54 protein-coding genes (2 of these 54 cut by a window edge) are annotated in these 57,098 nt (G+C 62.6%); 29 read left to right on the forward strand and 25 right to left on the reverse strand.

Going from position 1 to position 57,098, the window contains the following annotated elements:
• The 6 genes from LDZ28_RS13650 to LDZ28_RS13675 all read right to left on the reverse strand — a co-directional run.
• Positions 1-249, reverse strand: the start of a protein-coding gene (locus tag LDZ28_RS13650) for a glutamine amidotransferase (RefSeq protein WP_244826632.1). It extends 480 nt beyond the left edge of the window; only the first 249 of its 729 coding nucleotides appear in the window; it begins with the start codon at positions 247-249; its stop codon lies beyond the left edge, outside the window.
• 145 nt (positions 250-394) lie between these two features.
• Positions 395-1,039 (reverse strand): MarR family winged helix-turn-helix transcriptional regulator, encoded by a 645-nt coding sequence (locus LDZ28_RS13655; protein WP_244826633.1) that lies wholly within the window; start codon positions 1,037-1,039, stop codon positions 395-397.
• 803 nt (positions 1,040-1,842) lie between these two features.
• Positions 1,843-2,958 (reverse strand): YbdK family carboxylate-amine ligase, encoded by a 1,116-nt coding sequence (locus tag LDZ28_RS13660; RefSeq protein ID WP_244826634.1) that lies wholly within the window; start codon positions 2,956-2,958, stop codon positions 1,843-1,845.
• Between the two features lie 44 nt (positions 2,959-3,002).
• Entirely contained in the window at positions 3,003-4,205 is a 1,203-nt protein-coding gene (locus LDZ28_RS13665; RefSeq protein ID WP_244826635.1) for a cation:proton antiporter, read from the reverse strand.
• 783 nt (positions 4,206-4,988) lie between these two features.
• A complete protein-coding gene (gene mnmC, locus LDZ28_RS13670) occupies positions 4,989-6,794 on the reverse strand; it encodes a bifunctional tRNA (5-methylaminomethyl-2-thiouridine)(34)-methyltransferase MnmD/FAD-dependent 5-carboxymethylaminomethyl-2-thiouridine(34) oxidoreductase MnmC (protein ID WP_244826636.1) in 1,806 nt (601 codons plus the stop codon).
• 67 nt (positions 6,795-6,861) lie between these two features.
• The gene (locus tag LDZ28_RS13675) at positions 6,862-7,887 is read right to left on the reverse strand and encodes a DedA family protein/thiosulfate sulfurtransferase GlpE (RefSeq protein ID WP_244826637.1); all 1,026 of its coding nucleotides are present in this window, start codon (positions 7,885-7,887) and stop codon (positions 6,862-6,864) included.
• A gap of 299 nt (positions 7,888-8,186) precedes the next feature.
• On the opposite strand from LDZ28_RS13675, the gene LDZ28_RS13680 reads away from it, so the two are divergent.
• The gene (locus tag LDZ28_RS13680; protein WP_008352404.1) at positions 8,187-8,465 is read left to right on the forward strand and encodes an HU family DNA-binding protein; all 279 of its coding nucleotides are present in this window, start codon (positions 8,187-8,189) and stop codon (positions 8,463-8,465) included.
• 144 nt (positions 8,466-8,609) lie between these two features.
• Here LDZ28_RS13680 and LDZ28_RS13685 read toward each other — a convergent pair whose 3' ends face one another.
• Together LDZ28_RS13685 and LDZ28_RS13690 are read right to left on the reverse strand one after the other, a co-directional pair.
• Positions 8,610-9,818: a GTP-binding protein gene (locus LDZ28_RS13685; protein WP_244826638.1), complete on the reverse strand. Its 1,209-nt coding sequence runs from the start codon at positions 9,816-9,818 to the stop codon at positions 8,610-8,612.
• A gap of 182 nt (positions 9,819-10,000) precedes the next feature.
• On the reverse strand, positions 10,001-10,447 hold the full coding sequence (locus LDZ28_RS13690) for a lytic transglycosylase domain-containing protein (protein WP_244826639.1): 447 nt from the start codon (positions 10,445-10,447) through the stop codon (positions 10,001-10,003).
• A 624-nt stretch (positions 10,448-11,071) separates the two neighbouring features.
• Here LDZ28_RS13690 and gspD point away from each other — a divergent pair.
• The 12 genes from gspD to LDZ28_RS13750 all read left to right on the forward strand — a co-directional run bounded on the left by gspD (position 11,072) and on the right by LDZ28_RS13750 (position 22,467).
• The gene (gene gspD, locus LDZ28_RS13695; RefSeq protein WP_244828143.1) at positions 11,072-13,495 is read left to right on the forward strand and encodes a type II secretion system secretin GspD; all 2,424 of its coding nucleotides are present in this window, start codon (positions 11,072-11,074) and stop codon (positions 13,493-13,495) included.
• The gene (gene gspE, locus LDZ28_RS13700) at positions 13,492-15,003 is read left to right on the forward strand and encodes a type II secretion system ATPase GspE (RefSeq protein WP_370652050.1); all 1,512 of its coding nucleotides are present in this window, start codon (positions 13,492-13,494) and stop codon (positions 15,001-15,003) included. The genes gspD and gspE overlap by 4 nt, the downstream gene beginning before the upstream one ends.
• A 5-nt stretch (positions 15,004-15,008) precedes the next feature.
• Positions 15,009-16,226 carry a type II secretion system inner membrane protein GspF gene (gspF, locus tag LDZ28_RS13705; RefSeq protein WP_244826640.1) on the forward strand — a complete coding sequence of 406 codons (1,218 nt, stop codon included), beginning with the start codon at positions 15,009-15,011 and terminating at the stop codon, positions 16,224-16,226.
• Positions 16,226-16,639 (forward strand): general secretion pathway protein GspC, encoded by a 414-nt coding sequence (locus LDZ28_RS13710; RefSeq protein ID WP_244826641.1) that lies wholly within the window; start codon positions 16,226-16,228, stop codon positions 16,637-16,639. The genes gspF and LDZ28_RS13710 overlap by 1 nt, the downstream gene beginning before the upstream one ends.
• A 117-nt stretch (positions 16,640-16,756) precedes the next feature.
• Entirely contained in the window at positions 16,757-17,215 is a 459-nt protein-coding gene (gspG, locus tag LDZ28_RS13715) for a type II secretion system major pseudopilin GspG (protein ID WP_244826642.1), read from the forward strand.
• 13 nt (positions 17,216-17,228) lie between these two features.
• Positions 17,229-17,711 (forward strand): GspH/FimT family pseudopilin, encoded by a 483-nt coding sequence (locus LDZ28_RS13720; RefSeq protein WP_244826643.1) that lies wholly within the window; start codon positions 17,229-17,231, stop codon positions 17,709-17,711.
• Complete coding sequence (gene gspI / locus LDZ28_RS13725) at positions 17,711-18,097, forward strand: type II secretion system minor pseudopilin GspI (RefSeq protein WP_244826644.1); 387 nt, start codon at positions 17,711-17,713, stop codon at positions 18,095-18,097. Before LDZ28_RS13720 ends, gspI begins: the two co-directional genes overlap by 1 nt.
• Positions 18,075-18,746, forward strand: coding sequence for a type II secretion system protein J (locus LDZ28_RS13730; RefSeq protein WP_244826645.1), 672 nt, complete (start codon positions 18,075-18,077; stop codon positions 18,744-18,746). The genes gspI and LDZ28_RS13730 overlap by 23 nt, the downstream gene beginning before the upstream one ends.
• A complete protein-coding gene (gspK, locus tag LDZ28_RS13735) occupies positions 18,743-19,855 on the forward strand; it encodes a type II secretion system minor pseudopilin GspK (protein WP_244826646.1) in 1,113 nt (370 codons plus the stop codon). Before LDZ28_RS13730 ends, gspK begins: the two co-directional genes overlap by 4 nt.
• A gap of 17 nt (positions 19,856-19,872) precedes the next feature.
• Complete coding sequence (gene gspL / locus LDZ28_RS13740) at positions 19,873-21,186, forward strand: type II secretion system protein GspL (RefSeq protein ID WP_244826647.1); 1,314 nt, start codon at positions 19,873-19,875, stop codon at positions 21,184-21,186.
• Positions 21,183-21,686 carry a type II secretion system protein GspM gene (gene gspM, locus LDZ28_RS13745; RefSeq protein ID WP_244826648.1) on the forward strand — a complete coding sequence of 168 codons (504 nt, stop codon included), beginning with the start codon at positions 21,183-21,185 and terminating at the stop codon, positions 21,684-21,686. The genes gspL and gspM overlap by 4 nt, the downstream gene beginning before the upstream one ends.
• A 1-nt stretch (position 21,687) precedes the next feature.
• Positions 21,688-22,467: a type II secretion system protein N gene (locus LDZ28_RS13750; RefSeq protein WP_244826649.1), complete on the forward strand. Its 780-nt coding sequence runs from the start codon at positions 21,688-21,690 to the stop codon at positions 22,465-22,467.
• Between the two features lie 222 nt (positions 22,468-22,689).
• Here the strand turns inward: LDZ28_RS13750 and LDZ28_RS13755 are convergent, their stop codons facing one another.
• Both LDZ28_RS13755 and LDZ28_RS13760 read right to left on the reverse strand, forming a co-directional pair.
• A complete protein-coding gene (locus tag LDZ28_RS13755; protein WP_244826650.1) occupies positions 22,690-24,336 on the reverse strand; it encodes an efflux transporter outer membrane subunit in 1,647 nt (548 codons plus the stop codon).
• 190 nt (positions 24,337-24,526) lie between these two features.
• The gene (locus tag LDZ28_RS13760; RefSeq protein WP_244826651.1) at positions 24,527-24,808 is read right to left on the reverse strand and encodes a hypothetical protein; all 282 of its coding nucleotides are present in this window, start codon (positions 24,806-24,808) and stop codon (positions 24,527-24,529) included.
• A gap of 199 nt (positions 24,809-25,007) precedes the next feature.
• On the opposite strand from LDZ28_RS13760, the gene LDZ28_RS13765 reads away from it, so the two are divergent.
• Both LDZ28_RS13765 and LDZ28_RS13770 read left to right on the forward strand, forming a co-directional pair.
• The gene (locus LDZ28_RS13765) at positions 25,008-25,508 is read left to right on the forward strand and encodes a MarR family winged helix-turn-helix transcriptional regulator (RefSeq protein WP_244826652.1); all 501 of its coding nucleotides are present in this window, start codon (positions 25,008-25,010) and stop codon (positions 25,506-25,508) included.
• 96 nt (positions 25,509-25,604) lie between these two features.
• The gene (locus LDZ28_RS13770; protein ID WP_244826653.1) at positions 25,605-27,164 is read left to right on the forward strand and encodes a DHA2 family efflux MFS transporter permease subunit; all 1,560 of its coding nucleotides are present in this window, start codon (positions 25,605-25,607) and stop codon (positions 27,162-27,164) included.
• Between the two features lie 3 nt (positions 27,165-27,167).
• Here the strand turns inward: LDZ28_RS13770 and LDZ28_RS13775 are convergent, their stop codons facing one another.
• The 12 genes from LDZ28_RS13775 to LDZ28_RS13830 all read right to left on the reverse strand — a co-directional run bounded on the left by LDZ28_RS13775 (position 27,168) and on the right by LDZ28_RS13830 (position 40,238).
• Positions 27,168-27,677: a hypothetical protein gene (locus LDZ28_RS13775; RefSeq protein WP_244826654.1), complete on the reverse strand. Its 510-nt coding sequence runs from the start codon at positions 27,675-27,677 to the stop codon at positions 27,168-27,170.
• Positions 27,678-27,818: 141 nt separating this feature from the next.
• Positions 27,819-29,432, reverse strand: coding sequence for a glutamate--cysteine ligase (gshA, locus tag LDZ28_RS13780; RefSeq protein WP_244826655.1), 1,614 nt, complete (start codon positions 29,430-29,432; stop codon positions 27,819-27,821).
• Between the two features lie 145 nt (positions 29,433-29,577).
• Positions 29,578-30,666 carry a bifunctional DNA-binding transcriptional regulator/O6-methylguanine-DNA methyltransferase Ada gene (gene ada / locus LDZ28_RS13785; protein WP_244826656.1) on the reverse strand — a complete coding sequence of 363 codons (1,089 nt, stop codon included), beginning with the start codon at positions 30,664-30,666 and terminating at the stop codon, positions 29,578-29,580.
• 352 nt (positions 30,667-31,018) lie between these two features.
• Positions 31,019-32,365, reverse strand: coding sequence for an ATP-dependent protease ATPase subunit HslU (gene hslU, locus LDZ28_RS13790; protein WP_244826657.1), 1,347 nt, complete (start codon positions 32,363-32,365; stop codon positions 31,019-31,021).
• Positions 32,366-32,389: 24 nt separating this feature from the next.
• Entirely contained in the window at positions 32,390-32,926 is a 537-nt protein-coding gene (hslV, locus tag LDZ28_RS13795; RefSeq protein ID WP_244826658.1) for an ATP-dependent protease subunit HslV, read from the reverse strand.
• A 342-nt stretch (positions 32,927-33,268) separates the two neighbouring features.
• Positions 33,269-33,685, reverse strand: coding sequence for an RNA polymerase-binding protein DksA (gene dksA / locus LDZ28_RS13800; protein ID WP_035962045.1), 417 nt, complete (start codon positions 33,683-33,685; stop codon positions 33,269-33,271).
• Between the two features lie 564 nt (positions 33,686-34,249).
• Positions 34,250-35,335, reverse strand: coding sequence for a GTP-binding protein (locus LDZ28_RS13805; RefSeq protein ID WP_244826659.1), 1,086 nt, complete (start codon positions 35,333-35,335; stop codon positions 34,250-34,252).
• A 133-nt stretch (positions 35,336-35,468) separates the two neighbouring features.
• Entirely contained in the window at positions 35,469-36,668 is a 1,200-nt protein-coding gene (locus tag LDZ28_RS13810) for a class I SAM-dependent rRNA methyltransferase (protein WP_244826660.1), read from the reverse strand.
• Positions 36,669-36,708: 40 nt separating this feature from the next.
• On the reverse strand, positions 36,709-37,632 hold the full coding sequence (gene xerC / locus LDZ28_RS13815; protein WP_244826661.1) for a tyrosine recombinase XerC: 924 nt from the start codon (positions 37,630-37,632) through the stop codon (positions 36,709-36,711).
• Positions 37,633-37,639: 7 nt separating this feature from the next.
• Positions 37,640-38,353: a DUF484 family protein gene (locus tag LDZ28_RS13820; protein WP_244826662.1), complete on the reverse strand. Its 714-nt coding sequence runs from the start codon at positions 38,351-38,353 to the stop codon at positions 37,640-37,642.
• Positions 38,354-38,389: 36 nt separating this feature from the next.
• The gene (gene dapF, locus LDZ28_RS13825) at positions 38,390-39,274 is read right to left on the reverse strand and encodes a diaminopimelate epimerase (RefSeq protein WP_244826663.1); all 885 of its coding nucleotides are present in this window, start codon (positions 39,272-39,274) and stop codon (positions 38,390-38,392) included.
• 79 nt (positions 39,275-39,353) lie between these two features.
• Positions 39,354-40,238 (reverse strand): lipid A biosynthesis lauroyl acyltransferase, encoded by an 885-nt coding sequence (locus LDZ28_RS13830; RefSeq protein ID WP_244826664.1) that lies wholly within the window; start codon positions 40,236-40,238, stop codon positions 39,354-39,356.
• 279 nt (positions 40,239-40,517) lie between these two features.
• Here LDZ28_RS13830 and metK point away from each other — a divergent pair, with 279 nt between their 5' ends.
• Positions 40,518-41,705 (forward strand): methionine adenosyltransferase, encoded by a 1,188-nt coding sequence (gene metK, locus LDZ28_RS13835; protein ID WP_244826665.1) that lies wholly within the window; start codon positions 40,518-40,520, stop codon positions 41,703-41,705.
• Between the two features lie 99 nt (positions 41,706-41,804).
• On the opposite strand, the gene LDZ28_RS13840 is transcribed toward metK, so the two are convergent.
• Complete coding sequence (locus tag LDZ28_RS13840; protein WP_244826666.1) at positions 41,805-42,158, reverse strand: hypothetical protein; 354 nt, start codon at positions 42,156-42,158, stop codon at positions 41,805-41,807.
• A gap of 309 nt (positions 42,159-42,467) precedes the next feature.
• Here LDZ28_RS13840 and LDZ28_RS13845 point away from each other — a divergent pair, with 309 nt between their 5' ends.
• Positions 42,468-43,244, forward strand: coding sequence for a phytanoyl-CoA dioxygenase family protein (locus LDZ28_RS13845; RefSeq protein ID WP_244826667.1), 777 nt, complete (start codon positions 42,468-42,470; stop codon positions 43,242-43,244).
• 14 nt (positions 43,245-43,258) lie between these two features.
• Here LDZ28_RS13845 and LDZ28_RS13850 read toward each other — a convergent pair whose 3' ends face one another.
• Positions 43,259-43,465 (reverse strand): DUF3185 family protein, encoded by a 207-nt coding sequence (locus LDZ28_RS13850; protein WP_244826668.1) that lies wholly within the window; start codon positions 43,463-43,465, stop codon positions 43,259-43,261.
• A gap of 71 nt (positions 43,466-43,536) precedes the next feature.
• The gene (locus tag LDZ28_RS13855; protein ID WP_244826669.1) at positions 43,537-44,328 is read right to left on the reverse strand and encodes a mechanosensitive ion channel family protein; all 792 of its coding nucleotides are present in this window, start codon (positions 44,326-44,328) and stop codon (positions 43,537-43,539) included.
• Positions 44,329-44,539: 211 nt separating this feature from the next.
• Between LDZ28_RS13855 and mgrA the strand changes: the two genes are divergently transcribed.
• The 12 genes from mgrA to LDZ28_RS13915 form a co-directional block, all read left to right on the forward strand.
• Positions 44,540-45,583 carry an L-glyceraldehyde 3-phosphate reductase gene (gene mgrA / locus LDZ28_RS13860; RefSeq protein ID WP_244826670.1) on the forward strand — a complete coding sequence of 348 codons (1,044 nt, stop codon included), beginning with the start codon at positions 44,540-44,542 and terminating at the stop codon, positions 45,581-45,583.
• Between the two features lie 490 nt (positions 45,584-46,073).
• Positions 46,074-46,844 carry a ferredoxin--NADP reductase gene (locus LDZ28_RS13865; protein ID WP_244826671.1) on the forward strand — a complete coding sequence of 257 codons (771 nt, stop codon included), beginning with the start codon at positions 46,074-46,076 and terminating at the stop codon, positions 46,842-46,844.
• Positions 46,845-47,180: 336 nt separating this feature from the next.
• On the forward strand, positions 47,181-47,990 hold the full coding sequence (locus tag LDZ28_RS13870) for a sensor histidine kinase (RefSeq protein WP_244826672.1): 810 nt from the start codon (positions 47,181-47,183) through the stop codon (positions 47,988-47,990).
• A gap of 8 nt (positions 47,991-47,998) precedes the next feature.
• Positions 47,999-48,655: a response regulator transcription factor gene (locus tag LDZ28_RS13875; protein ID WP_244826673.1), complete on the forward strand. Its 657-nt coding sequence runs from the start codon at positions 47,999-48,001 to the stop codon at positions 48,653-48,655.
• A gap of 168 nt (positions 48,656-48,823) precedes the next feature.
• Complete coding sequence (locus LDZ28_RS13880; RefSeq protein WP_244826674.1) at positions 48,824-50,236, forward strand: amino acid permease; 1,413 nt, start codon at positions 48,824-48,826, stop codon at positions 50,234-50,236.
• Between the two features lie 399 nt (positions 50,237-50,635).
• A complete protein-coding gene (locus tag LDZ28_RS13885; RefSeq protein ID WP_244826675.1) occupies positions 50,636-51,112 on the forward strand; it encodes a (2Fe-2S)-binding protein in 477 nt (158 codons plus the stop codon).
• Positions 51,113-51,170: 58 nt separating this feature from the next.
• Positions 51,171-53,552, forward strand: a complete 2,382-nt coding sequence (locus LDZ28_RS13890; protein WP_244826676.1) for a xanthine dehydrogenase family protein molybdopterin-binding subunit — start codon at positions 51,171-51,173, stop codon at positions 53,550-53,552.
• Between the two features lie 13 nt (positions 53,553-53,565).
• On the forward strand, positions 53,566-54,366 hold the full coding sequence (locus tag LDZ28_RS13895; RefSeq protein WP_244826677.1) for a xanthine dehydrogenase family protein subunit M: 801 nt from the start codon (positions 53,566-53,568) through the stop codon (positions 54,364-54,366).
• Between the two features lie 63 nt (positions 54,367-54,429).
• Positions 54,430-55,326, forward strand: a complete 897-nt coding sequence (locus tag LDZ28_RS13900; RefSeq protein ID WP_244828145.1) for a MoxR family ATPase — start codon at positions 54,430-54,432, stop codon at positions 55,324-55,326.
• Positions 55,302-56,513: a VWA domain-containing protein gene (locus tag LDZ28_RS13905; protein ID WP_244826678.1), complete on the forward strand. Its 1,212-nt coding sequence runs from the start codon at positions 55,302-55,304 to the stop codon at positions 56,511-56,513. Before LDZ28_RS13900 ends, LDZ28_RS13905 begins: the two co-directional genes overlap by 25 nt.
• A gap of 18 nt (positions 56,514-56,531) precedes the next feature.
• Positions 56,532-57,077, forward strand: a complete 546-nt coding sequence (locus LDZ28_RS13910) for a CoxG family protein (protein WP_244826679.1) — start codon at positions 56,532-56,534, stop codon at positions 57,075-57,077.
• Positions 57,050-57,098: the start of an XdhC family protein gene (locus tag LDZ28_RS13915; protein WP_244826680.1), read on the forward strand. It continues 971 nt past the right edge of the window; only the first 49 of its 1,020 coding nucleotides appear in the window; its start codon is at positions 57,050-57,052; the stop codon falls past the right edge of the window. Before LDZ28_RS13910 ends, LDZ28_RS13915 begins: the two co-directional genes overlap by 28 nt.

Genomic DNA, 57,098 nt, shown 5'->3' on the forward strand with positions numbered 1-57,098 from the left:
GCCCGCCGCAATGCGCTTTTCGAGCATCGACAAAAGCGGAGCCAGATGGGGATATTGCGCATCGTCGTAGGCGCCGATCGGCCCGCCGAGCACGACCATGAGCGATGCATCGAGCGGATCGGGCGCGTCTATGCGTCCGCGGCCCACGTCGAGATAACGCACGAGATGGCCGCGGTCGCCGAGGACCAGTTCGAGGCTGCCCAGATCTTCGAAATAGACGTGGCGAATCGCCAGGACTTCATGTTTCATCGGCGGGTTTCCGTGGCTCGGACTGCGGAGTAGAGACGAGCCGCGCCTCGCCAGGAGGCGCGACGCGCACAGTCTAACCGACTCGACGCGGCCTCACAGCGTACCTTTGCACCGATCGACCCGGGTTGTCCCGGGCCGTTGCCGTTCAGGCGATTTGCGCGAAGACCTTCCAGCTCTTCTTCTGCGTGGCGACGTCGGCTTCTTCGTATACCGAACAGTCGAGACGCAGATTGGTATCCGCCATGTCGATCTGAAGCAGTGCGCAATGATGCAGCACCTTCTTCGGATTCTTGCTTGGCTGGAAATGCGCGCACGACAGACACATCCGATGCGCCGGAATCTGCTGTTGTGTTTCGAGCTGGCGGATGGTCTTGAGCAAGCTGCGGTAAAGCGCCGCTTGCTCTTCTTCACGCAATGTGCCGACCGCCTTCGCGAGGAAGTCCGGCCATTGCAGCGCGCGCTTGGCGGCCGTGCGGCCGCGTGCGGTCAGACGCACCGCCAGTGCGCGACCGTCGTCGAGTGCACGGCGCTTTTCGACGAGCCCCTTGCCTTCGAGCGTGCTCACGGCGTCGCTGGTGGTCGCGGCGGTCAGCGCGGTTTCCCGTGCAATCTCGCCGAGGCGCATAGGCCCCTTGCGCTGCATCAGCAGTACGAGAATTTCACCCTGGGTTGGCGTAAGCCCCGCGCCTTCCGCCCATTCCCAGGCCTGGCTGCGCATCGCTGTGCTCAGCCTCAGCAGGCCGTGGGTCACCCGCCCCGTCGCCTGCTCTCCGTATAAACCTTCACTCATGATCTTTCGCTTGTTGTTCCGCTTATGGGTTTTGACGGCATGTTCGCTAACCAACGAACACCACGTCCCCTAAGCCGCCCCAGGAACCTGCTGCCTGTGCACTGCTGTCAGTATTCCAAAGACCGCCTTCAGGTCGTGGTCCCCGCCGTCTCAAAATTCAGGCGTACCAAGCCAATTCGCTTTGCCTGAATGGGGGACATGCAACCCTCTTCGTTATGCGCCATCTTGTCACCAGCCACTTCACCACCCTGCTCGACAATCTTGCTTTGCGTCCAAAGTGACCGGTTGCGGCGCTATGTTTTTGCCGACTATAACGCGCCGTCGGCAACGTCGCCATTCTAAGCGACCTAGAACAAACGTACACCTTAATTATTCACGCAAAACTGTGGATAACCCGTGGAAAAACGTAGCGTTTGGTTGTGAGCGAAGTCTCGATAAGCCAAGACATCTTTCGACCACCCTTTGTCTTATCCTTGGCCGCGCGCATCCATTCAACTTTGATTCACCGCCTTATCGTTTTTCCAATTCGTTGACCTTGCAGCGCTTTTTAACGTTTTCCATAGCGTCGCGCAGCCCTCGTTACCTTCTATTACGTAGGTATACGGACTTCTCACGGGAAACCTTAGAGATGCCGTAACGATTCACGTAACGTTCAGGCAACGAGCTTATTCCTAAGTTCCGCATGCACACGTTTCATACACAACATAGCGAGACCGAAGTTTCAAAGCACGAAGGCCGTTTCGACTTTCATCGAAACGGCCTTTCGTCTTGATTCTCACTTCAACGCGTGTGTAAGGGCAGCGTCATGCGCGCCATTGCAGGCATTGCTGACGTACGGCTTCGTGTAGCGACTTCTCTTTGTCGAAAACGCCGCGCAACCAAGTGGCGTCATTCATGCCACCGCGTGCAATGTCCGCGATTTGCGCGAGCGCCGCTTGCGAACCCAATGCTTCGGCATGCGGTGCAAGTACATCCAGCGTTGCGAGAATATCTTCGCCGATGGTGTGCCGCTCACCCGACTGCGGATGCACGCAGGTGCCTTCCAGACCGAAGCGGCAAGCTTCGAAACGATTGAATGTGTAGACGAGGTAATCGTCTTCTTGCGGCGTAAGCGGTTTATCGAGCAGCAAATACCGCGACAACGTTTGTATATAGCAAGCAATCGCCGCAGCGCGATCGACAGAAAGTGGCGTATCCATCACGCGAACCTCGATAGTGCCGAAACCCGGCTTCGGCCGGATATCCCAGTAGAAGTCCTTCATGCTGTTCACGACGCCCGTGTGCACCATCTTCGAAAAGTATTCCTCGAAGCTGTCCCACGTGAGGACAAACGGCGCGCGTCCGGAAAGCGGGAACGCGAATACCGAATTAAGCCGGGCCGAATGGAAGCCGGTATCGACACCCTGGATATACGGCGACGATGCCGAAAGCGCTATGAAGTGCGGAATATAGCGCGACATCGAATGCAACAGGAACAGCGCGCTATTCGGATCCGGACAGCCGATATGCACGTGCTGGCCAAACACCGTGAATTGCTTGGCCAGGTAGCCGTAGAGTTCGGAGATGTACTGGAAGCGCGGCGCGTCGTAAATTTGCCGGTCGCTCCATTGCTGAAAAGCATGCGTGCCGCCGCCGGCAAGGCCGACATTGAGTTGATCCGCCGCCGCGACCAGCGTATCGCGAATCTTGCGCAGATCGGTGACGGCCTGTTCATGCGTCGTGCAGATGCCGGTCGAAAGCTCGATCATGCTTTCGGTGATTTCCGGCGTGATGTTGCCCGGAATCTCTTCGTCCTTGATGAGACGCATGAGGTCCGACGCGGCGCGGGTCAGATCGTAGTCGTGCGTATTGACGACCTGGATCTCAAGCTCCACGCCGAAGGTGAACGGCTCGGAGTCGATAAATGGTTCGAGTGCCATGACGCCTCTAAAAAATTCAATGCCCGTGCGGTGCGGTGCGGCGCCTATTCGCGCCGCTCGCCCACCGCCGACAGGCTACGGTACACCAGGAACGGCGACACGATTTGCAGCACGACGATCGAGCACATGACGATCGCACGAAGCGTCGGGTCGTAGCTCGGATAAAGCACGTACATGTCGTCGACGAGCAGGTAGGCAAGCGCGGACATCGGCGTGAGCGCGACGCCCAACGCCGCGCCCTGCTTCCAGTCGAGGCCGCTCGGCTTTGCAAAAATCATCACGCCGGCCAGCTTACCGATGAAGCGCGCGACGATCAGCGCGAGCGCCGCTACACCGCCAAGCGCGATATCGCGCCATTCGAACGACGTCAGTGTCAGCGCAAAAAGAATGACGGTCAGCAGCCATCCAGCGGAACCGAAATGCGTAGGCCAGAGTTGCGGCTTTTCATCAGCGTTCTTAACGATGATGCCTGCTGCAAGCAGCGCAAGAATGATCGACAGCTTGAAGATATGCGCGATCGCGATAGCCAGCAGCACGAGACCGAACAACGCGACGAAGGAGTGCTCGTCGTTCGCATTCAGACGCCGATACAGCAGGTTGCATGCACGCGCGAGCAGGAAGGCCAGCACGAGCGAACCGATCAGCAGATAAAGCGGCTGCAGAATGGTTGCAAACGCATTGCCGTAAATTTCCTGATGCAACACGCCGGCCGCGAGTTTTTCGACAATTACCGCGTACATGCTGTTCAACGCGGTCAACGTGAGAAGACGCTGCGTGACCTGTCCCTCGGCGCGCAATTCGGTCTTCAATTGGATGACCATTGCGGGCGACGTCGCCATGACGATGGCCGCGATGACGATCGAAGGCATTGTCGGCACGTTGCATAACATCAACGCAATCAGCACGAAGCCGAAGGTAAGCGTGGCTTCGGCGATGCTCGACAGAATCAGATACGGATTGCGGCGGATCCAGCGCAAATCGAGCCGGCCGCCGAGTTCGAAGAGCAATAGCCCAAGCGCGACATCTAGCAGAGGCCGTGAGATGGCGCCTGCGCTTACGTCGATCACACCGAGTCCCGCGTTACCGGCGATCAGCCCGATGACCGCATAGCCCGTGATACGCGGCAGACGCCATGCACGCCAGAGCAATTCTCCGGCGAGGCCGGCGGTGACGAGCGCAAGACCTGCCCAAAGAATGGCATTGGGTTCGAGCGGCCAGGCGGGCAAAAACGAAAAGGCCGAATTCATCGTGTTTGCTTCTCCTTCGTTGCAGCAGAGGATGCACGTTCTGTTGCGTGACTTTGCGCGCGCGGCGCATCCGAGCGGCTCGCCTGTTCAGGCGAATGAGTTCATTCAAATGAAACGAAAGCGAACGAACACGGCGTCACGGAACCAGCCGTGCACGAATTAGACGACGCACCCGGCTCGCCATCGCGCGGCTTACGACTCGCGCGCATTGAGATGGTGACGGATGCGGGCAAGACAAGCGGCGCTTGCCCGGAGGCGGGCCGACGGCCAGACGACAGCGCGGCCCTGGTTGATCAGATTCGTGGCGGGCGCTCATCGTTCCGTTGAAGCGGTCGCCGTCTGAACGGCGCGACGCGGGAAGAAGCGCGATTGTGCCATACCTCGATGACCGTGACAGGGAAGTCCAGGCTCATGATTTTTATGAAGTAAAAGCGACAGCCGTGCACGCGTGAAGGCGGCAAGGCTGACCGGCGGGCGGTTTTCGGATTCGATTTCCCTCTTCCGATAGCCTCTGTGTCAGGTGTTTACAGGTTTACTGTATATACATGTAGTAGTAGTTAACAAGCACCTGCCTCACCTGTGGATAAGACCAATTTCTCCTTTCCAAACAAGCAATTGTGGAAAGCAGAACGCAGCGGTAAACATGTTCAGGCATGGCGGTCAACTTTGAACAACTTTCGGGACGCTCGGGCACTCGCGAGGGTTGTCCCGTTTACGTGCACAACGAGTCCACAACTCGTTCTTCGGTAAACCCGGGTCTTATCCACAACCCGGCTTGGATAACTACGTTGCGTCGAATTGACCGTGACGCAGCGCTCGCAATAAAAAGCGCGCGGGATCGATCGACTCGGCGAGTTCGCGTTCGATGACCCAAGGTTCGCCTTCGATCTGCGAGACGATGAGTTCCGCGGCGAGCGTCGCCCAGACGAGCCCGCGCGAACCGAAGGCAAACGCGCCATACAAACCCGGCATGCGCGGCAGGTCGAGCGGCCACGCGCCTTTGAGGCGGGCGGCGTCGGCGCGCGCGGCGGCTTCATCGGCGAACTGGCCGATCATCGGCATGCGGTCGCTCGTCACGCAACGGAACGCGACGCGGCCTTGCTTCACATGCGCCGTCGCTTGCAGTGCCGGAAGCATGGCTCCAACGCGCTCGATGTTTTCCCGATGCCCTGCGTCACGAACTTCGATATCGGGATCGTCGATGTCATAGGTCGCGCCGATCAGCGTGCCTCGTTCGCCCAAAGGCACCGCATAACCTTCGCCGATGACGGGAACGCGCAATCCATCGAGCGTGGTGCTGTCCAGGACGCTGAGTTGTCCGCGAACGCTGCTCGTCGTTGCATCATCGAGATGTGCGAGTCGCGCAGCTTCATGCGCGTTCGCCAGCACGAGAATCGGCGCTCGCGCGACCTCCGCGTCGTGCGTGTCGAAGACGCGCCAGTTGTCACCATCACGTTCGATGCGCGCCACTTCCGTGTTCATTCGCGTCGTCTGCGCGGCGCCGGCATCTGCAAGCTGCGCCGCGCAGACCGATGCCGGCGAGATCGCGCCGCCGTGCGGGAAGAACCATCCGCCGCGCGCGACATCCACGCTTGCGATACGCGATGCATTGGCACTGGATACCGAACTCACGTAGTCGCGCGGATACGCGAAACGGGCGATGGCGTCGGCGATCGCGGCGGCGTCTTCGGGCGTGTCCGCGATTTGCAGCAAGCCATCGCGGCTACGTTGCAAGTCGTATGAGCGCGCTTCGAGCGCTTGCCACTGACTCAGCGCGAACAAAAAGCCAGCACGGGTGAGCCGCGCGGCGACGCTGTCATCGCGCCAGACGATGGGATGAAACACGCCAGCGGGATTGCCCGACGCGTCGCGCGCGGGCAGCGCGTGCCGGTCGATGAGCGTGACATGCCAGCCGCGCGCCGCGAGACGCGATGTCATTGCAGAGCCCGCGAGTCCCGCGCCGATCACGATGGCTTCGCGCGACTGGACAGCGGACGCGCGCGGCGGTTCGTGACGACGCACGCGCCAGCGCGGGGCGAAGCGCGCGCTTCGGTCGTCGGCACACGTGAAACCCGAAGCCTCCAATGCGCGTCGCAGCGAGGCGGCGTCCGCGATGTTCGTCGCCGATACGGTTGCGTCGTCGCCCGCGAGCCGCGCGATGCCCTTGCACAACCATTGCGGCTTGTCGAAGGCGGCGGCGTCGAGATGGAAGGCATCGGCGCGCAGCCACAGTCTCGACAGCATGTCGTTCGGATCGCCGATGGCGAGCGTCAGCACCACGCGCCCTGCATCGAATTCGAGCCGATGCATGCCGGAGACGCGCATCGGCCAGGCGTTTATCAGTGCGTCCGCGAGCGGGTCGCCGTTCTTCGACGGCGCTGCATCGAGCGCATGCAACGGCGCGATGACGACTACATGCAGACGTTCGCAACGCGCGTTGTCATCACGCCAACGTCGCCAGATGTCGAGAAAGCGGTTGGCGTGCGCGAATTGCGTATCGACGAAAGTAAAGACGCGCCGATGCCGCCAGCGCGCGGGAAGATCGTGCAGTTCGAAAAGCTTGTCCGTAGGCAACAATGATTCGGTCATGCGAAAAGGGAAGGGAAGCGATGGCGTCCGCTATACCGGACGAAGACGGCAAGACATCGAGCATGTACTAGACAGACGGCGCTTTGGCCGCATGCAAGGCGTTGGGCATCGTGCCTTCGAGCGCGATCGGTTCGACCGCGTGACCGGCGGCGCGCCATGCTTCGAGACCGCCGAAGAGCGGCGCGACATCGTCGAAACCATGCGCGATCAGGTCTTTTGCCGCCAACGCCGCGGATACTTCGTTCGGACAATCGCAGTAGGTCACGATCTTGAGATCGCGCTCGATGCCCGCAAGCTGCGCCGCGATGCCGCCGTGATCGAGCAGCAGCGCGCCCGGAATGGCATACGGGTCCATCGCGCGACGCTCGCCGCGACGAACATCGATGACGAGCGGCCGTGGTTCACTCGCAAGCAACGCGCGCAACTCCGCAACCTCGATGCGCGCCATGCGCAGGCGTCGCAACAACGTGACGCGCCGCCACCAGCGCGCGCCGAGATAAAGCGCGAGCACGACGACCGCGATTGCCAGGACGCCGCGACCGAGCCAGTCGAGCAGGGCGAGCGCCTTATCGACGAGATCGGCGAACATCGCGCCGAACGTCACGCCGAGTCCCGACCAAAGGACCGCGCCGAGTGCGTCACAAAACAGAAAGGTGCCGAAGCCGACGCCGGTCGCGCCCGCCACGGGAATGGCCAGCGTGGAAAGGCCGGGGATGAACTTGGATACCGCGAGAATACGCACGCCGAAGCGGCCGAAGAAGTCGAGACTGCGGTTCACGCACGTGTCGCGCGAGATGGAAAGCTTGCACAGAACGCCCAGCACGCGGCTGCCATAACGGCGTCCGAGCCAGAACCAGAGTGTGTCGCCGAGCAACGCGGCGGTGCTTGCGACCACCACGATAGCGACGAGCGGCGCGAATGCGGAGGCGGGAAACATGGCCGTGAGACCGCTCTTTCCGAGGCTCGCGGTGACTGCGATGGCGCCCGTCAGAACCAATGTGGGCAAGGCTGGCAGCGGCAGACCGAGGCATTCCAGCAGAACGTTGGCAAAAACCAACGGCAGCCCGTATTCGATGATCAGCTCGCGTAGCATGGACCGCACCCCGGAGTTCTGTGCTCAAAAAAACCGCCCGCAAGCCCGGAAAATATAAGGGTAAATCTTTGAAACCCTTGTCCTGATTGGGTTTGCGCTGCGCTATCATACCAAGCGCCGCGTATAGAGGCGGCGCGAGGGCAATGAAGCGAAGCATGGCCGTAGAAGTGGCGCGAAAGAACGCCAGTTCGTCGCAAAGGCGCGCCGGAAGGCCGTCCCTACTCGACTGCACGGCCCGCGCACGTATAATCGGCGCGTTCGCGCTGTTCGTGTCAACCTAAACTGATAAAGGAACCTTAATGAACAAACAGGAATTGATCGACGCCGTAGCCGCTCAGACCGGCGCAAGCAAAGCTCAAACCGGCGAAACGCTGGACACCCTGCTCGAAGTGATCAAGAAGGCTGTCTCGAAAGGTGACGCAGTGCAGTTGATCGGCTTCGGCAGCTTCGGTTCGGGCAAGCGCGCAGCGCGCACCGGCCGTAATCCGAAGACGGGCGAGTCCATCAAGATTCCGGCCGCAAAGACGGTGAAGTTCACGGCTGGCAAGGCATTCAAGGACGCAGTGAACAAGCGGTAAGTTTCTTGCCGATTGTGGCGCTACGCGCTCTTAGCGCGGCGCCTCGGAATCAGGTTAATCCGCGTGCGCGCAGACAGACCGCAGCAACACATAAACCCGCCTTCGGCGGGTTTTTTTTCGCGCGCTCGACTCGTGCGGTTTGGCTTAGTGCGTGTGGCCGTCGCAGCCGCAATCCGGACCGTGCTCGTGATCGTCATCGCCGTGTTCATGCTCGTGATCGTCGATATCCCATGCAGGAAACGGATCGTTCAGATGCCGCCAGCCGTCCGAGCCGAGCAGCCATTCCTCGTCGGTGAGCAAGCATGCATCGAAGTTGGCGTCCCATGTCGCCACGTCGAGATCGAGGCCGATCAGCACCAGCTCTTGCCTGCGATCGCCAACGCTGTTGTCATCCGGGTCACCGAACCATTCCGCGACGATATCCGCTTCGAGCTCGGGATCGTCCGTTGGCCATTCGCTGCGATCCTGCGCCGCCCACCACACGCCCGCCGGACCATGCCGCAGCGTCCCGCCCGCTTGCGACAACGCCCCGCCCACTTCGCTTCTCGTGGCGAGCCAGAAGAATCCCTTGGCGCGCAACACGTCCGTCCATTCGCGATGCAGCAGTTCCCACAGCCTTTGCGGATGAAAAGGCCGGCGCGCGCGATAGACGAGATGCCCGACACCCGACGCATCCGGCTCGCCGTTCGACGGATGCTCGTCGTTGAGAATCGCGAGCCAGCCAGGCGCGCTTGCCGTGTTGTCCAAATCGAAGCGGTTCGTATCGAGCACGTCGGCTATGGGCGCCTTGCCTGACTGCGTCTGCACCTGAAGCGCGCGCGGATTGAGCGCATGAAGAATGCTCGCGAGCGTTTCGAGCGCTTCTTCGTCGACGAGGTCGATCTTGTTGATCACGATGACATCGCAGAATTCGATCTGCTCGATGAGCGACTCGACCACCGTCCTGCCTTCGTCGTGCGCCTCATCGTGCGATGCAAGGCCGCGTTGCGCGAGCGAATCCGTCGATGCGTAATCGCGCAGGAAGCTCGCCGCATCGATCACAGTGACGAAGGTATCGAGCACGGCCTGACCGCCGAGCGTCGCTTGCTCGTCGTCGCCGAAAGCAAGTTGCTCCGCGATATCGAGCGGGTTCACGAACGGCGGCAGCTCGACGACGATCGCATCGAATCGCTGCTGTTCGGCAAGCGCTGCGATGTCTCGCTCGATTGCTTCGACCGGGTCCGCTTCGTGGGCGACGCTAACGGCGCCAACGCGCACGCCTTCATCGTTGGCGAGCATGGCATTGACGAGCGCGGACTTTCCCGCGCCGGTGAATCCGGAAATCACGGTGACTGGGAGTGGCGTTGAGTTCATTGCGTTGATGACCGGCGAGCGGCATTTGAGAGGCAGGCGGACACGCGGCAAACGGCAAGCCCGCGCACAGGCGAAGCGACACGCCGGACAATGGTCAACGGCGCGCGCTGTCGGAGAAGGGATTTTGCATCAAATGCAGATGAAAGGCGCAAGGACGCAAGCGCCTGAGCGCCGGGCCGAACTTACTTGGAAGCCTGAAGCAACTTCCAGCGACGCAGGATATCGATGATCTGCGAGGAATACTTGTCGCGCAATGCGGGTGTTTCGGAATGGTAAGCACCGACGGCCTGCCACGAATTGCCATACTTGTTCATCTTCTGGCGCAGATGCCATGCGGCCACGTACACGGCCTTGCAGGGTTCCATCAGCGTGCCGCTGGAGATACCGTATTGAGCCAGCGTGTTGAGATGAATCGAGTTGATCTGCATCAGACCGTAGTCGGTCGAGCCGTTGGCGTTCTTGTTGATGGCGTCGGGTTTGTTGTGCGATTCCTGCCAGGCGATGGCGCGCAAGATGAGCGGATTGACCTTTTGATACTTCGCCGCCTCGTCGAAGCAGTCGGCGTGTGCGGAAGCAGCCGCGAGCATCACGCCGCTGGCCATCGCAAGTAATCGCAGGAATCTCTTCATCTTCTTTCTACTCCATCCGCCCACGCGGAAAAGCGTCACGCCGCCATTTCGGCGACCGGGCGCCTAACGTCATTCATCCGCGTCGGCGCCAGTCAAAGCACGCTCGCAGCCGTATGGCATCGGGAAAACCCACCCCCGATGTCGCCGCCCGGAATGCGGAACCGCCCGTATCATACCCGCTGAAGTTTGACGCCATAAGTTAGCCACCAGACATACACCCCGGCGAGGGCGCGCCATAGGTCAGCCGTTTTCCGCCAGCCGCGCGGCGGAAGGCGTTCTTAAACGTCTGAATAATAAGACTTCGAGTCGGGTTACAATTCGTCGCCCGCGCGCATGGGCCAGCCTGTGAGGGCTTCACAGACGGTTTATCGGCAAGTTCGTTGAAAGCTTGAGAGCGGCGGAATTCAGTAAGCGAAGGCGGCTAGGGAAAATTCTGGTCTTGAACGATTTTTTGAATAATTTCGTTACGCGTTGCTGCTATCGTCACAATTTTTTGAAATGATCGTCGCCCGGGCAAGCTAGCCCGGAAACGATCGGCGGCGCCTCTGCTTGACGAGCGGTGCTGCCTTAGCGGGCTTTACCCGAGAAGTTCGCTTAGACAACACATTCATGAGAAGACAACCTATCGCACTGCGTCGCATCGCGACGGCACTGCTGGCGGCGGGACTTATCGTCGCGCAAGCCGCGCACGCGCAAGTGACATTGAATTTCGTCAACGCCGATATCGACCAGGTCGCAAAGGCGATCGGCGCCGCCACTGGCAAGACAATCATCGTCGATCCCCGGGTGAAGGGGCAGTTGAACCTCGTCTCGGAAAATCCGGTACCCGAGGATCAGGCGCTGAAGACATTGCAAGCCTCACTGCGCATGCAGGGTTTTGCGCTGGTGCAGGATCACGGTGTATTGAAAGTCGTGCCCGAGGCCGACGCCAAGCTGCAGGGCGTGCCGACCTATGTCGGCAACTCGCCTGCCGCGCGAGGCGATCAGGTCATCACGCAGGTGTTCCAGTTACGCAATGAATCGGCCAATAACATTTTGCCGGTGTTGCGCCCGCTGATCTCGCCGAACAACACCATCGCGGCCTATCCCGGCAACAACACGCTCGTGGTCACCGACTACGCCGACAACGTGCGGCGGATCGCCGGAATCATCGCGGGTATCGATACCGCCGCCGGGCGCGAGGTGGACTTGGTCCAGCTGAAGAACGCGAACGCGATCGACGTGGCCGACCAGATGAACAAGCTGCTCGACCCCGGCACGATCGGCAGCACGGACGCCACGCTCAAGGTCGTCGTCACCGCCGACCCGCGCACCAACTCGCTGATGTTCCGCGCTTCCAGCAGCGCGCGGCTCGAAGCCGCGAAAACGTTAGCGAAGAAGCTGGACTCGCCGACTTCGCAGCCGGGCAACATGCACGTCGTGGCGTTGCGCAACGCCGACGCCACGCGTCTTGCCAGAACCCTGCGCGGCATGATGGGCAAGGGCAACGGCAGCAGCAACGACAACTCGTCGAGCAATTCGAACTCGAACTCGTCGAATTCGTTCGGCCAGAGCGGCGGGCTCGGCAATTCGTCGAACTCCACCGGCACGTCGGGCGTGCCGCCGTTGCCAGGCGGTTTTGGCGGCAACAGCAGTTCGGGCAGCGGCAGTAACCCGATGTCGGGATCGGGCGGCAATCGCGACAGCGGTTTCTCGTCGAACAAGGACAGCGACAACGGCAACGACTCGGGCGGCGGCATGATCCAGGCGGATTCGGCGACGAATTCGCTCATCATCACCGCAGCGGACCCGGTCTATCGGAACCTGCGCGCCGTGATCGACCAGCTCGACGCGCGCCGCGCGCAGGTCTATATCGAAGCGCTGATCGTCGAGCTCTCGGCCACCACCGGGGCCAATCTTGGCATTCAATGGCAGGGTCTGCTGCTTTCGAACGGCGGCAACAACGCGGTGTACGGCAGCACGAGCTTCGGCTCGGGCAATACCAACATCTTCGATTTGACCGTGCAGGGCGCAGCCGTCGCGCAAAACACGTCGGCGATCACCGCTTCGACGGGTCTTTTGGCGAACGGCCTGAACATTGGCTTGCTGCACCGCTTCGGCAATCTGTTCGGTCTCGGCGGTCTCTTGCAGGCGTTGTCCACGTCCGCCGACGCCAACATCCTCTCCACGCCAAACCTGATCACGCTCGACAACGAGGAAGCGAAAATCGTCGTCGGCCAGAACGTGCCGGTGGTAACGGGCTCCTACGCCACGCCGACCGCCAACGCCGCGACGTCGGTGACGGCGTTCAACACGTTCGACCGCCGCGACGTCGGCGTGACCTTGCACGTCAAGCCGCAGATCACCGACGGCGGCGTGCTCAAGATGCAGATCTATCAGGAAGATTCGAGCGTCGATGCCACGACCAAGACCGATCCGGGTGGCGTGACCATCAACACGCGCTCCGTGCAGTCGACCATTCTCGCGGACGATGGCGAAATCGTCGTGCTGGGCGGCTTGATGCAGGATCAGTACAACAATAACAACAGCAAGATTCCGCTTCTGGGCGACATCCCGTTCATCGGCAGCCTGTTCCGCAGCGAAAGCAAGACGCGCACGAAGACCAACCTGATGGTGTTCTTGCGCCCAGTGATCGTGCGCGATCAGGCGACGGCTTCGCAGATCGCCAACACGCGCTACGACTACATGCGCCAACAACAATACGGCTCGACCACGGACAACCGCCTGATTCGCGATCAGAACGTGCCGGTCATGCCGCCGAAGCCGCTTGGACCGAGCGAAGGCGGTGGCGCCCCGGCCCAGAATCTGCTGGACTGGAGCAACCTGACGCGCGGTACGCCGAGCACGACGCTGCCCCAGGACCCGAACGCGGGTCCTGCGCCGCAGCCGTATCAGCAAGCGCCGCAGCGTTCGGAGTTGCCGCAGCCGCAGCAGCCGCCGTACGGCAATGCGCCAACCAATTACGCGGTGCCCAACAATCAGCCGAGCACCACGCCGCTAGATAACAGTTCGAGCAATTCGAACAGTTCGTCAGGAGCACGGCCGTGAATACGCTGAACGCCGAAGCCGATCGCACGAATCTCGCCCACAACGCTGAAGCGCCGGCCGCAGCGTCGCCGCTCGCGGCCAGGCTCGTGCCTTACAGCTTCGCGCGAACCGGGCAGATACTGCTCGCGCATCAGCATGCGGACAACATCGAGGTTTGGATCAGCGAGCGCACGTCCGACGCCGCGCTCGCGGAAGTCGCGCGCAATTTCGGGGCGCTGTCCATCCAGCGCAAATCCGCCGATGAACTGGCCGCCGCCATCAATTCCGCCTATGCGCGCAACGACGGCAGCGCGGCGCAGGTTGTCGGCGAAGTGGAAGGGGAAGTCGATCTCTCGCGCCTGATGCAGGACATTCCGGAAGTCGAGGACCTGCTGGAATCGGAAGACGACGCGCCGATCATCCGCATGATCAACGCGCTTCTGACGCAGGCGGCGCGCGAACAGGCGTCGGACATACACATAGAGCCGTTCGAGAACGCGTCGGTCGTGCGTTTTCGCGTGGACGGTACGTTGCGCGACGTCGTGCGCCCGAAGAAAGCGCTGCACGGCGCGCTGATCTCGCGGATCAAGATCATGGCGCAGCTCGATATCGCCGAGAAACGTCTGCCGCAGGACGGGCGCATTACCTTGCGTGTGGGCGGGCGTCCGGTCGATGTGCGCGTGTCGACGCTGCCGACCGGACACGGCGAACGCGCGGTGCTGCGTCTGCTCGAAAAAGACGCGCAACGCCTGAACCTCGAAAAGCTCGGCATGGCGCGCGACACGCTCGTGAACTTCGACAAGCTGATCGGCCGTCCGCACGGCATCGTGCTCGTCACCGGGCCGACGGGCTCGGGCAAGACCACGACGCTTTATGCGGCCATGTCGCGGCTTGAGACCACCACCACCAACATCATGACGGTGGAAGATCCGATCGAATACGACTTGTCGGGTATTGGCCAGACGCAGGTGAACGAGCGCATCGGCATGACCTTCGCGCGCGCGCTGCGTTCCATTTTGCGGCAGGACCCGGACATCATCATGATCGGGGAAATTCGCGACCTGGAGACGGCGCAGATCGCGGTGCAGGCGTCGCTCACGGGTCACCTGGTGCTTGCGACCTTGCACACGAACGACGCCGCTTCGGCCGTCACGCGTCTCACCGATATGGGCGTGGAGCCGTATCTGCTCGCATCGTCGCTGCTCGGCGTGCTGGCGCAGCGGCTCGTGCGGCAACTGTGTCCGGTGTGCAAGGAAGAGCGCGTCGAGGAAGACGGCGTGACGCATTGGCATCCGGTGGGCTGCGACCGCTGCGGCCAGTCGGGTTACGCAGGACGCCGCGGCGTCTACGAACTTCTGCTGATGGACGATGAAATCCGTCCGCTGATCCACCGCAACGCCGCCGATGCCGAAATTCTCGCGGCGGGCCGCAAGCAAGGCATGCGCACGCTGCGCGAGGACGGCAACCGCTGGCTCGCGACCGGCGTGACGTCGCTCGAAGAAGTGCTGCGCGTGACGGGCGGAGATTAACGCGTATGCCGGCTTTCCGTTTCGAAGCGATCGACCACGCGGGCAAGACGCAAAAGGGCGTGCTCGATGCCGACAGCGCCCGCGCCGCGCGCAGCCAGTTGCGCACGCAAGGTCTGACGCCGCTTATCGTCGAGGCGGCGGGTACGCGGACGCGCGGCGAACGGCAGCAACGCCTTTCGCTCGGGCGGCGTCTGTCGCAGCGCGAGCAGGCCATTCTCACGCGTCAGCTCGCGAGCCTCTTGATCGCGGGTTTGCCGCTCGGCGAAACGCTCGCGGTTCTGACCGAGCAGTCCGAGCGCGATTACATCCGCGAACTCATGGCCGCGATCCGCGCCGAAGTGCTCGGCGGGCATTCGTTCGCCAATGCGCTGGCGCAGCATCCGAAAGACTTCCCCGAGATCTATCGCGCGCTCGTCGCGGCGGGCGAGCATACCGGCAAGCTGGGTCTCGTGCTCTCCCGTCTCGCGGACTACATCGAGCAACGCAATGCGCTGAAACAGAAGATCATTCTGGCGTTTACGTATCCGGGTATCGTGACGATCATCGCGCTTGGCATCGTCACGTTTCTTTTGAGTTATGTCGTGCCGCAGGTTGTGAACGTGTTCGCCAGCACCAAGCAGGCGCTGCCCGTTCTCACCGTGATGATGATGGCGCTCTCCGCGTTCGTGCGAAATTACTGGTGGGCCATGCTGATCGGCGTCGCGCTTTTCGCGTGGATCGTCAAGAGCATTCTCGCGCGGCCCGGGCCGCGCATGGCGTTCGACCGCTGGCTGCTCACCGCGCCGCTCATCGGCAAATTGGTGCGCGGCTATAACACCGTGCGCTTTGCCAGCACGCTCGCCATTCTGACGGCCGCCGGCGTGCCGATCCTGCGCGCGCTGCAGGCCGCGGGCGAAACCCTGAGCAACCGGGCAATGAGCAATAACGTCGACGACGCCATCGTGCGCGTGCGCGAAGGTTCGTCGCTGTCGCGCGCGCTCGGCAACACGAAGACGTTTCCGCCCGTGCTGGTGCATCTGATCCGCTCCGGCGAAGCCACCGGCGACGTCACCACCATGCTCGACCGCGCCTCCGAAGGCGAAGCGCGCGAACTCGAACGTCGCACGATGTTCCTGACGAGTCTGCTCGAACCGCTGCTCATTCTGGCGATGGGCGGCGTCGTGCTGGTGATCGTGCTCGCGGTGATGCTGCCGATCATCGAACTGAACAATCTGGTGCAGTAATGAACAGCCTGCAAATTCGCCTGATATCGCTCGCCGCCCTCGCGCTCTTTTGCGTGACCGTGACGTACTGGGTCGTCACGCTGACCTCGCGGCAGACCGCGCCCTTGCCCGCTGCCGCCGCCACGCGCACGCCGTCGGTGGAACAGGCCGCGACTATTTTCGGCGGACAACTGGAACGGCAAGCGAATCAGGATGTGCATCTGTTCGGCATCCTGGCCCTGCAGCACGGCGCGGCGGCTATCGTCAGTTATGGCGGCGAGCCGGCCCGCGCGATCTCGCTCGGCGGTCCGCTCACGCAAGGCGTGAAGCTTTCGGAAGTGCGCGCGCGTTCGATCATCATCGATCGTAACGGCTCGAAGTCGGAGATCTTCCTGCCGCAGATGCCTCCTGGACCGACGATCTACGTGCGCTAAAGCGCCGCGCGGCGGGTTCGTTCGCGTGTTCATGCGAACGCGCTCGCTAGAATGCTCGGCGGGAATTTTCAATAACAGCGGGCGCAAGCCCCGGATTCATATCAAGAGGTAGTAGTCATGCAATTGTGGACACAACGCCGCATGAACGTTGCAAAGGCGCGCCGTCAGGGCGGTTTCACGCTGATCGAAATCATGGTGGTGATCGCCATTCTCGGTATTCTCGCCGCGCTCATCGTGCCGAAGATCATGAGTCGTCCGGACGAGGCGCGCCGCGTCGCCGCGAAACAGGACATCGGCACCATCATGCAGGCGATGAAGCTGTATCGCCTGGACAACGGCCGTTATCCGACGCAAGAGCAGGGTTTGCGCGCGCTGATCGAGAAGCCGACCACGGAACCGGCGCCGAACAACTGGAAGGACGGCGGCTATCTGGAACGTCTGCCGGCCGACCCGTGGGGCGCGCAGTATCAATATCTGAATCCGGGCGTACACGGCGAAATCGACGTGTTCAGCTACGGCGCGGACAACAAGGCGGGCGGCGACGGCAACGACGCCGACGTCGGTTCGTGGCAGTAATCTCATCGAAGGAATGATCGTGGGCAGGCGCGATATGCATAGAGGCCGTGAAGCAGGCTTCACGCTGCTGGAAATGCTCGTCGTGCTGGTGATCGCGGGTCTGCTCGTGTCGCTGGCTTCGTTGCAGCTCACGCGCAATCCGCGCACCGACCTCAACGAGGAAGCGCAGCGTCTCGCGCTCCTGTTCGAATCCGCGGGCGACGAAGCGCAAGTGCGCGCGCGGCCCATCGCGTGGCAGCCTTACGACGGCGGTTTTCGCTTCGATATCCGCACCGAGGACGGCTGGCGTCCGCTGCGCGACGATCTGCTGCGGCCGCGTCCGTGGGAAGGCGGCGTGACGAGCGCGACGATCCAGTTTCTCGATTCCGACAAGTCGGCAAGCCGCCTCGTCTTCGGCACCGAAGCCATCGACACGCCCATGGAAGTCACGCTCGTTTCGCCGGCAGGGCGCGCGACCATCGTCGGCAGCGGCAATGGCCGCTTTCAGGTGCGGTGATGTGCACCCGGCGGAAGGAACGCGGCTTCACGATGATCGAAGTGCTGGTTGCGCTGGCGATCATCGCGGTGGCGCTTGCCGCGTCGCTGAGGGCGGTCGGCGCGATTGCCAACGGCGAGGCGGATTTGCATCGGCGTCTGCTTGCCGGCTGGAGCGCGGACAACGAGCTCGCGCAGATTCGGCTGGCGCACACATTCCCGGAGATCGGCTCGCGCACCTTCGAATGTTCGCAGGGCAACCTGAAGCTGGTCTGCACGCAGCGCGTCACCGCGACGCCCAACCCGATTTTCCGGCGCGTCGAGATGTTCGTCACGACGCCGGGCCGTTCGGGCTATCTCGCGCAAATGGTCACGGTGGTGGCGAATGAAACGAATCGCTCCCTCTGAGGCCGCGAGGCAGCGCGGCTTTACGCTGCTGGAAATGTTGATCGCCATCGCCATTCTGGCGGTGATCGCGGTGCTGTCGTGGCGCGGGCTCGACTCCATCATCCGCGCCCGTGCGACCATCACCAATTCGATGGAAGACGAGCGCGTGGTCGCGCAGTTGTTCGACCAGATGCGTATCGACGCGCGTCAAGCCGCCACCGACGACGAAGCGGGTCAGCCCGCGGTGTCGATCGACAACGGCTCGCTGCAGATCGTGCGCGGCATGTTCGCGGTCGGTGCGCCGCCACGCTTGCAGGTCGTGCGTTACCGTTTATCGGACGGACGCATCGTGCGCTTCGCGTCGCCGCCGCTCGCGAATGTGGGCGAAGTGCGGCGCGCGTTGTCATCGAGCGATAAGGCGGACGGCTGGAACGCGGTGCAGTTGATGGGCGGCGTGGCTTCGCTCGCCTCGCGCGTCTATATTCCGCAGAAAGGCTGGACCACGAGGATGAACGACGTGTTCTCGCAGATCAACGAGAACGACAACAACCTGAAGGTGCCGCAGCTCGGCAACGCGCCGCTGCCGCGCGCGGTTTCGGGAATTCAGGTGGCGGTCGGCGCGCGCAATCTCGCCGTGCCGATCACGCGTGTATTCATGGTCGGAGAATGACGATGCGCGCCAGAAGCCGGAAAGAACGCGGAGTCGCGATCATCAGCGCGTTGCTGGTGGTCGCGCTGTCGGCCATTCTGGTGTCGGGCATGTTGTGGCGTCAGCAGGTGCAGGTGCGGCGTATCGAAAATCAGCGGCTGCTCGCGCAGGCGCAGTGGATTTCGCGTAGCGCGCTCGACTGGACGCGCCTCATTTTGCGCTCGGAAGCCGATACCTCGCCGACCGTCACGTATCTCGGCGGCGTGTGGGGTGTGCCCATCGCGAAGACGAAGCTGTCGGACTTTCTCGGGCAGATTGGTGAAGTGCGTTCGCAGGAAGGCGCGCAGACGTTTCTGTCCGGATCGATTGAAGACGCGCAGGCGAAGTTCAATCTGCGCAACCTCGTGTCGACGCCAACGCCGGGCGTACTGACCATCAACGTCGAACAGATTCAGGCGTTCCAGCGGCTGCTTACGCTTCTCGGCATCAACGGGTCGCTCGCGAAAACGGTGGCGCTGCAGATACGCGCGGGTCTCGCGCGGTCCGCGACGCGTTTTCAGACGCAAACGGGCAACAGCACCACGACGAGCACGACCACGCCGGAAGCGACCATCGCGGCGATTGCGCAGGGCGGCGGCACGGGCGGCGGCAATTTCACCGACGATCCCGGCCTGAAGGACGCGGATACCGACGCGCCCGTTGCGCCCTTGCAGATGATCAGCGTCGACTCGCTGCTCGACGTGCAGGGTTTCTCGCCGGAAGCCGTCGCTAAGCTCAGGCCGTTCGTCACCGTTCTGCCGACGACGACCGCCGTGAACATGAACACCGCGCCCGCCGAAGTGGTCGCGGCCGTGGTGCCGGGAATGAATCTCTCGCAGGCGCAGGCGTTCGTCGCGCGCCGCGAGACGGTGTTCTTTCACGATACCGGCAACGTGCAGCTCGCGCTCACCGGCGCGGGCGTGAAGACCGCGACATCGATCGATCCCAGCGAGCTCGATGTCACCACACGCTATTTCGTGATCCGTGGGCGCGTCGAACATGAGCGCGCGCAGCTGGAGCGCTCGACGCTCGTGTACCGCGATCCGACCACGCATACGACGCGCATCGTCTATACGCGCGACGCGCTTTAAATGAGAGGAAGTGGCCTTTGAGCACACTGATCGTTCTACTACCGCCGCGCGATCCGGCGGTGCGCTCGGAAGAGTGGCATCTGCCCGACCTGCCGTTCGTGCTGCTCGACAAGCGCGGCGAAACTCAGCGCGCTGGCCGCGCATCGCTCGGCTTGCTGCCGCGTGCGAACGCGACCGTGCTGATCGTCGCCGCGCGCGACACGCTGCTGCTCGCCGCGCAAGTGCCGCCGCTGAAGGGGCCGCGCTTGCGTCAGGCGCTGCCGAACGTGATCGAGGATCAGGTGATCCAGGACGCGCAGACTTGCCATATCGCCGTCGATCCCGTCGCGCTCGCCGATGGCCGGCGCGTGCTCGCGGTCATCGATCGCGGCTGGTTCCGCTTCGTGCGCGAGGCATTCTCTGGCGCGGGGCATCGCAATGTGAAGGCGGTGCCCGCCATGCGTTGCCTGCCGATTCCGTCCCGCGAAGCCGATGAAGCACTTGCCGCGCCACCGTTCGTCGCCGGACTGCTCGGGCATGTGGTTTCGACCGCGCCCGCGCTGATCGGCGAAGTGGCCGCGCCGGCCGCGCTTGTCGCGCCGCGCATGGAAGTGGCGATTGCGCGCGGCGAACACGCGGCGCTCGGCGAGGGACTCGCCTTGCCGTCCGACTCCATAGCCGCAACGCTCGACGCTCTCGCGGGCGATCAGCCGGTCACCGTGTATTCGCTTCTCGATCTTCCGGGCGACGAGCCGCGTCTCGCATCGTCGCGGGCGGCGGCGAGCATCGTCGGCGCAGAGCCGCTCGCGTTCGAGTCGCTCGCACGCAATGCGCTCGCGAGCCGCTTCGATCTGTGCCAGTTCGAGTTCGCCGCGCAGCCGTGGCGGCTCGACCGCACGACGATGCGCCGTCTGCGCGTGCCGATCGCGCTCGTGGTGGCGTCGATCGTCGTGTCGATCATCGGGATCAACGTGCAGTGGATTCAGCTTGCGCGTCAGCGCGACGCGATCAGCGCGCAGATGACGGAGCTGCTGCTCAACGCCTTCCCGAAAACCACCGTCGTGCTCGACGCGCCCGATCAGATGACGCGCAATCTCGATCGTCTGCGCGTGGCGTCGGGCGAGCTGTCGCCATCGGATTTTCTGACACTCGCCGATGGCCTCGCGCGTTCGCTCGGGCCGGTGCCGGTGAACGGCATCGCGGGGCTGGATTATCGCGATCGGCATCTCGAAGTGACGTTCAAACCGGAGACGAAGGTCGATGGCGATCTTTCCCGGCGTCTTTCGGCGAACGGGCTGAACGGTGCAATCGACAGCAACACGGGTAAGTGGACGATCAGGAGCGGTCAATGAAAGCGGAACTCGGACGTTCGCTCGGGGAGTTTTGGGAGGCGCGCACGGCACGCGAAAAGGCGCTGCTGTTCTGGGGCGGACTGGTTCTCGGCCTCGCGCTCGTGTATCTGGTGCTGTGGGCGCCTGCCTTCGAAGGACGCGGCCGCTTGCGCGACACGCTGCCCGCCATGCAACGCCAGCTCGCGACGATGACCGCGCAAGCCAACGAGGCGCGCTCGCTCGCGGGCAATTCGGATAGCGTGACGCCGACGGGCGGCGCCTTGCGCGATGCGCTCACCAAGTCGCTGGCGGACAGCGGCATGCAGGCGACGCAGGTGCAGGTGATCGGCGCGGCGGTGCAGATTCAGTTGAAGAACACGTCGTTTCCGAACTGGACGCTGTGGCTCGACGACGCCCGCAAGCAGTTCAAGGTGCAAGTGTCGGAGGCGCATGTCACGGCGCTTCAGCCGGATGGCCAGGTGGATCTGACGGCATCGCTGCAACCGGCGAGCGTGAAGTGACATGAGCTATTGGACTCGCCGAATCCGGTACGCGCTGCCGGCTTTTTTTGTGATGATCTTGTCGGTCGCCGGCACGCTGCTCGTAATGCTGCCCGCCGCCTGGATCACGCCGCAATTCGCGCGCGTAACGGGCGGCCGCGTGAATCTCGTCGATCCGGCGGGTTCGCTCTGGCGCGGTTCAGCCACGCTCATGCTCGCGACGGGTGGCGACGTTTCCGGCGCGACGCTGCTGCCGGGGCGTATCGAGTGGACGACGGCGTTCTGGCCGCTTTTCACGGGCCGCGTTCACATGACCATGCGCCAGAGCGAAGCGATGCCCGACGCCGTGATCGTCGATGCCACGCCGCGCGGCGCGTTTCTTTCGGCTGGCGGGATCGCCGTGCCGGCTACGTTGCTTTCCGGGCTCGGCGCGCCGTTCAACACGCTGAACTTCGATGGTTCGGTGCGGCTCACATGGACCGAGTTCCGCGTGCTCGGCAGGAATGCGTATGGTCAGGTGGTCGTCACGCTTGACGACATGTCGTCGAGAGTATCGCGGGTGAAGCCGCTCGGGTCGTATCGGGTGGCGTTGCAGGCGCAGGGTGAATCGGCGGAAATCGATCTCACGACTACGCGTGGCCCGCTCCTGCTGAAGGGAAACGGCACGGTGTCGCAGGGATCGACGGCGTTCAACGGCACCGCGACGGCGGCGCCCGAGCAGCGCGAGAATCTGGCGGGACTGTTGAATCTGCTAGGCCGGCATACGGATCAGGATACGGTGGCGCTGACCTTGGTGCGGTGAGGCGGTGCTGGCTTTCGGATGTCTTTAGTGCCGGTGCGGTTGTGCAAGTTGTCTTTCCAACGGCGCTTCGGATTGAGCGGTTCGTGCGCGCACGTTGAACAACGAAGGCGCACTGAGCGCACCGCTTGAGCTCGCGAGATTCTTACTCAGCTGGCTTGTGCTTGCTTGCCCGCAACGCGGCGCACCAGGCAACACGCATGCGTTCGAGCTTGCACGGGCGTTTTAGTCGGCTGACGCGCGCTTGTCGCTAGCCGATAGCGTCTGACTGACGATATCGGAAGCCGAAGCCGAAGCCGAAGCCGAAGCCGAAGCCGAAGCCGAAGCCGAAGCCGAAGCCGAAGCCGAAGCCGAAGCCGAAGCCGAAGCCGAAGCCGAAGCTGGCGGCTGCACCGCCCCCGTTTCCTGATCCATCTGCGCGACATCCCACCCGCCGCCTAGCGCCTTCACTAATCCCACCGACGAGACCATCCGCTGTCCCGCGATATTCGCCAGCTTCTGCTGCGCCGTGAACGCCGTGGTTTGCGCGGTCAGCACGTTGATGAACGCGACCGTCCCCGCCTTGTACTGATTGTTGATGATCGCGAGCGCCTGCTGCGCCGACTCCACCGCCTGCTGCTGCACGACGACTTCCTTCTCGAGAATGCGCAGCGAAGCGAGATTGTCTTCGACATCCTGAAACGCCGTCAGCACCGTCTGCCGATACGTCGCGACATTCTGGTCGTAAGCGGCACGCGCGGCGTCCGTGCGGGCGGCGCGCAAACCGCCATCGAAAATGGTTGCGGCGATGTCCGGGCCGAGCGTCCAGAAACGCGACGGCGCGCGCAGCAATTGCGACAACACCGAGCTTTCGAAGCCGCCCTGCGCGGAGAGCGTGAGCGTGGGAAAGTACGCCGCGATTTCCACGCCGATCTGTTCGTTCGCCGCCGCAGCCTTCCGTTCGGCCGATGCGATATCCGGCCGCCGTTCGAGAATCGCGGATGGCATCTGCGCGGGCACGGTCGGCGGCGTGGCATCGAGCGGCATCTGCGCCAGCGAGAAGGTCGAAGCCGCCTCGCCGATAAGCACGGCGATGGCATGCTCGTACTGCGCGCGCGCGACGCCGTTATCGATTGCCGATGCCTGCGCCGACTGCAACTGCGTCTGCGCCTGAATCACGTCCGAGCGCGCGACGATTCCTTGCCCATACTGATTCTGCGTGAGCTTCAGCGACTGCTGATAAGCGGCGACGGTATCGTCCAGAAGCCGTTGTTGCGCGTCGAGCGAGCGCAACTGGAAGTAGGTCTGCGCGAGCGTGCCTTGCGCGGACAGACGCGCGTTCGCGAGATCGGCTGCCGCGCCCTGCTGGCCGGCCTTCTGCGCCGATACCGTGCGGCTCACGCTGCCCCAGAGATCAGGCTCCCAAGTGGCATCGAGCGATGCGCTGAAGCTGTTGCCGACAGTGCTGGAACTGTTGCCGAACGTAGAGGTGCTCGTGGAACGCGTGCCCGCACCTTGCCCAGAGCGCGACCCCGAAGCCGACGCACCGATGGTCGGGAAATATGCCGCGCGCGCCTCGCCGACGAGCGCCCGCGCCTGCCGATAAGCCGCCGCATATTGCGCAACCGTCTGGTTCGACTGATTCAGCCGCGCTTCGAGGTCGTTGAGCGTTGCGTCGTCGTAAATGGTCCACCACGTTCCGCGATCGGTCTGATCGGCGGGTTGCGCGACTTTCCAGCCTTCGGGCGCTTCCTTATAGGACGCGGGCATTGCCGTGGACGGGCGCTGATAGTCGGGACCGACCGCGCAACCGGCGAAGGACAACGCCAGCGTGGCCGCAAGCGCAGTGGCGGAAAGGCGCAGCGAGGATGAAACAGCGAGGCGAGACGGCATCTGCTTTCGAAATTCCTGTCGGCGGCGCTTCGTCCGATACGACGAATGCGACTGCCGAGATGGTAACGGAACGCTCGCGAAGCCGGTCGTGGGACTTGCGCGCGAGCGTCAGGCAGACGTTAGGGTAACGGCTTCGGCGTAAGGTGGGTGTTACGCGGCAGCGGAAATCGGTTACGACGCGTTACGCGCTTCAGGCGCCGCCTGCTCCGCCGCTACTGGAGCAAGCGCACGGCGCGGGAAGCAAGGTGCGGTTGGATGCACGCGCGGGCTTTTCAGTCTTACGCCGCTGCCGATTCTCGAACCATCCCATGGCCAGCACGATGAACGAACCGCCCGGCATCAGGAACACGATCAGATACAACGCGAATTTCCACGAGTTCAGATTCGGCGGGACGAACTGACGGGATGCGTTGGCGATCGAGCTGCTGACTTGGCCGAAACGTCGGCCGGCGGTGCGGGCAAAGCGGGTCATCGAAGGGTCCTTGGGGCGTCGCGAACGACGCATCGGGCGATCAGAACATGGTCTCGGGTGGCGCATGTCGCGCGTAACTCGGTGCCTTAAATAATATTGACTATGCAAGTAGTTTTCAAGATACTACCGATTGCTTTTTTCGGAATGTTGCTTTTCCGGGACGTCGCATAGCTTTGCGCGTCGTCCCACGGACCGTCGAATGACCAGCGAACCGCTTTACGATCCGGCCACGATTCAACTCGACATTAGCCTCGGCTACTACCTTGCGAAGGCTCGCAACGTGTTGATCGCGCGAACTGACGAAGCGCTGCGGCCGCTCGATCTGACGTCGCAGCAAATCGGCGCGCTGCTTTTCCTGGCAGCGGGTCGAGCGCGCACGCCGCTGGAACTGTCGCGCGAGATGTCTTACGACAGCGGTTCCATGACGCGCATGCTGGACCGGCTGGAGAAGAAGGGATTCATCGGCCGCACGCGTAGCGACGCGGACCGGCGCATCGTCGAACTGAATCTGACGGACCGTGGCCGCGCCGCCGCCGCGCAACTGCCCGCGCTTGGCGCTGCGGTGCTGAACGAGCAGTTGGAAGGCTTCAGCCGGGCCGAACTCGATCTTCTGACGTCGATGCTAGCGCGCATCATCGGCAATTCGCCTGGTGCTGGCCGCGCAGGTTGCGTCGGATGTGTGGAAGACGCCGAGGAGTGACCAAGCAGCGGCAACGTAGCCGCCAAAAGCCGCGCATTTTGCTGTCTGGGCAGAGAATGCCGCGGCACGGACTTTCGAACGCATAAGAGAAAAGATATGTCGACGACCGCGACTGCCGAACCCGCCACGCCCGCGCCGCGTCCGCTCACGGGCGGCATCCTCGCCTTGCTGACAATGGGCTTGGCGCTCGGCACCTTCATGGAAGTGCTCGACACATCCATCGCCAATGTCGCCGTGCCGACCATTTCAGGAAGTCTGGGCGTCGCGACGAGCGAAGGCACGTGGGTAATTTCCTCGTACTCGGTTGCATCCGCGATCGCCGTGCCGCTCACCGGCTGGCTCGCGCGCCGCGTCGGCGAAGTGAAACTGTTCACTATCTCCGTGCTGTTGTTTTCCGTGGCGTCGGCGCTTTGCGGCTTCGCGCATAACTTCGAATCGCTCATCGGCTTCCGGCTGCTGCAAGGCCTCGTATCCGGCCCCATGGTGCCGCTGTCGCAAACCATCCTCATGCGCAGCTATCCGCCGGAAAAACGCGGACTCGCGCTCGGTTTGTGGGCAATGACTGTCATCGTCGCGCCAATTTTCGGTCCCGTGATGGGCGGCTATATCACCGACAACTACACGTGGCCGTGGATCTTCTATATCAATGTGCCGATCGGCATCTTTTCGGCGGCGATTGCGTACTTTCTCCTGCGCGGACATGAGACCAAGACGACGCGACAGCGCATCGACGCCGTCGGGCTCAGTTTGCTCGTGATCGGCGTCGCGAGCCTGCAGATGATGCTCGATCTCGGCAAGGACCGCGACTGGTTCAACTCGACGTTCATCGTCACGCTGGCGATCGTCGCGGCGGTATCGCTCGCGTTCATGTTCGCGTGGGAAGTGACGGAAAAAGAACCGGTGATCGACCTGTCGCTGTTCCGCGACCGCAATTTCGCAATGGGCGTGATGATCACTTCGCTGGGCTTTCTCGCGTTCTTCGGCTCGGTCGTGGTGTTGCCGCTGTGGCTGCAAACCGTGCTCGGCTTTACGCCGTGGCTCGCGGGTCTTGCAACCGCGCCGGTCGGCATACTCGCGCTCGTGCTCTCGCCGATGATCGGGCAAAACATGCATCGCATGAATCTGCGCGTGGTCGCGAGCTTCGCGTTTATCGTGTTTGCGTTCGTGTCGTACTGGAACTCGACTTTCACGCTCGATACGCCCTTTAGCCACATCATCTTTCCTCGTCTGATTCAGGGCATTGGCGTCGCGTGCTTCTTCGTGCCGATGACGACCATCACGCTATCGAGCGTCTCCGACGAACGGCTCGCGGGCGCGGCGGGGCTGTCGAATTTTCTGCGGACCTTGTCGGGCGCGATAGGCACGGCGGTCAGCACGACCTTCTGGGAGAACGACATGATCCGCCATCATTCCGTGCTCACGGAGTCGGTGAGCGCCTATTCGCAGGGCACGACCGCTTATTCGGACCTTCTGTCGGGACTGGGGCTTTCAGGGCAGGCACTGACGGCGCAACTGGACCGCGTGGTGTCGGCGCAGGCGTACATGATGTCGACCAACGACTTCTTCCGCATTTCCTTCTATGCGTTTCTCGTGCTCGCCGCGATGGTCTGGCTGACGCGCCCGAGGAAAGGCGCGTCGGCGACGACGGGACACTGACGCCTATTGCGGCGTGAGCGGTTCGCCCGACTGGCCCGGCTGGCTGTCGAGATTGAGCGGTACAGGCTGCGGATTCGTCTGCACGGCTTGCGGCGTTGCGCTCACGGGGCGCGTCGCGCCATTGCGCACGAACTGCTTGAAATCCGCGCCCGCTTGCCACGGACCCGGTTGGCAGCCGAGCGGACTGTCGCAATGCGCGGCGAAACCGATCGTGGCCGTGCCTTCGTTGCTCGGCGTCTTGGTGATCTGGTAAGCAAGCGCACGCTTGCCGCTCGACGGTCCTGCCGTCTGAATGATCGAATCCGTGATTGCCTGAAGCTTGTACTCCGAATGATTCGTCACCCAGACTTGCGCGCGCGCCCACCAGGCGTCGCATTCCAGCTTGCTCATGCAGGTGAGCGGCGCGGTGGCCTGCTCCATCGTCTGACTGCTGACCTGGCCTTCGCTCGTGCAGCTCGCGAGCAGAACCAGCGCTGCCGTCGCCGATGCGGCCTTCAGTAATTTGGTGCTCATTGCATCCCCGCTAGTCGATAAGTCCTTGATCATTTTGACTGATCCCGCCGGGCGGCGTTTCTGCGCGTTTCGGGTTGTTTCAAACACGCGTAACGCTTGCCGCGCGCACGAGGCGCGGGCAAGGTAAAACTACGCGCCGGTTCAGCGCGCGCCCGCCTTGTAGTCGCGATACGCGGTGACGAATTCGTCGAACGTTTCGGTTTGATTGCGTTCGATCTCGGCTTGCTCTTCCAGCGACTTCGCGGCAAGCGCGGCCATCTCGCCTGCTTCTTCGGGCGAAAGCGGACGCTCGCGGAAGAACTCCGCATGCTGGCGGCTCAAGTCGAGCGCGAAGGCATCGAACGATTGCTGCTTGTCGCGCATCGTCTGAAGCACGCGTGCCGAAGGCGTCAGCGATGCATCGCGAATGCGCGGCCGCAGTGCTTCGAGCACGCGCGTGGTGTCGTTCGTGCCGTCGAGTTGATCGAGGATCTTCGCAACCGGCGCAATGGCGTCGAATAATTCCTCGGCCCATTGCTGCATCGACACGGACGCGCCGTCGCGCGTGAGCGTCAGTCCTGGCTTGCGCCCTTCCTTCGATACCTTGGTGAAGTTGCCGTTCGCTTCGAGATTCGCTTCGCGCGAGAGCAACGGGCTGTCTTCGAGCGCGCAGTAAAGCAGATAGGCGTCGAGAAAGCGCGAAGTGGCGAGGGAAATGCCGGTCGGCTCGAACGGATCGATATCCAGACAACGCACTTCGATGTACTGCACGCCGCGATCGGCCAGCGCATGCAGCGGACGCTCGCCCGAACGCGTGACGCGCTTAGGCCGAATGGTCGAGTAGAACTCGTTTTCGATCTGCAATACGTTGGTGTTGATCTGCACCCACTCGCCGTTACGCTGCGTGCCGATGGCCTGATAAAGCGCATACGGCTGGCTCACGGCGTTCGCGAGCACGTCGACATACGCGGCGAGATTGTCGTAACTCGGCAGCAAATCCGCCTGCGCGGGGTTGTTCGTGTAGCCGAGATCGCTCATGCGCAGACTGGTGGCGTGCGGCAGATAGAACGTGTCCGCGTCGAGCGCTTCCAGGCTATGCGCCTTGCCTTCGATAAAGCGCCGGTTCAGCACGGGCGATGCGCCGAACAAATACATCAGCAGCCAGTTCGTGCGCCTGAAATTGCGGATGAGCGCGAAATAACGCTCCGACTGGAAGTCTTTCGCCGAGAGCGTGCTCGACGGATCGAGCGCTTGCCACGCGCGCCAGACGTTTTCGTCGAGCGAATAGTTGTAGTGGATGCCCGCGATACATTGCATCGTGCGGCCGTAGCGCAGCGCCAGCCCGCGCCGGTACACGTGCTTGAGCGTACCGATGTTCGACGTGCCGTAAAACCCGAGCGGAATGTCGTCTTCCGGCGGCAGCGAACAGGGCATCGAATCGTTCCACAGCAACTCGTCGCCGAGATGCGCGTAGGCGAAACGATGCAGCAGATCGAGACGATCGAGCGTCAGCGTGATATCCGTTTCCGCCGGCGTGATGAGTTCGACGAGCGCTTCCGAATAGTCGGTCGTGATGAGCGGATGCGTCAGCGCCGAGCCGAACGAACGCGGATGCGGCGTCGTCGCGAGCTTGCCTTCGGGCGTTACGCGCAGGCTTTCTTTCTCGATGCCGCGCAAGCCTTGACGCAACGCGTTGGCGTGCGGTCCGGACGCGAGCGCGGCGAGCCGGCGCTGATAGGCGCCGGCCTTGGGGTGAGCGGATTGCTGGTTTGCCATTGAAGCCGTTGAGCGAGGAGCGCAGGTGTTTCGCGCCCGGTCTTATTTTCGGGTAGCGGGCACTTTAACATCTCGGTGTTCGACGTGCTTGGGCCCAATGGCGGCGGGCGTTTGCGGGGATTTCCGGGGTTTGCGAGGGCCGCGCTCAGGACTTCGCGTCCCTTTGCGCGCGTTCGGTATCGAGAAAGGCCTCCTTGCGCGTCACGCCCCAGCGATACCCCGTGATCGCGCCGTCCTTGCCAATCACGCGATGGCAGGGAATCGCGAGCGCCACCGGATTCGACGCGCACGCGTTCGCCACCGCCCGCACCGCGCGCGGCGCGCCGAGCGCTTCGGCGATCTCGGAATAGGTGCGCGTCTGCCCGTAGGGAATGTTGCGCAACGCTTCCCAGACGCGCCCTTGAAACGCCGTGGCGCCGATGTCGAGCGGCAAATCGAAACGTTCGCGCGTGCCCTGCACGTAGGCCAGAACTTGCGCGACGAACGGCTCCAGTCGCGTGGCATCCTCGATTCGCTCGGCCATGGCGAATTCCACCGCCAATTGATCGATGAGTGCGCGGCCATCGTCGCCGAAAGCGATCTTGCAGATGCCCTTGTCGGTTGCCGCGACCAACACGACGCCGAGCGGCGTGTCGGCCGTCGTATAGCGCACGGTCGAGCCCGCGCCACGGCGCTTGTAGGCCGATGGCGTCATGCCGAGTTCGGCGGGAACGGCGTCGTACAGACGCGAAGGCGAGCCGAAACCGGCGTCGTTGGTCGCGCGGGTGACGTCCCGGCCGTGCTGCAAGGCTTCACGCAGCACGCCTGCGCGCCTCGCCGCCTGATACTGCCGCGGCGATACGCCGACGATGCGCGAAAACAAGCGCTGCAAATGAAACGGGCTGACGTGCACGGCGTCGCTCAGTTGCGCGAGCGTCAGGCGCCGCTGTGGATCGGCGTCGAGTACCTTGCACGCGCGCTCGACAATCGCGAGTTCGCGCGGCAGGCCGGTCGGCTGGCAACGCTTGCATGGCCGATAACCCGCTTCGGCGGCGGCATCCGTCGTCTGGAAGAATTCGACGTTCTCGCGTCGCGGCGCCCGCGACGCGCACGACGGACGGCAGAATACGCCCGTGGTGCGCACCGCGAAGAAAAAAGCGCCGTCGGCGCGCGCGTCGCGATCGACCACGGCTTGCCAGCGGCCGGCGTCGGTATCGAAATCAGGGACGATCTGAAAGGTTTCCGCGATGTTCATGGCTGCTCCAGTGGAAGGGCGTGAATCCACTGTAAGGCCCTGTGAGAAAGGTTACGCGCCGTTTCTTGCGCTGTCATCGCGCGCCGCGTCCAGCAATTTCAGAATTGTGACGCACAGATGCCACACTTCGGCGCCATAGGGGTTTTTACTAAAAAAACTATTGCGTCGCATCAAGTGGCTGTGTAGTATTGGAACTGTCTCCTCCATGTCTCCTCCTGATATGGATTCAGCCCGCCAACTAGGCGGGCTTTTTTTCGTCTGTCGTTTTTGGCGATGCCGCGCGCCGCGTGGCTTTCGGGCGTAAAAAAACCGGGCGTCTGAAGCTCGCCCGGTTCGTTTTCACCGAGCTACATCACAGCACGTAGCGAGAAAGATCCTCATCCTGCGCCACGTCGTTCAGTGCGCGATCCACATACGCCGCGTCGATTCGCACCGGCGTGCCCGCGTGGTTCCCCGCCGCGAACGACACTTCCTCCAGCAACTTTTCGATCACCGTGTAAAGCCGCCGCGCGCCGATGTTCTCCGTCTTCTCGTTCACCGAGAACGCGACTTCGGCGAGACGCCGGATGCCGTCATCGGCGAAATCGAGTTCCACGCCTTCGGTCGCGAGCAGCGCCTTGTATTGCTTGACGAGACTTGCATCGGTGGAATTCAGGATCGACTCGAAGTCCTGCACGGACAACGAATCCAGCTCGACGCGAATGGGAAAACGCCCTTGCAGTTCGGGAATCAGATCGCTCGGCTTGGCCAGATGGAACGCGCCACTCGCGATAAACAGAATGTGATCTGTCTTGATCATCCCGTATTTCGTGTTGATGGTCGTGCCTTCGACGAGCGGCAGCAGATCGCGCTGCACGCCTGCGCGCGACACTTCCGCGCCGCCGGTTTCGCTGCGCGACGCGATCTTGTCGATCTCGTCCAGAAACACGATGCCGTTTTGCTCGACGTTCTGCACCGCGCGGCTCTTGACCTCTTCGTCGTTGAGCATCTTCCCGGCTTCCTCGTCGGTGAGCAGCTTGAGCGCTTCCTTCACCTTCACCTTGCGGCGCGTCTTCTTGCCGCCGCCGATGTTCGCGAACATCGAACGAATCTGCTCGGTCATGTCTTCCATGCCCGGCGGACCCATGATGTCCATGCCGACTTGCGGCTGTTCGACATCGAGTTCGATTTCCTTGTCGTCGAGCGCGCCTTCACGCAGCCGTTTGCGGAAGGTCTGACGCGTGACGTTGTTGCTGTCCTCGGCCGATTCCGCCGCGCTCGACGCGCCGAAGCCAACCGGCCGCGCGCTCGGCAGCAGAATATCGAGAATGCGGTCTTCGGCGCGATCCTCGGCTTTCGTGCGGACTTTCTTCATCTCGGATTCGCGCGTCTGCTTCACCGAAATCTCGATCAGATCGCGCACGATGCTGTCCACGTCGCGGCCGACGTAGCCCACTTCGGTGAACTTGGTCGCTTCGATCTTGATGAACGGCGCGTCCGCGAGCTTCGCGAGACGTCGCGCGATCTCGGTCTTGCCGACGCCCGTCGGCCCGATCATCAAAATGTTCTTCGGCGTGATTTCCTGACGCAGCGGCTCGGCGACTTGCTGACGGCGCCAGCGATTGCGCAGCGCGACCGCGACCGCTTTCTTCGCGCGGCCCTGGCCGATAATGTGTTTGTCGAGTTCCGAGACGATTTCGGCGGGAGTCATGGTGGTCATCGTTGGTCCTTTGCGCGCGTGCGCTTACTCGATCGTCTCGATGACGCGATTGTGATTGGTGTAGATGCACATGTCGCCGGCGATGGTCAGCGCCTTCTCGACGATTTCGCGCGGAGAGAGTTCGGTGTTTTCGGCGAGTGCCTGTGCCGCGGCTTGCGCGTACGCGCCGCCCGAGCCGATGGCGCAGATGCCGTTTTCGGGATCGAGCACGTCGCCGTTGCCGGTGATGACGAGCGTGGCTTGCGCGTCGGCGGCAATCAGCATGGCTTCGAGACGTCGCAGCATGCGGTCGGTGCGCCAGTCCTTGGCGAGTTCGACGGCTGCGCGCGTGAGATTGCCCTGATGCTTTTCCAGCTTCGCTTCGAAGCGGTCGAGCAGTGAGAACGCGTCGGCCGTGCCGCCGGCGAAGCCGACCAGCACCTTGCCGCCATAGATACGGCGCACTTTCTTCGCGCCGCCTTTCATGACGATATTGCCGAGCGTCACCTGACCATCGCCGCCCAACGCGACTTTGCCGCCGCTTCGCACGGAGACGATGGTCGTGCCGTGAAATTGTTCCATGTGCGTTCCTTGAGAAAACGAAGGACGCGGGCGGCTCGATCTAAAGAACCGCCACGCAGTCGAGAATTCGATGGAGTGCACGGCGCGGGGTTCCGCCCGACTCGAAAAGACGAGCGTCCGGCGCCGCGCACGCGCCGTCGTCGTGAACGGGCGCGTCGGATTCATTTTAGGGCGATGGGGAATTTATCAAGACACGCGATGCGCAGGACGCGCCGCGCAAACAAAAAGGCACACGCGGATGCGTGTGCCTTGCGTGTACCGGAGCGTTCGAACACGCGAATTTCGCGGCGGCGTCTTCCCCGTGGCGGGCGGCCCCGCGACGTTCGCCGAGAGAGACGCGCTTCAGTCGCCGAACAGCTTCTGACGCAGTTCGCGGCGTTCCTGTGCCTCGAGCGAGAGCGTGGCGGTCGGGCGCGCGATGAGACGCGGAATGCCGATCGGCTCGCCGGTTTCCTCGCACCAGCCGTAATCGCCGGACTCGATGCGCGCGAGCGACTGCTGCACTTTCTTCAGGAGCTTGCGTTCGCGGTCACGCGTGCGCAGTTCCAGTGCATGCTCTTCCTCGATGGTCGCGCGATCCGCCGGGTCCGGCACGATCACCGTTTCCCGCAGGTTCTCGGTCGTCTGTCCGGCATTCTTGAGAATGTCGGCTTGCAACTGTTCGAGCCGGTTCTTGAAGAAGGCGAGCTGTTCCTCGTTCATGTAGTCCTTCTCGCTCATCTTCAGGATTTCGGCTTCGGTCAAGAGTTTCGTTGTCATCTGCTTGCTTCTTCAATGTAAGGCGAAGTCTTCCGCAACGCCCCGACTACATTACCCGCATGCAGCGTCATGGCATCACGCGACACGTCGATGCGGGGCCGAACTCCTCTGGAAACCGATTACGGATGTGTCCGGTACGCGGGGCATTTTTTCGCATGTCCGCGTTCCGGGCCTTCCTGCGTTGTTTCGATTCGCCTTCCCCCGCTAAATCGAGATAACGCAAAACAGGCCATCCCTTCTCCTGACATCCGACAGCGTAAGGCTCAGATGTGACTTCAAGCCATGCGCCAAACGGATTTGCCCTTCTCCAGTGGGGCTGTATTGTAACTGAACCGCAATTTCCGACGACAACGAGAAAACCCTGTCAATTTATGTCGGAATTTCAAAAATATAACGCGTGGACGTACAAAAAGCGATGCTGCTTCGTGGTCGCGACTACACACGCCGCACGAAAGTCACGCTACGAAAAACGCCGCGCGCGATAGGCCGCGGCGGCGTTTCCAGCTTTTCGCGCACGCTTCCTGAAGACGGGAACCGCGGCTATCAAGCGATATGCATGCCAATCTATTTGACGAGGCAGGCGTCGAGGCCGTCGAAAATCAGATCCTTCGGCAACTCGATACCGATGAACACCATCTTGCTGTTCTTCTTCTCGATCGGCATCCACTTGCTGGCGAGGTCGCTGCCCATCATCTGATGCACGCCCTGGAACACGACCTTGCGATCCACGCCCTTCATATAGAGCACGCCCTTGTAGCGCAACAGACGCTCGCCGTAGATCTGCAGGATGCCGCCCAGGAAGTCTTCGAGGCGGTTCGGATCGAACGGCTTGTCGCTGCGATAAACGAACGACTTGATCTTGTCGTCGTGATGCGCGTGATGGTGATGATGATGCTCATGGTCGTGGCTATGATCGTGACCGCAAGTGGCGTGATCGTGGTCGTCGCCGTGATCGTGCGCGTGGTCATGGCCGTGATCGTGGTCGTGGTCGTGGTCGTCTTCCGCGAGGAAATCCGGGTCGATCTCGAGCTTCGAATTCAGATTGAAGCCGCGCAGGTCGAAGATTTCCTTGATGTCCGCATCGCCGAAATTGACGACGCGAATGGCCGCGCGCGGGTTCATGTGCAGCAGGCGATGCTTGAGCGCTTCGAGCGCGGCGGCATCGACGAGATCGGACTTGGTGATGAACAGGCGGTCCGCGAAACCGACCTGCCGCTGCACCACTTCGTGCTGGTCGAGCTGCGCGTTCGCGTGTTTTGCATCGACGAGGGTGATGATCGCGTCGAGCAGGAATTCGTCGGCGACCGTGTTGTCCATGAAAAACGTCTGCGCCACGGGGCCCGGATTCGCGAGACCCGTCGTTTCGATCACCACGCGGTCGAAATCGAGCGTCCCCGCCTTCTTGCGGTTAGCGAGGTCTTCCAGCGCGCGCGCCAGATCGCCGCGAATCGTGCAGCAGATGCAGCCGTTGCTCATCTGGATGATCTGCTCGTTCGTTTCCTGCACGAGGATTTCGTTGTCGATGTTCTCTTCGCCGAACTCGTTCTCGATCACGGCGATCTTCATGCCGTGCTGCTCGTTCAAAATGCGCTTGAGCAGCGTGGTTTTGCCGCTACCCAGAAAGCCGGTCAGGATGGTTACGGGAATCATGGTGTCGCCTGTGTCCTTGTCTGTGTTCGGGGATTGCGCGGGCCGCGGCAGGCGCAATGAGTCGAATATTGAAACATATTTGCCGAACCGGTGCTCCGTGCGACCCGGTTACGTGGCCGCTAGATAAGGGCGCTCACGCAATTTGCAACAGCAGCCCTTTCAGGTATTCGCCTTCGGGAAAAGCCGTCAGCAAAGGGTGATCGACGCCCGCGCCGAGCCGCTTGAGGATGCGCGCATCGACACGCGCGTCCGACGCCGCGCCCGCGACGATCTTCTGGAAGAGGTCCGAATCGATCGCGCCGGAACACGAATACGTGAAGAGCAGCCCGCCCGGACGCAGCAGCTTGAAACCGCTGAGGTTGATGTCCTTGTAAGCGCGCGCGGCGCGCTCGACGCTTTCCTTCGACGGCGCGAACTTCGGCGGATCGAGCACGATCAGGTCGAAGCGCCGGCCGTCGTCGTAAAGACGGCGCAAGGTCTTGAACGCGTCGGCGTCGAGCCATTCGGCGCGTTCGGCGTCGAAGCCGTTTGCCGTGACGTTGGCGCGCGCCAGGGCGAGCGCGTCGCCGGACGAATCGACGGACACCACGCGCGTGGCGCCGCCCTTGAGCGCCGCGAGCGAAAAGCCGCCCGTGTAGCAAAAGCAGTTGAGCACTTCGCGGCCTTCCGCGTTTTGTTGAACCAGCACGCGGTTGTCGCGCTGATCGACATAGAAGCCTGTCTTGTGGCCGTGCATGACATCGACGTGATAGCGCACGCCGCATTCGTTCGTGATGAGCGTCTCGGGCGGCGCGTCGCCGGCGAGCACGCCGGTGGTTTGCTCGAGCCCTTCCTTCTGGCGAATCGACACATCCGAGCGTTCGTAGACGTTCGGACAGCCGGTGGCGTCGATGAGCGCCTGCACGATCGCCTCTTTCCAAGCTTCGACGCCCGTCGCCATGAACTGGCAAACGAGTTGCGCGCGCGCGCCTTCGTCGGCGACGTAGTAATCGACGATCAAGCCGGGCAAGCCGTCCGCTTCACCGAAAATGAGACGCGTGGCGCCGGTATCGCGCACCATCGTCTGCCGATGCGCGACCGCGCGCTGCACGCGACGCTTGAAGAACGCGTGATCGACAGGTTCGGCTTCGTCGAAAGACCAGACGCGCGCGCGAATCTGCGAATGCGGGCTATACGACGCGCGCGCCAGAAAGCGGCCGTCGGCCGCGCGCACGGCGACGGTCGCGCCAGGCGCGGGATTGCCGTCGATCCGCGCGATGGCGTTGGCGTAAATCCACGGATGGCGGCGAACGAGCGACCTGTCCTTCGCCAGTTTGAGCGTGATGGTATGCATGAGAATGTCAGGCGCGGGCGCTCATGCAAGCGCCCGCAGGTTAATCGCGCTTCTTCGCGCGCGGGTGCGCTGAATCGTAGACGCGAGCGAGATGCTGAAAATCCAGCGATGTATAGACCTGCGTGGCCGTGATGCTCGCGTGACCGAGCAACTCCTGCACGGCGCGCAGGTCGCCGCTCGATTGCAGAACATGCGTGGCGAACGAATGCCGCAACACGTGCGGATGTACGTTCGACGGAATGCCCGCGAGGAGCGCCATGCGCTTCACGCGCTCGCGCACCACGCCGGGTGCCATGCGGTTGCCGCGCACCGAAATGAAAAGCGCGTGCGGGTCGTGCTTGACGAATTCGCCGCGTACCGCGATCCACGCGCGCAAGGCATCGACTGCCTTGCGTCCGACTGGAACCGAACGCCGCCGGTTGCCCTTGCCGAGCACCGTCACTTCCTCGTGCGCGAGATTGAGCCAGCCTTGCGAGCGGTATTCGGCGGTCTCGACGAAATGCACGTCCAGCCCGACCAGTTCGGCGAGCCGCAAGCCGGACGAATAGAAGAGTTCGAGAATCGCGTGATCGCGCGCGGCTTCGGTTGTGCTGGCCTGGGGCGCGTCCATGAGCGCCATGGCGTCATCGACGGAAAGCGCCTTCGGCAAGCTCTTCTCGCGCTTGGGCGCGCGAATGGTCGCCACTGGATTCGCGGGCATGTCGACTTGCTGCGCGAACCATCGATAAAACGCCCGCCACGCCGACAGCCGATGCGCGATGGAGCGCGACGACAGCCCCGCCGAATGCGCCCTGACCACCGCGCCGCGCATATCGAGCGCGGTCAGTGATTCGAGCGGACGGTCTTTGGCGAGCGCGCGCAGTTCGCTCAGTTCGTACGTGTAGCCACGCAAAGTGTGTTCGGACAGACGCCGCTCGTGTTCGAGCATCGAAAGATACGTGGCGATGGCTTCGGCGGCGTCCATGGCGATCTCAGTAAGGCATCAGACGGCTCAAAGCCGCGCTGGCCAATGCGCCGATCTGCGTGAGGAAGTCGGTCGCCATGCCGTCGTGAAAGCGGCGCGGATCGGGCGAGCCCATGACGAGCAGGCCGAAGGTGGGCGCATCCGGACCGGCTTGCGGATCGCGCAGGGCGATGAGCGAGATCGATTCGATCTTGCGCTGCGCGGCGCCTTCTCCGGCAACGGTCGTAGCCGACGCCGAGTTCGGCGCGCCAAGCCACTGCGCCGCCGCGAAGCCGCTGTTCGCGCCGCAATACGGCACTTCCAGATTGTTCGCGAAGATGCGCACTTCCTCGCCGACCTGACGCGCGAAGTCGGCCTGGCGATACCCTTCGTCGACATCCCAGACGCGCAGCGCGGCGTGCGGAACGTCGAAGACTTCGCACAGGCCGCGACTGATGGTCGAGGGCAACGCGTATGGATCGCGCTGCGCGATCACGCGCACGGTCCAGCGGTTGAACTTCGTCGAGATGCTGTCGTTTTCGTGGCCGTAGCGCAGCAGTTCGGCGAGGCGCCGTTCGAGTTGCTTGTTCTTGTCGCGCAGCATTTCCATCTGGCGTTCCTGCAGCGACACGGCGGATTTGCCATGCGGATTGGACAACCGGATCGTGCCGAGCAGTTCAGCGTGCTCGGTGAAGAAATCGGGGTTGTCGAGCAGATAATCGGCGACTTCGCGTGGATTCATGGTCGATGGTCGTAATGATGCGATGCGTATGCAAACTCAGCCGGCGATGCGGTCGAGGTCGATCTCGCCTTCGAAAACCGTCGCGGCGGGTCCGGCCATGAAAAGTGGCGCGGATTCGTCGCGTGCGCCGTCCCAGCCGATGGTGAGCGTGCCGCCGTGCGTCTCGACGCGCACCGGCGTGTCGAGCACGCCGCGCCGGATGCCTGCCGCCACCGCCGCGCACGCGCCCGTGCCGCACGCGAGCGTTTCGCCCGCGCCGCGTTCGTAGACGCGCAGCTTGACCGAATGACGATCGACGATCTGCATGAAGCCCGCGTTGACGCGCTTCGGAAAGCGCGCGTGACGCTCGATCAGCGGACCTTCGACGAGCACGGGATACGCTTCCACGTCATCCACGATCTGCACGGCGTGCGGATTGCCCATCGAGACGACGGAAATCCAGCGCGGTTCATTCGCGTAGCCGTTCAGATCGAGCGGCCAGAGCGTGTCGTTGCCTTCGTTGCGGCCTTCGAGACCGTGTGCGTCGAAAGGCACTTCGGGCGCATGAAACACCGGCGTACTCATGTCGACCGTCACTTCGCCATTGGCTTGCATGGTCAGCGTGATGACGCCGTTTTGCACCTCCACGCGCACGGTGGCGGCGTCGGTCAGCTTGCGGTCGCGCACGAACTTCACGAAGCAGCGCGCGCCGTTGCCGCAATGTTCGACCTCGCCGCCGTCGCAATTGAAGATGCGGTATTTGAAATCGACGCCCTCGATGGTCGGCTTTTCCACCAGCAGCAACTGGTCCGCGCCCACGCCGAAATGACGGTCGGCGAGCGCACGCACTTGTTGCGCGCTCAGATCGAGCGCCTGCGTGTAGCCGTCGAGCACGACGAAGTCGTTGCCCGCGCCTTGCATCTTGGTGAATTTGAGTTTCATGGCGCTATTGTATGTGAGCCTCACCGTCACGTTTCATGACGTTTCGCGACGATCTGCGCCACCACGGCGCCATGCGCGCTCAATAGAAGCCCGGCTCGCCCGGCGGACGCGTTTTGAAACGCTTGTGCACCCAGTAATACTGCTCCGGTATGTGCGGAATCTGCTCTTCGAGGAATTCGTTCATGCGGCGCGCGTCGGCTTCGTCGTCGCCAGTGGGGTAGTTCTGCCACGGCTCGAAAATCTTCAGCCGATATCCCTTGTAGTTCGGCAGCACCTCGCCGATGAACGGCACCACTTGCGCCTTGCCCGCTTTCGCCAGCCGGCCGACGGCCGTCAACGTACACGCCTGAATGCCGAAGAACGGCACGAAGGTGGAATTGCGCATGCCGTAGTCCATGTCCGCGCCGAGCATCACCGGTTTGCGGTCGCGCAGCCAGCGCAGCACGATACGCGCGCTGTCCGCACGGCTCGCCATGTCCGCGCCGAAGCGGGCGCGCTGCGCTTTCGCGATTTCCTCGACCTGCGGATTCGAGAACGGTTGATACAGCGACCCGCATTGCCGATGCAGCGAGTAGTTCAGAAAGATCGATCCCGCCTCGATGCCGACGAAATGCAGGCCGAGAAATAGCGTGGGCGGCAGGTTCGGGTCGGAGAGATCGACGGCGCTGTCCACCTCGATCAGTTTTTCGAGCTTCTTGGCCGAGCCGAACCACTGCACGCTGCGCTCCACATAACTGCGGATGGCGTGGCGGAAATGCTGCTGCGCGACTTCCTCGCGGCGCTCGGGCGACCAGTCCGGAAAGCAGAGCGCGAGGTTCGTATGTACGATGCGCTTGCGTCTGCTCGGGATCTGATAGAGCAGCCAGCCGAGTCCGTCGCCGAAACGTGCCGTGATGCCGTAAGGGATGAGCGCCAGAAACTTGAGAAAGCCGAAGGCGAGCGCCACGCCAATGCGCCCTAACATGAGGTGCTCCAGCGAACAGACGGAGGTGAACTATGGACAGAAGATTGTTTCGGGACGAATGGGGACAAGCGTTCGGCTCAGTAAAAACACGGGAAACCGGTATAATAAGACCTTCGCCGAGTTAATGGACAACTTGCGGGGCGAAGCCGGCCGGCCTTCATGCAATCTGTGGAGAAGGGCTGGAGTTTAATGACATCCGCTAAAGCGTCGCCGCTTCAGACTCCGAACGAAGTCGGCTACGTGAGCAAACCACAACGTACTTTAATTGGAGTCTGAAGCGTGTCGAACGACTATCTGTTTACATCCGAATCCGTTTCCGAAGGCCACCCGGACAAGGTCGCCGATCAAATCTCCGACGCCATCCTCGACGCTATCCTGAGTCAGGACAAATACTCGCGCGTCGCAGCGGAAACGCTCTGTAACACCGGCCTCGTCGTCCTCGCGGGCGAAATCACCACGACGGCCAATGTCGACTACATCCAGGTTGCGCGCGACACCATCAAGCGCATTGGCTACGACAACACCGACTACGGTATCGACTATCGCGGCTGCGCGGTGCTCGTCGCTTACGACAAGCAGTCGCCGGATATCGCGCAAGGCGTGAACAAGGCGCACGACAACAACCTCGATCAAGGCGCGGGCGACCAGGGCCTGATGTTCGGCTACGCATGCGATGAAACGCCCGAACTCATGCCGCTGCCTATCCACCTTTCGCATCGTCTGGTCGAGCGTCAGGCGAACCTGCGTCGCGACGGCCGTCTGCCGTGGCTGCGTCCGGACGCGAAGTCGCAAGTCACCGTGCGTTATGTCGATGGCCGTCCGCATTCCATCGACACCGTCGTGCTTTCCACGCAGCACGCACCGGACATCGATCTCTCGGACCTGCGCGAAGCCGTGATCGAGGAAGTCATCAAGCCGACGTTGCCGGCGGATCTCATCAAGGGCGACATCAAGTTCCTGGTGAATCCCACGGGCCGCTTCGTCATCGGCGGTCCGCAAGGCGACTGCGGTCTGACGGGCCGCAAGATTATCGTCGATACCTACGGCGGCGCGGCCCCGCACGGCGGCGGCGCGTTTTCGGGTAAGGACCCGTCCAAGGTCGACCGCTCGGCTGCCTACGCCGGCCGCTATGTCGCGAAGAACATCGTGGCAGCGGGCCTGGCCTCGCGTTGCCTGATTCAGGTGTCGTACGCTATTGGCGTGGCGCGCCCGACTTCGGTCATGGTCAACACGTTCGGCACGGGCCGCGTGTCGGATGCCGAGATCACGAAGCTCGTGCTCGAACACTTCGACCTGCGTCCGAAGGGCATCATTCAGATGCTGGATCTGCTGCGTCCGATCTACGAGAAGTCGGCGGCTTATGGCCACTTCGGCCGCGAAGAGCCGGAATTCACGTGGGAAGCCACCGACAAGGCTCTCACGCTCGCGGAAGCCGCGGGCACGGAACCGGTCGCGAGCGTCGCATAAAGCGTCGTATTGGTTCGGCAGGCAAAACGAAAACCGGCAAGCATCGCGCTTGCCGGTTTTTTTGTGCGTCGCTTTTATCGAAGCCCGCCGTGCGGGCCTTCAGCGTGCCGCGAATGCATACCAACCCGCGCTGCTAGCGGAAATACGTCGCGGACGGCGGCTCGTATGCGCCGCCGCCTGAGGCTTCGGCAGTGCGGGCGCGCGGGCTTGCATCGGACGGCGCAGCAGCGCTCTCAACGACACCTTGCGCGATGCCGTGCGCGCCCGAAGATTGAAGAAGAAGCCGCGAAACCACGAGCGAATGCCAACGACCGGATGCACGTGCATGAGCTGTTCCGCGAGCGCCTGAGTGCGCGCGGAATGGTGGCGCAGTGCGCGAACCACGCCGCGTCGGGCCGGGCGCGCGGCGTGTGAAGCAACTCGGGTCAGGCCGGAAGCGATTCGGTGGTTCATATCGGGAAGAGTCGGTTGCATGTAGGCAACTCGACGATAGTCGTCTTAAAAATAGCGATCAACGGATTCGATCCAACGAGCCTGCGGAAGTTGCACCGAATTGATGCAGGCAATGTACAGGACCATTATTACTCCGGTAAGTCCGCGTTTTCCCTGCTGAATGCCGGACGAAACGCCGGTCGCGCCGTTAAAGCGCAGGCCGAACGGGCTTTAGCCGCGCGTGAGATTTACAATCGTGCTATTCGCCCGGATGCCGGGTATTGCGATGGTTGAATGAAGTCACGTGAAGCCGTCGAGGTAAGAACTGAAATGTCCGAACACAATCCGCTTCAATCGAAATCAGAACAAGTGCGCGAATTGCGCGAGACGGGCTTCGTCGTCGTCAAGGGGCTGGTGCCTGAAGCGCGCTGCCAAGCGTTACGCGAAGTTGCGCGCCGCCAGTTGGCGGAGGCGGCGACGCCGCTCGAATTCGAAGCCGATCTGAAATACCCCGGCGCGCCCGATTCCCGGGACGCGCCCGGCGGACACACCGTGCGCCGTCTGCTTGACGCCTACGTGCGTGATCCGCTCTTCGCCGAGTTCGCGACATCGCCCGAGATTCGCGGCTGGATGGAGTTGTACTTCGGCGAGACGCCGTACCTTTCGCGTGCGCATCACAACTGCGTGATGACGAAGCATCCCGCTTACGGCAGCCTCACCGGCTGGCATCGCGACGTGCGTTACTGGGGCTTCGAGCGCGACGATCTGGTTTCGACATGGCTCGCAATCGGCGATGAAACCGTCGACAACGGCGCGCTCTGGTTCGTGCCGGGCTCGCACAAGCTGCCGTTCACGTCCGACCGCTTCGATGAAGCGAAATTCTTCCGCTCCGACCTGCCCGAAAACGCCGCGCTGATCCGCACGGCGGTTTCGCCCGCGCTCGAACCCGGCGATGTCGTGTTCTTCCACTGCAATACGCTGCATTCGGCGGGCAAAAACCTCAGCGATAAGGTGAAATTCTCGCTCGTCTACACGTATCACGGTGCGAGCAACGTGCCGTTGCCAGGCACGCGGTCGGCCGCGAAACCGGAAGTGCCGCTCGTCTGAGCGCGTTTTGCGTTTTATCGGCGGGATGACGGCAGCGCAAGGCCGATCATTCCCGCGAGCGTGGCCACGACGCCGCCCGCGAGCAGCCAGATAGTCTTGTTCGTGGGCGAGCCGGTGAAAAAGCGCGATACGTCGTTACTCAACGAATGAAACGACTGGCCACCGAAATAAAGCAGCACGATGCCGCCGACAATCAACGCAACGGAAATCGCTCGGGTCATGGGCCAGTCTCGCGGAAGGTAAGGCGCGACAGGTTATTCAATCTTCCCGCTCGCGTCCAGTCGTCCCGGTTTCAGGTGATCTGCTCGCGCGTCAGCGGCTGAATCTTGCGCAGCAATTCGGCCTGCACGCTCGCGTGATCGCTCGCGCGCGTCCATGCGCCCACGTTGAACTTGACGCCGGTGTCGGTGTAATCCGTTACCGCGATCCACGGAGCGGACGGCGCTTCCTGCACGATACGCGGATCTTCGCTCACGAGCCGGCGCAATTCCTCGAGCACATGTTCGACCTTCTGACCGTGCGCCACCTGAAAGTTGAGCACCACGCGGCGGCGTTCGTTCGCGCTGTAATTGGTGATGGGATTCGCCCAGATCGTGCTGTTCGGCACGAACATGACGATGCCGTCGGCCTTGGTGAGGCGCGTGGTGAAGAGACCGATTTCGTTCACGGTTCCCGCCGTCGTGCCGACGCCCTCGATGTAATCGCCCACGCGGAACGGACGCAGCAACAACAGCATCAGCCCCGCCGCGATGTTCTGCAGCGTGCCCTGCAACGCCAGGCCAATTGCCAGTCCCGCCGCGCCGAGCACGGTCAGGATACTCGCCGCCGCGATGCCGAACTTGCCGAGCGCGGCCACGATGGCGACTACGCGAATGGCCCACATCGCCACGCTGGCGAGCACCGGCGTGAGCGTGGCGTCGATATGCGTGCGCCCAAGCGTGCGCCGCAGCGCGTTGGCGACGAAGTTCGAAATCCACCATCCGACGGCAAGGATCAGGATCGCCATGAGGAAGTCGATGCCATACGTCACGGCAAGGGCTAATAGGGAATCGTAGGCAGGGCGCAGCTTATCGATAGAGTTCATCGGTCAGATTCCTTCATTTGGGATTTGCATTGGTCTGGCGTCGGACCAGAACGTTCCCGCGTAGGCCGTCTGGACGAGGGTCGTACGGCTTGCGGCGGATTGGCTTAACATTGTCGGCCTCGACCGGCGGAGCGGCGAGCACGTGCCGCACAACGCCCGAACGCAGTCCCCGAAACCGATTCAGTCAACCAGCACGCAAAGGGAATTCGATATGGCATACGAAGCAGCTTCCGAGCGTTATACGCAGATGCAATACCGCACGTGCGGCAAGAGCGGATTGAAACTTCCTGCGTTGTCTCTTGGTCTGTGGCACAACTTCGGCGATACCACGCCCATCTCGACGCAACGCGAAATTCTGCGCACGGCATTCGATCTCGGCGTCACGCACTTCGATCTCGCCAACAACTACGGCCCGCCGTATGGCAGCGCGGAAACGAACTTCGGCCGGATCTTCAAGGACGACTTCCGGCCGTATCGCGATGAGCTGCTGATTTCGTCGAAGGCCGGCTGGGACATGTGGCCGGGACCTTACGGCAACGGCGGCGGTTCGCGCAAGTATGTGCTCGCGAGTCTGGATCAAAGCCTGAAGCGCATGGGCCTCGATTACGTCGATATTTTCTACTCGCATCGTTTCGATGCGGACACGCCGCTCGAAGAAACCGCTGGCGCGCTCGCCACCGCCGTTCATTCGGGCAAGGCGCTGTATGTCGGCATTTCATCGTATTCGGCGTCGAAGACGCGTGAAATGGCGCGCTTGCTGGCCGAGCACAAGGTGCCGCTCTTGATCCATCAGCCGTCGTACAACATGCTGAATCGCTGGATCGAACACGAACTGCTCGATACGCTCGACGATCTCGGCACCGGCAGCATCGCGTTCACGCCGCTCGCGCAGGGCTTGCTCACGAGCAAGTATTTGAACGGCGTGCCGCAGGATGCGCGCGTGAACAAGGCGGGCGGCGGATCGCTCAAGCAGGAGCATTTGAGCGACGAGAATCTGGCGCATGTGCGCAAGCTCAACGAACTCGCGGAGCGTCGCGGTCAGAGCCTCGCGCAGATGGCGCTCGCGTGGGCGTTGCGCGGTGGCCGTGTGACTTCGGTGCTGATCGGCGCGAGCCGCGCGGAACAGGTCGTCGAGAACGTCGCCGCGCTGAAAAATTTGGAATTCAGCGCAGAGGAACTCGCCGAGATCGACAAGCACGCGCAGGAAGGCGGCGTGAATCTGTGGGAGAAGCCGTCGACGGATCAACGCATCTGATCGCGTCGTCCCGCCTTTGTCCCGGCCCGACCGTCAGAAGGGTATTTTGGGATAATTGCGGAATCCGTTGCTATCATGCGGGCTCGGCGGCTTTTTGGCTGTGATTTGCGGCGTGTTCGACGCGCGTCTCCCGTTCTTCGCAATCATTCGCCAGGCCGAGCAGCCAGGTGCGCGCCGTCCCGCAAAGTCCCACGCGCGTCCAGCCAGTCTCAATGCCGCACGGCCGCGACACGACGGCAAATGTCGATCGGGTTAAAATGCTCGATTGCGCCGGGTTGTCCGGCTGGGTTGTCTGGTTTGCGCGCGTGCTTCGGCTCAAGGCTTGAGCAGGCCGCGTGATACCGAAGCGCCGACATCAGCCCATACGATCGTCCTTTTGCGTAGTTGAGCGCGGCAAAGTCTTTTCGATGCCCGTTCCCGCCAGAGCATTCGGCTGGCGGCGAGCGGCACCGCGTCATCGCATCATCGTTCTCGCACAGTCCAAGAAGCCATGAGCAACCTTAATTCTCAAACCGTTCTGAGCGTCCACCACTGGACCGACACGCTCTTCAGTTTCACCTGCACTCGCGATTCGTCGTTCCGCTTCGAGAATGGTCAGTTCACGATGGTGGGCCTCGAAGTCGAAGGCAAGCCGCTCTTGCGCGCCTATAGCCTCGCGAGCGCGAACTACGAGGAGCATCTCGAATTCTTGAGCATCAAGGTGCCGGACGGCCCCCTGACGTCGCGCCTTCAGCATTTGAAGGTGGGCGATCCCGTGCTGATCGGCAAGAAGCCGACGGGCACGCTCGTCGCCGACAACTTGTTGCCGGGCAAAACGCTGTGGCTGCTTTCGACGGGCACGGGCCTCGCGCCTTTCATGTCGATCATCAAGGACCCGGACGTCTACGACCGCTTCGACAAGATCGTGCTGACGCACACGTGCCGTTTCGTCGATGAACTCGCGTACAAGGACTTCATCACCGAGCACTTGCCGGCGCACGAGCATATCGGCGAGATCGTGTCGGAGAAGCTCGTGTACTACCCGACCGTCACGCGTGAAGAGTTCGCGAATCGCGGCCGGATCACCGACCTCATCGAAACGAAGAAGCTGTTCGCGGATTTGTCGGTCGATCCGTTCTCGGTTGAAAACGACCGCGTGATGCTTTGCGGCAGCCCGCACATGCTGCGCGACACGCGCGAGTTGCTCGACAGCCTTGGCTTCAAGGAAGGCAGCAACAATCATCCGGGACATTACGTGGTGGAAAAGGCTTTCGTCGGCTGATTCGACTGCTGTTTGTCCTGTCGAGAAAACCGGTGCTTTCGTGCGCCGGTTTTTTTTCGCCCCGATTCGCCGGGGTATTGTTACAAATTGGCGGCCTGCGGCCACGACGCCGGGTCGTCAGCGAATAGTGGCAATGTTTGCCAAACGGCATGAGGTTCACGTCTGAAAGCCTTGTCCGATATGGCTTTATGATAATTTTGAGATATGATTCCGCAACGCTCAGACGGATGACGCAACGGTATCGTCCGTCGTCGATGTTACGGAGTGTAAATTTAGTTACGCCACATGTGTCTTCTGGCGACGTAACTCTAGTTGCGCTCACTTGGGAGACATTGAATGAACTCGTCGGCCAGAATTCCGCCTGAAACACGCAAGGCGCCGCGCGCGTCCGCTTCGCTAGTCTCCGTGCCGATCGACGCACACCTCAAGAGCGATCGCCAAGTGCGCAGTCTCGCGGCGCGCATCGACGAACTCACCACGCAACTGGCCGCCATCGAAGCGCACACGCGCGGCACGCTCGCGCAGGACCTGCACGACGAGATGGGCGCCGTGCTGACCGCCGCCAACCTGGCGATTTCCCGCGCGCAATACTGGCTTCCCGCCAATGCCCCCGCCGCTTGCGCCGATGCGCTTCGCCAGGCGCGCGACTGTATCGCGGAAGCAGGCGAAGCGAGTCATCGAATCGTCGAGGATTTGCAAGCGCCGCCCTTCGACACCGGTTTCACCACCGGACTTGCCGACTGGATCGCCACCTTCGGCGCGCGTGCCGCCATTCATGTCGATTTCGTCTGCCCCGACGATTCCCGCTTCGACGATCTCCCGCCTGGTCTCGCCGTCGCGCTTTTACGCGTGATGCAGGAAGCGTTGACCAATGTCGCACGCCACGCCCGGGCGACGCGCGCGCGAGTCAATGTCGAGCGTGACGCGCAAGGCGTGACGCTCGTCATCGACGATGACGGGATCGGCATGACGCCTGCCGCGCGTCGCAAGACCGGCCGCTTCGGCCTGCCCGGCATGCGTGCGCGATGCGAGGCGTTCGGCGGCAGCATGCGCGTCGCTGCATCGGAGATGGGCGGCGTCGCGGTGCTCGCGCGCATTCCGCTGGTATGCCCGCCGCGTCCGGTTCGGCGCGCGGCCAACGCCTGAGGCCGCGCATGGCGCTGCGCATCCTGCTCGCCGACGACCACGCCATCGTGCGCCGTGGCGTCGCGCAATTGCTGATCGAGCGCGAGCTGGCCTCGGAGGTGATCGAAGCCGGAACCGGCGTGCAGGCGCTCGCACTCGCCGCGCGCCACGCGCCCGACGTGGCGATGCTCGACATTTCGCTTCCCGATGTGAACGGTCTCGACGTGCTCAAGCGCCTGAAGCGCGACATGCCGCGTCTGCCAGTGCTGATGTTTTCGATGCATCGCGAAGATCAATATGCCGTGCGCGCGCTCAAGGCCGGCGCGGCGGGTTATCTCTCGAAGACGGCGGACCCGGCGCTCATGATCGGCGCGATCCAGCAAGTCGCGGCGGGCCGAAAGTACGTGAGCCCGGAAATGGCGGAAGCGCTTGCGAACTACGTTTCGCTTGGTTCGGAATGCATGCCGCACGAGCAACTCTCTGACCGCGAATTCCAGACGCTGTGCATGCTGGCTTCGGGCAAGCGGCTCACGGACATCGCACGCGCGCTTTCGCTGTCGGTGAAAACAGTGAGCGTTTATCGGGCGCGCTTACTCGACAAGATGCAGCTTGCGAACAACGCCGAACTGACCTTCTATGTGATGAGCCATCGCCTCATCGACATGAACCCGGCAATAGCGGGCTGAATGGTTCCTGAATTTATCTTAAACAAGATAAAAAACGAACGATTTGTAAAAAATGCGCAAGGAAAGGGCGTCTCATGCTCGTTCTTTGGGCATGCTTCCAGTCTCCGCTAAACTATCGGGTTTTCCCGAGGTACGGTGCCTTTGAGCGCCTTTAGGAGACTCACCGCAATGTCGTTGTTCCGCAAGAAAAACATCGAGCACATGCTGGCTGCCACCCACAGCACGTCGCTCAAGAAGACTCTGGGCGCGCTCGATCTCACCTTCCTTGGTATTGGCGCCATCATCGGCACCGGCATTTTCGTGCTGACGGGAACCGGCGCCGTGCAAGCCGGCCCGGCGCTCATGGTTTCGTTCATCGTCGCGGCAATTGCGTGCTGTTTCGCGGCGCTTGCCTACGCCGAGTTCTCATCGACCATTCCGGTTGCCGGTTCCATCTATACCTATTCTTACGCCACGCTTGGCGAACTGGCTGCGTGGATCATCGGCTGGGATCTGATGCTCGAATACGGGCTTGCCACTTCCGCCGTGTCGGTCGGATGGTCGGGTTATCTGCAATCGCTACTGTCGGGCTTCGGCATCTCGCTGCCGACCGTACTGACCGCCGCGCCCGGCGCGTTGCCCGACCACGTCACCTATTTCAACCTGCCTGCATTTCTGGTGATGATGGCGATCACCGCGCTCTTGTCGGTCGGCGTGAAGGAATCCACGCGCGTGAACAACATCATGGTCGCGATCAAGGTGACCGTCGTGTTGCTGGTGATCGCCGTCGGCGTGTTTCATGTGACGCCTGCCAACTGGCATCCGTTCATGCCGAATGGCTGGTCGGGCGTATTCGGCGCGGCGGCGGTGATGTTCTTCGCGTTCATCGGTTTCGATTCGGTGTCGTCCGCCGCCGAGGAGGTGAAGAACCCGAAGCGCGATCTGCCGATCGGCATCATTTCGTCGCTGGCCGTGTGCGCGGTGCTGTATGTCGCCGTCGCGGCGGTCGTGACGGGCATCGTGCCGTCGGCGCAGTTCGCGGGCGTTTCGCATCCGGTTTCGTATGCGCTACAAGTGGTCGGACAGAACTGGGTCGCGGGTTTCATCGACTTAGGCGCGGTGCTCGGCATGCTCACCGTGATCCTCGTCATGAGCTACGGGCAGACGCGCATCATCTACGCGATGTCGCGTGACGGTCTCTTGCCCGCGCGGCTCTCGAAAGTTCATCCGCGTTACTCGACGCCTTTCTTTACAACCTGGCTCGTCGGCATTTTCTTCGGGCTGATCGGCGCGCTCGTGCCGCTCAACGTGCTGGCGGAGCTCATCAACATCGGCACGCTCGCGGCGTTCTCGATGGTGTCCATTGCCGTGCTGATCCTGCGCCGCACGCATCCGGACTTGCCGCGCGCGTTCCGCTGTCCTGGCGTGCCGGTGGTGCCCATTTTCGCGGTGGCGTCGTGCCTGTTTCTCATGCTCAATCTCAAGGCGATGACGTGGGTCGCGTTCGTCGTTTGGCTCGTGATCGGCCTCGCGATTTATTTCGTCTACTCGCGCCGGCATTCGGTGCTCGGTCGCGCGCAGGCTTCGAAAAACGTGCTGTAAGGCGTCTTGCGCGCCAGTTGCATGAACGCCGCCTTCGGGCGGCGTTTTTCTTTTCAGAGCCGCAAGCGAAGACGAGCGAAGAAAGGCAAACGCATCCACCGGCAAGTAAGCCCAATAGCTACGCTCGCCGATTTGTGCTTTACTCGGCTCTGCAAACATGAACGCGCATCACACGATTTCCCAGCCAAACGCTCACAGCAGCAGGTCGGCAGGTTCAGGACGTGGTTGACGTGAGTGGCGAAGCAAGCGAGTGGCGTAAGGCTGGTCCATCCCCACAGCAGTCGGTCTGCCGTGACCGGAATAGAAGCGGATAGCTTCGCTTCGAGTCGTCGCAGAGAAACTGCACGAGGCCCGCGTATGGAGCAAAAAAGCTCCGGCCGGGTCGCAAAGGAGACAGTAATGACGCTCAGCATCAGCCTGACGGTCAACGGCAAACCCGTGACCGCCAACGTCGAACCGCATCTTCTGCTCGTCCAGTTTCTACGCGAACAACTCAGGCTCACCGGCACGCACATTGGCTGCGATACCGCGCAGTGCGGCGCGTGCACCGTGCATCTCGAAGGGCGCGCGATCAAGTCGTGCAACATCCTCGCCGCGCAGGCCGACGGCATGGCGGTGACGACTATCGAAGGCATGGCGAAAGACGGCGAGCTTCATCCCATGCAGGCGGCCTTCAAGGAATGCCACGGTCTGCAATGCGGTTTCTGCACGCCGGGCATGGTGATGAGCGCGAGCGCACTCGCCGCGCAATCTCCGGATCTCTCCGAAGAGGAAGTGCGCGAGCAGCTCGACGGCAATCTGTGCCGCTGTACGGGCTATCACAACATCGTCAAGGCGGTCCTGCAGGGCGCGCAATCCATGAGGTCGGGCGGCTAGAAACACTAGCTGCACTCTGTCGATCGATCCGGATTTCGCGCCTATCAAGGAGACCGCGATGAATGCCCCTGAGCAACAGAAACTGATTGGCGCTGGCATCAAGCGCAAGGAAGACTATCGCTTCCTGACGGGTGCCGGCCAGTACACCGACGATGTCGTCCTTCCACAGCAAAGCTACGCCGCGTTCCTGCGCTCGCCTCACGCGCACGCGAAGATTCGCGGTATCGACATGGAAGCGGCCAAGGCTTCGCCGGGCGTGATCGCCATTTTCACGGGCAAGGATCTTGCCGGCGAAAACGTCGGTGGCTTGCCGTGCGGCTGGCTGATCCACAGCACCGATGGCTCGCCGATGAAAGAGCCGCCGCATCCCGTCATTGCGAACGAAAAGGTGCTGCACGTGGGCGATCAGGTCGCGCTCGTGGTCGCCGAATCCATCAAGGAAGCGAAGGACGCGCTCGAACTCATCGAGGTCGATTACGACGTGCTGCCCGCCGCGGTCGATACCGGCAGCGCCGCCGGCGACGGCCAGCCGCAAGTGCACGACAGCGTGCCGAACAACGTCTGCTACAACTGGGGCCACGGCGACAAGGCCAAGACCGACGCCGCCTTCGCGCAGGCCGCGCACGTGACGACGCTCGATATCGTGAACCAGCGCCTCGTGCCGAACGCGATCGAACCGCGCGCCGTCAACGCGAGCTATTCGAAGCACGACGAAAGCTACACGGTCTACGTCGCGAATCAGAACCCGCACGTCGAGCGGCTGCTGATGGCGGCGTTCGTACTGTCGCTGCCGGAATCGAAACTGCGGATCATCGCGCCGGATGTGGGCGGCGGATTCGGCTCGAAGATTTTCCTGTACCCGGAAGACGTGGCGCTGACGTGGGCGTCGAAGAAAGTCGGGCGTCCGATCAAGTGGACGGCCGAGCGCTCCGAAGCGTTTCTCTCCGACGCGCATGGCCGCGATCACGTCACCAAAGCAGAACTCGCCATCGACAAAGACGGCAAGTTTCTCGCGATGCGCGTGCACACGACGGCGAACATGGGCGCGTATCTGTCGACGTTCGCCTCGTCGATTCCGACCGTGCTCTACGCGACCTTGCTCGCCGGCCAATACACCACGCCCGCGATCTACGCCGAAGTCAAAGCGGTCTTCACCAACACCGTTCCCGTCGATGCCTATCGCGGCGCGGGCCGTCCGGAAGCGACCTATGTCGTCGAGCGGCTCGTTGAAACGGCGGCGCGCGAGTTGAATATCGATCCGGTCGAACTGCGCCGCCGCAACTTCATTCGCGAGTTTCCGTACGCGACGCCGGTCGGCCTGACCTACGACGTCGGCGATTACGACGCGTGTCTGAACCGCGCGCTCGAACTCGCGGACGTGCAAGGCTTTGCCATGCGCAAGGCGGAATCGGAGAAAGCGGGCAAGCTACGCGGCATCGGCTATTCGTGCTATATCGAGGCGTGCGGGCTCGCGCCCTCGAATGTCGCGGGGGCGCTCGGTGCGCGGGCAGGCTTGTTCGAGGCGGGCGAAGTGCGCGTGCATCCTACCGGCTCGGTCACGGTTTTCACCGGCTCGCACAGTCACGGACAAGGGCACGAAACGACCTTCGCGCAAGTGGTCGCGGACCGGCTTGGCGTGGATATCGACAACGTCGAGATCATTCACGGCGACACGGGCCGCATTCCGTTCGGCATGGGCACGTATGGCTCGCGCTCCATTTCGGTCGGCGGCTCGGCGATCATGAAGGCGCTCGACAAGGTGGAAGCGAAGGCCAAGAAGATTGCCGCGCATCTGCTCGAAGCAGCGGTGGAGGACATCGAGTTCAAGAACGGCACGTTCCGCGTGGCGGGCACGGACCGCACGAAGAGTTTCGTCGATGTCTCGCTTGCCGCCTACGTGCCGCACAACTTCCCGCTGGAAACCATGGAGCCGGGGCTGAACGAAAACGCGTTCTACGACCCGACCAACTTCACTTATCCGTCGGGCGCGTATGTCTGCGAAGTGGAAGTCGATCAGGACACGGGCGAAACGCGTATTCAGAAGTTCACGGCGGTCGATGACTTCGGCAACGTGATCAACCCGATGATCGTCGAAGGGCAAGTGCATGGCGGGCTTGGCCAGGGAGTCGGCCAGGCGATGCTCGAGCGCTGCGTCTACGACGACACCACCGGCCAGTTGCTCTCAGGCTCGTATATGGATTACGCGATGCCGCATGCCATCGACTTGCCGAACTTCACCGTCGAAACCGCGAAGGGCACGCCGTGCTCGCACAATCCGCTCGGCGTGAAGGGCTGCGGCGAAGCGGGCGCAATCGGCTCGCCGCCCGCCGTCATCAACGCGATTCTCGATGCCCTCGCGCCGCTCGGCGTGAAGGATTTGCAGATGCCCGCGACGCCCCATCGCGTGTGGTCCGCAATGCACGCCGCCCAACGCGCCTGAAGGGAGAACGAACATGTACGCATTCGACTATCAACGTCCCGGCGAAACTCAGGCTGCGGTTGCCGCGCTTGCCGCTAACGGCGATGCCAAATTTCTCGCGGGCGGCCAGAGTCTCTTGCCGACCATGCGCTTGCGGCTCGCGCAGCCATCGGCGCTCGTGGATGTGACGCGCATCGCGTCGATGAAAAGCATCGCGCTCGATGGCGGCAAGCTGATCATCGGCGGCGCCATGTGCCACGCGCAGGTTGCATCGGACGAACAGGTTCGAAAGGCGCTGCCCGGTCTCGCCGATCTGGCTGGCCGAATCGGCGACAGACAGGTGCGCGAGCGCGGCACGATTGGCGGTTCGCTTGCCAACGACGACCCCGCCGCGTGCTATCCAGCCGCCGTGCTTGCGCTGAACGCGACGGTGGTGACGGATCGCAGGCGCATTGGCGCGGATGAGTTTTTCATCGACATGTATCAGACCGCGCTGGAGCCGGACGAGTTGATCGTCGCGGTGGAATTTCCGCTCGCCAAGCGCGCCGCGTACGAAAAGTTTCGCAACCCTGCTTCGCACTTCGCGCTCGTCGGCGTGTTCGTTGCAAAGCATGAAGACGGCGTGCGCGTTGGCGTGACGGGCGCGGCGTCTTCCGTGTTTCGTGCGGCCGAGCTGGAGGCGGCGTTGTCGAAAGACTTTTCCGTCAGCGCGGCGCGAGGCGTGAAGATCCTGCCCGGCGAACTCAACGACGACATGCACGCGAGCGCGGAATATCGCGCGCATCTGATTCCGGTGCTGGCGGGCCGGGCGATCGAACGCGCCAACTCGTTTTAGGCAGCACGTCGAAGTCATTCAGCAACCAAGCGGCGGATTTCGAGTCCGCCGCGCCTTCCCATGATGCCGAACGAGCCGGATTCCATCGACGACACGCTCGCGCGACTGCGCGAGCATCAATACTTCGCGAACCGCGAGCTCGCGACGGCGCTTTTTCTCGCGCTGAAAATGCAGCGGCCGCTCTTTCTCGAAGGCGAACCGGGCGTCGGCAAGACCGAACTCGCGAAAGCGGCGGCGGGTCTGTGCGGCACGACGCTCTTGCGCCTGCAATGCTACGAAGGTCTCGATACGGCGAGCGCGCTCTACGAATGGGACTATCCGCGTCAGATCATGGCGCTGCGGCTCGCGGAAGCATCGGGTGAAACACCCTCGAACGATTCGCTGTATCGCGGCGAGTTTCTGTTGAAGCGTCCGTTGCTTCAGGCGCTGCTGCCCGATCCTTCGAACGCGAACGCGCGGCGCGTGTTGCTCATCGATGAAATCGATCGCGCCGACGAGCCGTTCGAAGCGTTCCTGCTCGAACTGCTGTCGGACTTTCAGGTGTCGATTCCCGAGTACGGCACGGTGCGCGCCACGCATCCGCCTCTCGTCGTGATGACCTCGAACCGCACGCGCGAAGTACACGATGCGCTCAAGCGCCGCTGTCTTTATCAGTGGATCGGCTATCCCGCGCGCGATGTCGAGCTCGAGATCGTCGCGGCCCGCGCGCCGGAAGCGAGCCGCGACTTGCAGGCGCGAGCGGTCGGCTTCGTGCACGAGTTGCGCACGCTGGATCTGTTCAAGGCGCCGGGCGTCGCGGAAACCATCGACTGGTGCCGCGCGCTCGCGGCGTTGTCGGTGTCGGAACTGGACCCGCAGTCGGTGCGCGACACGCTCGGCGTGTTGTTGAAGTATCAGGACGACCTCGCGCGCATGGACGCCGACACGCTCGCGCAATGTCTTTCGGCTGCGCGGTCATAGCGATGGAGACCATCGCGCGCAACGTCGTGCACTTCGTCAGGCTGCTGCGCGGCGCGGGCCTCGGCATGTCGCCCGCGCATGCCGTCGATGCCATCGACGCGCTGCGCTTCATCGATCTGCGCCGTCGCGACGACGTGCACGCGACGCTCGCGTGTCTGCTGGTTCACGCGAGCGACGAGCGCGGCATCTTCGACGCGGCCTTCGATCTCTTTTGGCGCGATCCCGACTGGGAAGGCAAGCTGCGCATGCTGTTGCTGCCGAAAGTGACGAACGGCATGCCGCCGCCCAAACGCAACAACCGTCTCGCCGATGCGCTCGCCACGCGCGCGGTGTCATCGGCTGAAACGAAGCGGGAAGGCGCGACCGAGGAAGCGCACGCGCGCCTCTCGTTCAGCGCGCGGGAACGCCTGAGCCAGCGCGATTTCGATACCCTGAGCGCCGACGAATGGCGCACGCTGCGGCATCAGATTCGCGCGCATCGGCTGCCGCTTGCGAGCGAGCCGACGCGCAGGCTCAAGGCGGCTTCGCGCGGCACGCACGCCGACCTGAAGGCGAGCGCGCGTCACGCGGTTCGTTCAGGCGGCGACTGGACTGTGTGGAAATACCGCGCCGTCGTGGAACGCCGGCCGCCGCTCGTCTTGTTGCTCGACATATCCGGCTCGATGAGCGCATATTCGCGCGCCGTGCTGTACTTCTGCCACGCGCTTTTGCAATCGCGCGAGCGCTTGCAGGTGTTTCTGTTCGGCACGCGTCTAACCAACGCCACGCGCGCGTTGCGTGAGCGCGATCCGGACGTCGCGATTGCCGCGCTCGGGCTTCAGGTCGCCGACTGGTCGGGCGGAACGCGCATTGGCGGAGCGCTCGCCGAGTTCAATCGACGCTGGGCGCGCCGCGTGCTTGCAGGTCGCGCGACCGTTCTTCTCGTCACCGACGGCCTGGATCACGAGGCCATCGACGTGCTCGAAACCGAAATTGCGCGGCTGCATCGTTTCGCGCATCGGCTGGTGTGGCTCAATCCGCTTCTGAGATTCGCCGATTTCACGCCGCGCGCCCGAGGCGTGCGCGCGATCCTGCCGCACGTCGATGCGATGCTCGCGGCCCACAATCTCGACAGTCTCACCGCTGTCGGACGGGAACTGGCGGCGGCGCACGGCCGGCACGATTCAGGCGCGCGTCGCGTCCCGTGAGTATCAGGGAGACGAAAAATGGAACTGTCCGAAACGCATGTCTTGCCGGTGCCCCAGGCGCGGGCGTGGGAAGCGCTCAACGACACGGAGATTCTGAAACTTTGTATCCCCGGCTGCGACAGCATCGACGCGGAAGGCGAGAATGCGTATGCGGTCGCGATGACGGCGGCGGTCGGCCCGGTCAAGGCGCGCTTCAAGGGCCGCATGGAACTGACGAATATCGACGCGCCGAAGACGTACACCATCGTGTTCGAAGGGCAGGGCGGCGCGGCCGGTTTCAGCAAGGGCAGCGCGACGGTCAATCTGGAACCGGGCGAGACCGCCGACACCACCAGGCTCACTTACAGCGCGAATGCGCAGGTGGGTGGCAAGCTGGCGCAGATCGGCTCGCGGCTCGTGGATGGCGCGGCGCGCAAAATCGCGGGCGAGTTCTTCAAGCGCTTCAGCGCGCAATTGCAGGGCGCAAGTGGACCGGCGAATGAATCGGCGGACGCTGAAAACGGCGGCGACGCAGGGCAGGAACAGGGAAAGAAATCATGGACAGCGTGGATCTCGAAGTCTTGAAAAACAGCGCGCGATGGCTCG

This window comes from Caballeronia sp. TF1N1 (genome assembly GCF_022878925.1).
Taxonomy (GTDB): Bacteria; Pseudomonadota; Gammaproteobacteria; order Burkholderiales; family Burkholderiaceae; genus Caballeronia.

Coding starts and splice junctions, on each gene's coding strand:
- LDZ28_RS13655 (WP_244826633.1), bottom strand. CDS start 1,039: ATGAGTGAAGGTTTATACGGAGAGCAGGCGACGGGGCGGGTGACCCAC.
- LDZ28_RS13660 (WP_244826634.1), bottom strand. CDS start 2,958: ATGGCACTCGAACCATTTATCGACTCCGAGCCGTTCACCTTCGGCGTG.
- LDZ28_RS13665 (WP_244826635.1), bottom strand. CDS start 4,205: ATGAATTCGGCCTTTTCGTTTTTGCCCGCCTGGCCGCTCGAACCCAAT.
- mnmC (WP_244826636.1), bottom strand. CDS start 6,794: ATGACCGAATCATTGTTGCCTACGGACAAGCTTTTCGAACTGCACGAT.
- LDZ28_RS13675 (WP_244826637.1), bottom strand. CDS start 7,887: ATGCTACGCGAGCTGATCATCGAATACGGGCTGCCGTTGGTTTTTGCC.
- LDZ28_RS13680 (WP_008352404.1), top strand. CDS start 8,187: ATGAACAAACAGGAATTGATCGACGCCGTAGCCGCTCAGACCGGCGCA.
- LDZ28_RS13685 (WP_244826638.1), bottom strand. CDS start 9,818: ATGAACTCAACGCCACTCCCAGTCACCGTGATTTCCGGATTCACCGGC.
- LDZ28_RS13690 (WP_244826639.1), bottom strand. CDS start 10,447: ATGAAGAGATTCCTGCGATTACTTGCGATGGCCAGCGGCGTGATGCTC.
- gspF (WP_244826640.1), top strand. CDS start 15,009: ATGCCGGCTTTCCGTTTCGAAGCGATCGACCACGCGGGCAAGACGCAA.
- LDZ28_RS13710 (WP_244826641.1), top strand. CDS start 16,226: ATGAACAGCCTGCAAATTCGCCTGATATCGCTCGCCGCCCTCGCGCTC.
- gspG (WP_244826642.1), top strand. CDS start 16,757: ATGCAATTGTGGACACAACGCCGCATGAACGTTGCAAAGGCGCGCCGT.
- LDZ28_RS13720 (WP_244826643.1), top strand. CDS start 17,229: ATGATCGTGGGCAGGCGCGATATGCATAGAGGCCGTGAAGCAGGCTTC.
- gspI (WP_244826644.1), top strand. CDS start 17,711: ATGTGCACCCGGCGGAAGGAACGCGGCTTCACGATGATCGAAGTGCTG.
- LDZ28_RS13730 (WP_244826645.1), top strand. CDS start 18,075: ATGAAACGAATCGCTCCCTCTGAGGCCGCGAGGCAGCGCGGCTTTACG.
- gspK (WP_244826646.1), top strand. CDS start 18,743: ATGACGATGCGCGCCAGAAGCCGGAAAGAACGCGGAGTCGCGATCATC.
- gspM (WP_244826648.1), top strand. CDS start 21,183: ATGAAAGCGGAACTCGGACGTTCGCTCGGGGAGTTTTGGGAGGCGCGC.
- LDZ28_RS13750 (WP_244826649.1), top strand. CDS start 21,688: ATGAGCTATTGGACTCGCCGAATCCGGTACGCGCTGCCGGCTTTTTTT.
- LDZ28_RS13755 (WP_244826650.1), bottom strand. CDS start 24,336: ATGCCGTCTCGCCTCGCTGTTTCATCCTCGCTGCGCCTTTCCGCCACT.
- LDZ28_RS13760 (WP_244826651.1), bottom strand. CDS start 24,808: ATGACCCGCTTTGCCCGCACCGCCGGCCGACGTTTCGGCCAAGTCAGC.
- LDZ28_RS13765 (WP_244826652.1), top strand. CDS start 25,008: ATGACCAGCGAACCGCTTTACGATCCGGCCACGATTCAACTCGACATT.
- LDZ28_RS13770 (WP_244826653.1), top strand. CDS start 25,605: ATGTCGACGACCGCGACTGCCGAACCCGCCACGCCCGCGCCGCGTCCG.
- LDZ28_RS13775 (WP_244826654.1), bottom strand. CDS start 27,677: ATGAGCACCAAATTACTGAAGGCCGCATCGGCGACGGCAGCGCTGGTT.
- gshA (WP_244826655.1), bottom strand. CDS start 29,432: ATGGCAAACCAGCAATCCGCTCACCCCAAGGCCGGCGCCTATCAGCGC.
- ada (WP_244826656.1), bottom strand. CDS start 30,666: ATGAACATCGCGGAAACCTTTCAGATCGTCCCTGATTTCGATACCGAC.
- hslU (WP_244826657.1), bottom strand. CDS start 32,365: ATGACCACCATGACTCCCGCCGAAATCGTCTCGGAACTCGACAAACAC.
- hslV (WP_244826658.1), bottom strand. CDS start 32,926: ATGGAACAATTTCACGGCACGACCATCGTCTCCGTGCGAAGCGGCGGC.
- dksA (WP_035962045.1), bottom strand. CDS start 33,685: ATGACAACGAAACTCTTGACCGAAGCCGAAATCCTGAAGATGAGCGAG.
- LDZ28_RS13805 (WP_244826659.1), bottom strand. CDS start 35,335: ATGATTCCCGTAACCATCCTGACCGGCTTTCTGGGTAGCGGCAAAACC.
- LDZ28_RS13810 (WP_244826660.1), bottom strand. CDS start 36,668: ATGCATACCATCACGCTCAAACTGGCGAAGGACAGGTCGCTCGTTCGC.
- xerC (WP_244826661.1), bottom strand. CDS start 37,632: ATGGACGCCGCCGAAGCCATCGCCACGTATCTTTCGATGCTCGAACAC.
- LDZ28_RS13820 (WP_244826662.1), bottom strand. CDS start 38,353: ATGAATCCACGCGAAGTCGCCGATTATCTGCTCGACAACCCCGATTTC.
- dapF (WP_244826663.1), bottom strand. CDS start 39,274: ATGAAACTCAAATTCACCAAGATGCAAGGCGCGGGCAACGACTTCGTC.
- LDZ28_RS13830 (WP_244826664.1), bottom strand. CDS start 40,238: ATGTTAGGGCGCATTGGCGTGGCGCTCGCCTTCGGCTTTCTCAAGTTT.
- LDZ28_RS13840 (WP_244826666.1), bottom strand. CDS start 42,158: ATGAACCACCGAATCGCTTCCGGCCTGACCCGAGTTGCTTCACACGCC.
- LDZ28_RS13845 (WP_244826667.1), top strand. CDS start 42,468: ATGTCCGAACACAATCCGCTTCAATCGAAATCAGAACAAGTGCGCGAA.
- LDZ28_RS13850 (WP_244826668.1), bottom strand. CDS start 43,465: ATGACCCGAGCGATTTCCGTTGCGTTGATTGTCGGCGGCATCGTGCTG.
- LDZ28_RS13855 (WP_244826669.1), bottom strand. CDS start 44,328: ATGAACTCTATCGATAAGCTGCGCCCTGCCTACGATTCCCTATTAGCC.
- mgrA (WP_244826670.1), top strand. CDS start 44,540: ATGGCATACGAAGCAGCTTCCGAGCGTTATACGCAGATGCAATACCGC.
- LDZ28_RS13865 (WP_244826671.1), top strand. CDS start 46,074: ATGAGCAACCTTAATTCTCAAACCGTTCTGAGCGTCCACCACTGGACC.
- LDZ28_RS13870 (WP_244826672.1), top strand. CDS start 47,181: ATGAACTCGTCGGCCAGAATTCCGCCTGAAACACGCAAGGCGCCGCGC.
- LDZ28_RS13875 (WP_244826673.1), top strand. CDS start 47,999: ATGGCGCTGCGCATCCTGCTCGCCGACGACCACGCCATCGTGCGCCGT.
- LDZ28_RS13880 (WP_244826674.1), top strand. CDS start 48,824: ATGTCGTTGTTCCGCAAGAAAAACATCGAGCACATGCTGGCTGCCACC.
- LDZ28_RS13885 (WP_244826675.1), top strand. CDS start 50,636: ATGACGCTCAGCATCAGCCTGACGGTCAACGGCAAACCCGTGACCGCC.
- LDZ28_RS13890 (WP_244826676.1), top strand. CDS start 51,171: ATGAATGCCCCTGAGCAACAGAAACTGATTGGCGCTGGCATCAAGCGC.
- LDZ28_RS13895 (WP_244826677.1), top strand. CDS start 53,566: ATGTACGCATTCGACTATCAACGTCCCGGCGAAACTCAGGCTGCGGTT.
- LDZ28_RS13900 (WP_244828145.1), top strand. CDS start 54,430: ATGCCGAACGAGCCGGATTCCATCGACGACACGCTCGCGCGACTGCGC.
- LDZ28_RS13905 (WP_244826678.1), top strand. CDS start 55,302: ATGTCTTTCGGCTGCGCGGTCATAGCGATGGAGACCATCGCGCGCAAC.
- LDZ28_RS13910 (WP_244826679.1), top strand. CDS start 56,532: ATGGAACTGTCCGAAACGCATGTCTTGCCGGTGCCCCAGGCGCGGGCG.